The organism is Streptomyces hyaluromycini, assembly GCF_002217755.1.
Classification (GTDB): Bacteria; Actinomycetota; Actinomycetes; order Streptomycetales; family Streptomycetaceae; genus Streptomyces; species Streptomyces hyaluromycini.
This window is the reverse complement of record NZ_BCFL01000023.1, coordinates 399854-446579: the sequence shown is the minus strand read 5'-3', so window position 1 is coordinate 446579 and position 46726 is coordinate 399854. Positions and strand designations below refer to the sequence as shown.

At 72.1% G+C, this 46726-nt stretch carries 39 protein-coding genes (1 of these 39 only partly in view); 20 read left to right on the top strand and 19 right to left on the bottom strand.

The annotated features are described in order from the left end of the window. Positions 1 to 64: 64 nt before the first annotated feature. From SSP29_RS60125 to SSP29_RS30820, 10 genes are all read right to left on the bottom strand, one after another. Positions 65 to 382 (bottom strand): alpha/beta fold hydrolase, encoded by a 318-nt coding sequence (locus SSP29_RS60125; protein ID WP_089104117.1) that lies wholly within the window; start codon positions 380 to 382, stop codon positions 65 to 67. A 231-nt stretch (positions 383 to 613) separates the two neighbouring features. Then, entirely contained in the window at positions 614 to 1438 is an 825-nt protein-coding gene (pssA, locus tag SSP29_RS30860; RefSeq protein WP_089104116.1) for a CDP-diacylglycerol--serine O-phosphatidyltransferase, read from the bottom strand. Between the two features lie 22 nt (positions 1439 to 1460). Continuing rightward, entirely contained in the window at positions 1461 to 2117 is a 657-nt protein-coding gene (locus SSP29_RS30855; RefSeq protein WP_089104115.1) for a phosphatidylserine decarboxylase, read from the bottom strand. Between the two features lie 169 nt (positions 2118 to 2286). Continuing rightward, positions 2287 to 3492, bottom strand: coding sequence for an acyl-CoA dehydrogenase family protein (locus SSP29_RS30850; RefSeq protein ID WP_089104114.1), 1206 nt, complete (start codon positions 3490 to 3492; stop codon positions 2287 to 2289). A 3-nt stretch (positions 3493 to 3495) separates the two neighbouring features. After that, positions 3496 to 4008, bottom strand: coding sequence for a MaoC family dehydratase (locus SSP29_RS30845; RefSeq protein ID WP_089104113.1), 513 nt, complete (start codon positions 4006 to 4008; stop codon positions 3496 to 3498). Positions 4009 to 4023: 15 nt separating this feature from the next. Beyond that, the gene (locus tag SSP29_RS30840) at positions 4024 to 5037 is read right to left on the bottom strand and encodes an HpcH/HpaI aldolase/citrate lyase family protein (RefSeq protein ID WP_150135222.1); all 1014 of its coding nucleotides are present in this window, start codon (positions 5035 to 5037) and stop codon (positions 4024 to 4026) included. Next, complete coding sequence (locus tag SSP29_RS30835; protein WP_089104112.1) at positions 5034 to 7082, bottom strand: protein meaA; 2049 nt, start codon at positions 7080 to 7082, stop codon at positions 5034 to 5036. The genes SSP29_RS30840 and SSP29_RS30835 overlap by 4 nt, the downstream gene beginning before the upstream one ends. 17 nt (positions 7083 to 7099) lie before the next feature. After that, on the bottom strand, positions 7100 to 8443 hold the full coding sequence (gene ccrA / locus SSP29_RS30830) for a crotonyl-CoA carboxylase/reductase (RefSeq protein WP_089104111.1): 1344 nt from the start codon (positions 8441 to 8443) through the stop codon (positions 7100 to 7102). A gap of 471 nt (positions 8444 to 8914) precedes the next feature. Continuing rightward, on the bottom strand, positions 8915 to 9748 hold the full coding sequence (locus tag SSP29_RS30825) for a TetR family transcriptional regulator (protein ID WP_218036935.1): 834 nt from the start codon (positions 9746 to 9748) through the stop codon (positions 8915 to 8917). 118 nt (positions 9749 to 9866) lie between these two features. Next, positions 9867 to 11672, bottom strand: coding sequence for a 3-hydroxyacyl-CoA dehydrogenase family protein (locus SSP29_RS30820; RefSeq protein ID WP_089104109.1), 1806 nt, complete (start codon positions 11670 to 11672; stop codon positions 9867 to 9869). Positions 11673 to 12053: 381 nt separating this feature from the next. On the opposite strand from SSP29_RS30820, the gene SSP29_RS30815 reads away from it, so the two are divergent. After that, positions 12054 to 12629, top strand: coding sequence for an adenylosuccinate lyase (locus tag SSP29_RS30815; RefSeq protein WP_089104108.1), 576 nt, complete (start codon positions 12054 to 12056; stop codon positions 12627 to 12629). Here SSP29_RS30815 and SSP29_RS30810 read toward each other — a convergent pair. The 3 genes from SSP29_RS30810 to SSP29_RS30800 all read right to left on the bottom strand — a co-directional run bounded on the left by SSP29_RS30810 (position 12616) and on the right by SSP29_RS30800 (position 16124). Beyond that, positions 12616 to 13182 carry a GNAT family N-acetyltransferase gene (locus tag SSP29_RS30810; RefSeq protein WP_150135220.1) on the bottom strand — a complete coding sequence of 189 codons (567 nt, stop codon included), beginning with the start codon at positions 13180 to 13182 and terminating at the stop codon, positions 12616 to 12618. The genes SSP29_RS30815 and SSP29_RS30810 overlap by 14 nt on opposite strands. Before the next feature lie 165 nt (positions 13183 to 13347). Continuing rightward, a complete protein-coding gene (locus SSP29_RS30805) occupies positions 13348 to 14916 on the bottom strand; it encodes an alpha/beta hydrolase (RefSeq protein ID WP_089104107.1) in 1569 nt (522 codons plus the stop codon). 167 nt (positions 14917 to 15083) lie between these two features. Continuing rightward, complete coding sequence (locus tag SSP29_RS30800; RefSeq protein ID WP_089104106.1) at positions 15084 to 16124, bottom strand: Rv2578c family radical SAM protein; 1041 nt, start codon at positions 16122 to 16124, stop codon at positions 15084 to 15086. A gap of 192 nt (positions 16125 to 16316) precedes the next feature. On the opposite strand from SSP29_RS30800, the gene SSP29_RS30795 reads away from it, so the two are divergent. The 4 genes from SSP29_RS30795 to SSP29_RS30780 all read left to right on the top strand — a co-directional run bounded on the left by SSP29_RS30795 (position 16317) and on the right by SSP29_RS30780 (position 22854). After that, positions 16317 to 16760, top strand: coding sequence for an SRPBCC family protein (locus SSP29_RS30795; RefSeq protein WP_089104105.1), 444 nt, complete (start codon positions 16317 to 16319; stop codon positions 16758 to 16760). A 155-nt stretch (positions 16761 to 16915) separates the two neighbouring features. Beyond that, on the top strand, positions 16916 to 19306 hold the full coding sequence (locus SSP29_RS30790; RefSeq protein WP_089104104.1) for an MFS transporter: 2391 nt from the start codon (positions 16916 to 16918) through the stop codon (positions 19304 to 19306). 207 nt (positions 19307 to 19513) lie between these two features. Continuing rightward, the gene (locus tag SSP29_RS30785) at positions 19514 to 21976 is read left to right on the top strand and encodes an ATP-binding SpoIIE family protein phosphatase (RefSeq protein WP_089104103.1); all 2463 of its coding nucleotides are present in this window, start codon (positions 19514 to 19516) and stop codon (positions 21974 to 21976) included. 152 nt (positions 21977 to 22128) lie between these two features. After that, the gene (locus SSP29_RS30780; RefSeq protein ID WP_089104102.1) at positions 22129 to 22854 is read left to right on the top strand and encodes a class I SAM-dependent methyltransferase; all 726 of its coding nucleotides are present in this window, start codon (positions 22129 to 22131) and stop codon (positions 22852 to 22854) included. A 74-nt stretch (positions 22855 to 22928) separates the two neighbouring features. Here the strand turns inward: SSP29_RS30780 and SSP29_RS30775 are convergent, their stop codons facing one another. After that, positions 22929 to 24893: a protein kinase domain-containing protein gene (locus SSP29_RS30775; RefSeq protein WP_150135217.1), complete on the bottom strand. Its 1965-nt coding sequence runs from the start codon at positions 24891 to 24893 to the stop codon at positions 22929 to 22931. Positions 24894 to 25174: 281 nt separating this feature from the next. Here SSP29_RS30775 and SSP29_RS30770 point away from each other — a divergent pair, with 281 nt between their 5' ends. From SSP29_RS30770 to SSP29_RS30740, 7 genes are all read left to right on the top strand, one after another. Then, on the top strand, positions 25175 to 26008 hold the full coding sequence (locus tag SSP29_RS30770; RefSeq protein ID WP_089104101.1) for a M55 family metallopeptidase: 834 nt from the start codon (positions 25175 to 25177) through the stop codon (positions 26006 to 26008). Then, positions 26001 to 27305: a M20/M25/M40 family metallo-hydrolase gene (locus SSP29_RS30765; protein WP_089104100.1), complete on the top strand. Its 1305-nt coding sequence runs from the start codon at positions 26001 to 26003 to the stop codon at positions 27303 to 27305. The genes SSP29_RS30770 and SSP29_RS30765 overlap by 8 nt, the downstream gene beginning before the upstream one ends. A gap of 46 nt (positions 27306 to 27351) precedes the next feature. Next, the gene (locus SSP29_RS30760; RefSeq protein WP_089104099.1) at positions 27352 to 29286 is read left to right on the top strand and encodes an LpqB family beta-propeller domain-containing protein; all 1935 of its coding nucleotides are present in this window, start codon (positions 27352 to 27354) and stop codon (positions 29284 to 29286) included. A gap of 32 nt (positions 29287 to 29318) precedes the next feature. Continuing rightward, positions 29319 to 30242 (top strand): S66 peptidase family protein, encoded by a 924-nt coding sequence (locus tag SSP29_RS30755; RefSeq protein WP_089104098.1) that lies wholly within the window; start codon positions 29319 to 29321, stop codon positions 30240 to 30242. A gap of 62 nt (positions 30243 to 30304) precedes the next feature. Beyond that, positions 30305 to 30550, top strand: coding sequence for a LapA family protein (locus tag SSP29_RS30750; RefSeq protein WP_089104097.1), 246 nt, complete (start codon positions 30305 to 30307; stop codon positions 30548 to 30550). A gap of 19 nt (positions 30551 to 30569) precedes the next feature. Next, complete coding sequence (locus SSP29_RS30745; RefSeq protein ID WP_089104096.1) at positions 30570 to 31133, top strand: GNAT family N-acetyltransferase; 564 nt, start codon at positions 30570 to 30572, stop codon at positions 31131 to 31133. A gap of 73 nt (positions 31134 to 31206) precedes the next feature. Next, positions 31207 to 33156: a DUF5107 domain-containing protein gene (locus SSP29_RS30740; protein WP_089104095.1), complete on the top strand. Its 1950-nt coding sequence runs from the start codon at positions 31207 to 31209 to the stop codon at positions 33154 to 33156. On the opposite strand, the gene SSP29_RS30735 is transcribed toward SSP29_RS30740, so the two are convergent. Further along, positions 33157 to 33507, bottom strand: coding sequence for a VOC family protein (locus SSP29_RS30735; RefSeq protein ID WP_089104094.1), 351 nt, complete (start codon positions 33505 to 33507; stop codon positions 33157 to 33159). 387 nt (positions 33508 to 33894) lie between these two features. Between SSP29_RS30735 and SSP29_RS30730 the strand changes: the two genes are divergently transcribed. Together SSP29_RS30730 and SSP29_RS30725 are read left to right on the top strand one after the other, a co-directional pair. Continuing rightward, on the top strand, positions 33895 to 35742 hold the full coding sequence (locus SSP29_RS30730) for a transketolase (protein ID WP_089104148.1): 1848 nt from the start codon (positions 33895 to 33897) through the stop codon (positions 35740 to 35742). 113 nt (positions 35743 to 35855) lie between these two features. Next, positions 35856 to 36545 (top strand): GvpL/GvpF family gas vesicle protein, encoded by a 690-nt coding sequence (locus tag SSP29_RS30725; protein ID WP_089104093.1) that lies wholly within the window; start codon positions 35856 to 35858, stop codon positions 36543 to 36545. A 24-nt stretch (positions 36546 to 36569) separates the two neighbouring features. On the opposite strand, the gene SSP29_RS30720 is transcribed toward SSP29_RS30725, so the two are convergent. The 3 genes from SSP29_RS30720 to SSP29_RS30710 form a co-directional block, all read right to left on the bottom strand. After that, entirely contained in the window at positions 36570 to 36740 is a 171-nt protein-coding gene (locus SSP29_RS30720) for a hydrophobic protein (protein ID WP_089104092.1), read from the bottom strand. 48 nt (positions 36741 to 36788) lie between these two features. Next, on the bottom strand, positions 36789 to 37604 hold the full coding sequence (locus SSP29_RS30715; RefSeq protein WP_089104091.1) for a class I SAM-dependent methyltransferase: 816 nt from the start codon (positions 37602 to 37604) through the stop codon (positions 36789 to 36791). Positions 37605 to 37747: 143 nt separating this feature from the next. Then, the gene (locus SSP29_RS30710; protein WP_089104090.1) at positions 37748 to 39235 is read right to left on the bottom strand and encodes a bifunctional phosphatase PAP2/diacylglycerol kinase family protein; all 1488 of its coding nucleotides are present in this window, start codon (positions 39233 to 39235) and stop codon (positions 37748 to 37750) included. Between the two features lie 70 nt (positions 39236 to 39305). Between SSP29_RS30710 and SSP29_RS30705 the strand changes: the two genes are divergently transcribed. The 6 genes from SSP29_RS30705 to SSP29_RS30680 all read left to right on the top strand — a co-directional run bounded on the left by SSP29_RS30705 (position 39306) and on the right by SSP29_RS30680 (position 46318). Further along, positions 39306 to 39947, top strand: a complete 642-nt coding sequence (locus SSP29_RS30705; RefSeq protein ID WP_089104089.1) for a histidine phosphatase family protein — start codon at positions 39306 to 39308, stop codon at positions 39945 to 39947. A 196-nt stretch (positions 39948 to 40143) separates the two neighbouring features. Further along, positions 40144 to 41763, top strand: a complete 1620-nt coding sequence (locus SSP29_RS30700; protein ID WP_089104088.1) for an ABC-F family ATP-binding cassette domain-containing protein — start codon at positions 40144 to 40146, stop codon at positions 41761 to 41763. Between the two features lie 108 nt (positions 41764 to 41871). Continuing rightward, a complete protein-coding gene (locus SSP29_RS30695; protein ID WP_089104087.1) occupies positions 41872 to 42129 on the top strand; it encodes a DUF6158 family protein in 258 nt (85 codons plus the stop codon). A gap of 260 nt (positions 42130 to 42389) precedes the next feature. Further along, positions 42390 to 43754: a hypothetical protein gene (locus SSP29_RS30690; protein WP_089104086.1), complete on the top strand. Its 1365-nt coding sequence runs from the start codon at positions 42390 to 42392 to the stop codon at positions 43752 to 43754. Between the two features lie 120 nt (positions 43755 to 43874). After that, positions 43875 to 45179 carry an aminotransferase class I/II-fold pyridoxal phosphate-dependent enzyme gene (locus SSP29_RS30685; protein ID WP_089104085.1) on the top strand — a complete coding sequence of 435 codons (1305 nt, stop codon included), beginning with the start codon at positions 43875 to 43877 and terminating at the stop codon, positions 45177 to 45179. After that, entirely contained in the window at positions 45176 to 46318 is a 1143-nt protein-coding gene (locus SSP29_RS30680) for an MBL fold metallo-hydrolase (protein WP_089104084.1), read from the top strand. The genes SSP29_RS30685 and SSP29_RS30680 overlap by 4 nt, the downstream gene beginning before the upstream one ends. Before the next feature lie 68 nt (positions 46319 to 46386). Here SSP29_RS30680 and SSP29_RS30675 read toward each other — a convergent pair whose 3' ends face one another. Next, positions 46387 to 46726, bottom strand: partial view of a DedA family protein gene (locus SSP29_RS30675; RefSeq protein WP_438363819.1) — the 3' portion only. Its footprint extends 296 nt past the window's final position; 340 of the gene's 636 nt are visible here — the last part of the coding sequence; the start codon falls outside the window, past its right edge; the stop codon is at positions 46387 to 46389.

Genomic DNA, 46726 nt, shown 5'->3' with positions numbered 1-46726 from the left:
ACCTAGGGCCTGTCGTTTGGAGCATGCCGGCGTCGCGGGGCGTGGCACGCACTCCCCCACTGCCCTAAAGGCGTGGGGGGACCCCCAGCGGCGTTGGGCGGGGCGACCGTCCGTTGCCCTGCAGGTCCATCATGAAGACGTCGTAGTGGTGCCTGGCCAGGTCCTGTGCCCAGTTGTAGTCGATGGCGGACCCGGGAACCGTGAGGTCGTACCCGGCGAGAACCGGCACGCTCCTGCCGTGGAGCATCAGCACCACCTCGTGCGGCTGGTTGCCCTGGGTGCCGTCGTACTCCCGGACGAAGAGGTTGACGGTGTCGCCCTCGTTGGCGGGAAGCTTCGAGACGTGCGGGACCGAGTAGTCCTTGGCGGTGGGTGCGGGCATGGCTGTCCTCCGATCCGCAGGAGGGGAGTAATCCCCATCCCGGAAAGGGGACAAATCCCCGTAAATTTCAGCCCAATTCCACCGCCCTCCCCTGTCTCGCCCTGTGCAACTCGGCTCTGGCCAGGGGTGGTTGACCGGTCAAAGGCCAACGCCGTATGCCCTTGAACGCGAAACGGGTGTGGCCCGAGCCTCGAAGGCTCGGGCCACACCCGTTTCGCGTCGTGACGAGGGTCAGGGCAGCTGCGCCGCCCGCGCCTCGCGCCTGTTGTCGCGGAAGTTGTTCACCCGGCGGGCCGTGGCGAACAGCGGGATCACCGCGCCCATCACCAGCTGCAGGGCGCAGCCGGTCTGGAGGAGCAGCTGGCCGCCGGGGGCGTCGAAGGCCCAGGCCGCCAGGAGGCCCATCGACAGCACGATCCAGGCCAGCATCGCCCCGGCGAGGCGGCCGCGCGGCTTCGGGTACTCGACCCGGCTCACCATCAGCCAGGCGGTGCCGAGGATCGCGAGGAGCGTGGCGAAGAACGGCAGCTCCAGGAGGACGATCGAGACGACGGTCAGCGCCCCGAAGGGGCTCGGCATGCCCTGGAACATGCCGTTCGTCGGCGTCACGCACGAGAAGCGCGCGAGTCTCAGCACCACCGCGAGCAGCACGACGACCGCTCCGACCGCGGCCACCTTCTGGTACGCGTCGTCGGCGACCATGCCGTAGACGAGCACGAAGTACGCCGGCGCGAGGCCGAAGCTGATCAGGTCGGAGAGGTTGTCCAGCTCGGCGCCCATGGGGGAGGAGCGCAGCTTCCGCGCGACCAGGCCGTCGAACAGGTCGAAGACGGCCGCGCAGAGCATGAGGATGACCGCCGTGGCGGCGCTGTGGCGCGCCATGCCGGCCGACTGGTCGTCCCCGGTGAGGTGCGGGATCAGGATGCCGGTGGTGGTGAAGTACACCGCCATGAAGCCGCACGTGGCGTTGCCGAGGGTCAGGGTGTCCGCTATCGAGAGGCGCAGAGAGAGGGGCATCTCCTCCTCGTCCTCGCCGATCTCGTCGGCCTCGGGCACCCAGCCCGCCTGGGTCTCAGGATCAATCACGGTCAATGCGAGTCACCCCAGCCACGGTCTTCTGGCCGACCTCGACCGCGACGTCCACGCCCTCCGGCAGGTAGATGTCGACACGCGAGCCGAAGCGGATCAGCCCGATGCGGTCGCCCTGCTCGACCTTCGTGCCCTGCGGGATGTAGGGGACGATACGGCGGGCCACCGCGCCGGCGATCTGGATCATCTCGATGTCGCCGAGTTCGGTGTCGAAATGCCAGACTACGCGCTCGTTGTTCTCGCTCTCCTTGTTGAAGGCGGGAACGAAGCCACCGGGGATGTGCTCCACCGACGTCACCTCGCCCGCGAGGGGCGCGCGGTTGACGTGGACGTTGAGCGGGCTCATGAAGATGGCGACGCGGGTGCGTCCGTCCTTCCACGGCATGATGCTCTGCACCACACCGTCGGCAGGCGAGATGACACGGCCCTGGGCGATCTCACGCTCGGGGTCGCGGAAGAACCACAGCATGCCCGCCGCGAGCGCGGTGGCGGGTACGGCGACGGCCTTCGCGGCGCCGGAGCGACGGGCGCGGAGGAGGCTGACGGCTGCGGTGGCGACGGTCGGGAGAAGCCACGGCGATGCTCCGCGCGCGAGGCGTACGCCGGCCAGGCTGTCTCGATGTGCAGAGGTTTGGCTGTGGGGCATGGATGACCTTCGTAGCGGATGATGCCGCGCAGGAAATGGGGACGGCGGCTTTCCGGGATCGTACCGGGCGGGGGCCGCAACTGGGCAAGCCAGGAAGCCGAGTCGGCGGCCGAAGACCGTTGACGGGGTGTGATCTTCTTCTCGAAGAAAACACCCCGTACCCGGACAATCAGCCCTGGAATCGATACTCTTCGAGCAACCTTCGCCCGATGATCATTTTCTGGATCTCGGCGGTACCTTCGCCGATCAGCAACATGGGCGCCTCACGGTAGAGGCGTTCGATCTCGTACTCCTTCGAGAAGCCGTAGCCGCCGTGGATGCGGAAGGCGTCTTCCACGACCTCCTTGCAGTACTCGGAGGCGAGGTACTTCGCCATCCCTGCCTCCAGGTCGTTTCGCTCCCCGGAGTCCTTTTTGCGCGCGGCGTTGACCATCATGGCATGCGCGGCCTCGACCTTGGTGGCCATCTCCGCGAGCTTGAACTGGATGGCCTGGTGCTGGGCGATCGCCTTGCCGAAAGTGTGACGCTGCTGGGCGTACCGGACACCCAGTTCGAACGCACGCTGGGCGACACCACAGCCGCGCGCCGCCACGTTGACGCGGCCGACCTCGACCCCGTCCATCATTTGGTAAAAACCTCGGCCGGTGACCCCGCCGAGCACCCGATCGGCCGGAAGCCGCAGCCCGTCCATGATCATCTCGGTGGTGTCGACGCCCTTGTAGCCCATCTTCTCGATCTTGCCCGGGATGGTGAGACCGGGGCGGACCTCGCCGAAGCCGGGCTCCTTCTCGATCAGGAAGGTCGTCATCGACTTGTGCGGCGCGGTACCCTCGGGGTGGCCTTCGTCACTCCGGACGAGGACGGCCACCAGGGACGACGTGCCGCCGTTCGTCAGCCACATCTTCTGGCCGTTCAGGACGTACTCGTCGCCGTCCTTGACCGCCTTCGAGGTGATCGCCGACACGTCCGAGCCGAGCCCCGGCTCCGACATCGAGAACGCGCCCCGGATGTCGCCGGCCGCCATCCGCGGCAGGAAGTGCTCCTTCTGCTCCTGCGTGCCGTGCTGCTTGAGCATGTACGCCACGATGAAGTGCGTGTTGATGATCCCGGAGACGGACATCCACCCGCGGGCGATCTCCTCGACGCACAGCGCGTACGTCAGGAGGGACTCGCCCAGGCCGCCGTACTCCTCGGGGATCATCAGGCCGAACAGGCCGAGCTCCTTGAGGCCGTCGACGATCGCTTGCGGGTACTCGTCGCGGTGCTCCAGCTCGGTGGCGACCGGGATGATCTCCTTGTCCACGAAGTCGCGGACGGTGGAGAGGATCTCCTGCTGGACGTCGGTCAGACCGGCGGTCTGGGCGAGACGGGCCATCGCTTACTTCCCCTGTTCCTTGAGCTCGGGGCGGCCCGGCTGCTCGCCGCCGCGCTCCTTGATGTACGTCTCGGTCGGCACCATCACCTTGCGGCGGAAGGTGCACACCAGCGTGCCGTCCTGCTTGTAGCCCTTGGTCTCGACGTAGACGATCCCGCGGTCGTTCTTCGACTTCGAGGGCCACTTGTCGAGCACGGTGGTCTCGCCGTAGATCGTGTCGCCGTGGAAGGTCGGCGCCACGTGCTTGAGCGACTCGATCTCCAGGTTGGCGATCGCCTTGCCCGAGATGTCCGGCACGGACATGCCGAGCAGCAACGAGTAGATGTAGTTCCCGACCACCACGTTCTTGCCGAAGTCCGTCGTGTTCTCGGCGTAGTTGACGTCCATGTGGAGCGGGTGGTGGTTCATGGTGAGGAGACAGAAGAGATGGTCGTCGTACTCCGTGACCGTCTTGCCCGGCCAGTGCTTGTACGTCGCCCCGACCTCGAACTCCTCGTACGTGCGTCCGAACTGCATCGCGCTCTGGGCTCCTTAGCTGGCGGGGATCTCGAACTTCGACGTGCGCTGCATGCCGGCGGCCCGGCCCTTGCCGGAGATGACCAGGGCCATCTTGCGGCTGGCCTCGTCGATCATCTCGTCGCCGAGCATCGCGGAGCCCTTCTTGCCGCCCGCCTCGGACGTGTAGTAGTCGTACGCGTCCAGGATCAGCTCGGCGTGGTCGTAGTCCTCCTGCGACGGCGAGAAGATCTCGTTGGACGCCTCGACCTGGCCCGGGTGCAGCACCCACTTGCCGTCGAAGCCGAGGGCCGCGGCGCGCTGGGCGACCGCGCGGTAGCCCTCCACGTTGCGGATCTGGAGGTAGGGGCCGTCGATCGCCTGGAGGTTGTTGGCGCGGGCGGCCATCAGGATCTTCATCAGGATGTAGTGGTAGGCGTCCGCCGGGTAGCCGGGCGGCTGCTCGCCCACGACCAGCGACTTCATGTTGATGGACGCCATGAAGTCGGCCGGGCCGAAGATGATCGTCTCGACGCGCGGGGAGGCCTGCGCGATCTCGTTGACGTTGTTGAGGCCCTGCGCGTTCTCGATCTGCGCCTCGATGCCGATCTTGCCGACCTCGAAGCCCATGGTCTTCTCGATCTGGGTGAGCAGCAGGTCCAGGGCGACGACCTGCTGGGCCGTCTGGACCTTCGGCAGCATGATGCAGTCGAGGTTCTGGCCGGCGCCCTCCACGACGGTCACGACGTCACGGTACGTCCACTCGGTCGTCCAGTCGTTGACCCTGACCACGCGCGTCTTGCCGGTCCAGTCGCCCTCGTTGAGGAACTTGACGATGGTGTGGCGCGCCTCGGGCTTGGCGAGCGGCGCGCACGCGTCCTCCAGGTCCAGGAAGACCTGGTCCGCCGGGAGACCCTGTGCCTTCTCCAGGAAGCGCGGGTTCGAACCGGGTACGGCCAGGCACGAGCGCCGCGGGCGGAGACGATTAAATGGGTGTGCGGCGGAGCCGCCCGTTGCAAGGGTGGTGGCGGGCGACGGGTGGGCGGTCATGCGGGGACCTCCAGGGGGTCGAGCTTGTTCGCTTTCCGGATCTCGTCGACGATCCGGCCGATGATTCCGGTGATGTCGAAGTCCTTCGGGGTGAAGACCGCGGCCACTCCGGCTTCCCTGAGTTGCTGGGCGTCACCATTCGGGATGATGCCACCGGCGATCACCGGTATATCTGTGGCACCGGCCACACGGAGTCGTTCCAGGACATCGGGAACCAGCTGGGCGTGCGAGCCGGAGAGGATCGACAGGCCGACCGCGTGCACGTCCTCGGCGAGGGCGGCGTCCACGATCTGCTCGGGGGTGAGCCGGATGCCCTGGTACACCACCTCGAAGCCGGCGTCCCGCGCGCGCACCGCGATCTGCTCGGCACCGTTGGAGTGCCCGTCGAGACCGGGCTTGCCGACGAGGAACCTCAGCTTGCCGCTGCCCAGTTCGCGGGCGGTCGCGTCCACCTTGGCCCGCACCCCGGCGAGCGCCGAGCCGGCCTCCACCGGGACGGCGACGGGCGCGGAGGAGACTCCGGTGGGTGCCCGGAACTCGCCGAACACCTCCCGCAGGGCCCCGGCCCACTCACCGGTCGTCACGCCCGCGCGGGCGCACTCCAGGGTGGCCTCCATGAGGTTGTCGGTGCCCTTGGCGGCCTCCTTCAGCCGCTCCAGGGCCTTGCAGGGCCGCGGGTGGTTGAACGGCGGCTGGTAGCGCGTGTCGCGCCAGTGCCCGATCGCCGCCACGACCCGGGCCTCGACCGCCGGGTCGACCGTCTGGATGGCCGTGTCCAGGTCGGCGGTGAGCGGGTTCGGTTCGGTCGTCTGGAAGATGTTGACGCCGACGATCTTCTCCTGGCCGGATTCGATCCGGGCCCGCCGCTCGGCGTGCGAGGAGACCAGCTGCGACTTCAGGTAGCCGGACTCGACGGCGGCCATCGCGCCGCCCATCTCCTGGATCCGGTCGATCTCGGCGAGGGAGTCCTCGACCAGCTGGGCGACCTTCTTCTCGATGACGTGCGAGCCCTCGAAGATGTCCTCGTACTCCAGCAGGTCGCTCTCATGGGCGAGCACCTGCTGGATGCGCAGCGACCACTGCTGGTCCCAGGGCGTCGGCAGGCCGAGGGCCTCGTTCCACGCGGGCAACTGCACGGCACGCGCGCGTGCGTCCTTCGACAGCGTCACCGCGAGCATCTCAAGGACGATCCGCTGGACGTTGTTCTCCGGCTGCGCCTCGGTCAGGCCGAGGGAGTTGACCTGGACGCCGTACCGGAACCGCCGCTGCTTGGGGTTCTCGATGCCGTACCGCTCACGCGTGACCTTGTCCCAGATGCGGCCGAAGGCGCGCATCTTGCACATCTCCTCGACGAACCGGACGCCGGCGTTCACGAAGAAGGAGATACGGGCGACGACGTCACCCATGCGCTCCTGCGGCACCTGGCCGCTGTCGCGGACCGCGTCCAGCACGGCGATGGCGGTGGACATCGCGTACGCGATCTCCTGGACCGGCGTGGCGCCCGCCTCCTGCAGGTGGTAGCTGCAGATGTTGATCGGGTTCCACTTCGGGATGTGGGAGACCGTGTACGCGATCATGTCCGTCGTCAGCCGGAGGCTCGGCCCCGGCGGGAAGACGTGCGTCCCCCGGGACAGGTACTCCTTGACGATGTCGTTCTGGGTCGTGCCCTGGAGCTTGGTGATGTCCGCACCCTGCTCCTCGGCGACCACCTGGTAGAGCGCCAGCAGCCACATCGCCGTGGCGTTGATCGTCATCGAGGTGTTCATCTGCTCCAGGGGGATGTCCTGGAAAAGCCGGCGCATGTCACCGAGGTGCGAGACGGGCACGCCCACCCGGCCGACCTCGCCGCGGGCGAGGATGTGGTCGGGGTCGTAGCCGGTCTGCGTCGGCAGGTCGAACGCCACCGACAGACCCGTCTGGCCCTTGGCGAGGTTGCGCCGGTACAGCTCGTTGGACGCCTCGGCCGTGGAGTGCCCGGCGTACGTGCGCATGAGCCACGGCCGGTCCTTCACACGTTCCCCGTCGGCGATCTGACGCTCAGTCATCTATGACCTCGGGTGTCTCAGATGTTGCGGAAGCGGTTGATGGCGTCGAGGTGCTTGGCACGCATCTCCTCGTCGCGCACGCCGAGGCCCTCCTCGGGAGCGAGGCAGAGCACGCCGACCTTGCCCTGGTGGAGGTTGCGGTGCACGTCGTAGGCGGCCTGGCCGGTCTCCTCCAGGGAGTAGACCTTCGACAGGGTGGGGTGGATCTTGCCCTTCGCGATCAGCCGGTTGGCCTCCCAGGCCTCGCGGTAGTTGGCGAAGTGCGAGCCGATGATCCGCTTCAGGGACATCCACAGGTAGCGGTTGTCGTACTCGTGGTTGTAGCCGGAGGTGGAGGCGCAGGTGACGATCGTGCCGCCCTTGCGGGTCACGTAGACCGAGGCGCCGAAGGTCTCGCGGCCGGGGTGCTCGAAGACGATGTCGACGTCCTCGCCGCCGGTGAGCTCACGGATGCGCTTGCCGAAGCGCTTCCACTCCCTCGGGTCCTGCTCGTGCTCGTCCTTCCAGAACCTGTAGCCCTCGGCGTTGCGGTCGATGATCGCCTCGGCGCCCATGGCCCGGCAGATCTCCGCCTTCTGCGGCGAGGACACGACACAGATCGGGTTGGCGCCGCCGGCCAGCGCGAACTGGGTGGCGTACGAGCCGAGCCCGCCGCTCGCGCCCCAGATCAGCACGTTGTCGCCCTGCTTCATGCCGGCGCCGTTGCGGGAGACCAGCTGCCGGTAGGCGGTGGAGTTGACCAGGCCCGGAGCGGCGGCCTCCTCCCAGCTGAGGTGGTTCGGCTTCGGCATCAGCTGGTTGGACTTGACCAGCGCGATCTCGGCGAGCCCGCCGAAGTTCGTCTCGAAGCCCCAGATCCGCTGCTCGGGGTCGAGCATGGTGTCGTTGTGCCCGTCGGACGACTCCAGCTCCACGCTCAGGCAGTGCGCGACGACCTCGTCACCGGGCTTCCAGGCGTTGACGCCCGGGCCGGTGCGCAGGACGACGCCCGCGAGGTCGGAGCCGATGATGTGGTACGGCAGGTCGTGCCGCTTGGTCAGCTCGCTGAGGCGGCCGTAGCGCTCCAGGAAGCCGAAGGTCGACAGCGGCTCGAAGATCGAGGTCCACACCGAGTTGTAGTTGACACTCGATGCCATGACGGCGACCAGGGCCTCGCCCGGGCCCAGCTCGGGCAGGGGGACCTCGTCGAGGTGGATCGACTTGCGCGGGTCCTTGTCGCGGGTCTCCAGACCCGCGAACATGTCCGTCTCGTCCTTGTGCACGGTGATCGCGCGGTACGACTCGGGAAGCGGCAGAGCGGCGAAGTCGGCCGGCGTCGATTCCGGCGACTGGATCGCGTCCAGAATGGCCTGAGTGGTCACGGTGTTGCCTCCGGCGATGCGCGCCCCTGAGGGAAGGGGCGTTGAGGGTTACGTCGGTGCTGCTGAGGGTTTTGGGAAAGGTGCCGTCGGTTCGGCGGGGGTGGTGCTTCGGCAGCGCTTTGTGGCGCGGGAGGTTGCCTGTGACGCAGGCGTCCGGCGGGCGAACTGGTGGGTTCGCCGGGACAGGCCGGACACCATCAACGTATGACACCGCGTGTCAGGTGGCAAGGCACTGAGTGCCAGGAATCGCTCTCAGATGAAATCTTTACGTAACAAATGAGCGATGATCGATCAGACCTACCGGCGGGTAGGGGAAAATGGCCCGTCTTGCGGGAGACGTCCGGATGCCGGTGACGGGGCGCGAGGCGTGGATCACACAGGGCGCGGGCGTAGAAGATCCAGCCCGTCCGGCGTTTGAGGACGAGCGGCGGAGCCGCGGTTCTGTGACCGCAGCCCGCCACTACCGTCGCTTTACGACCGCTCCTTCAGCGCCTGCTCAATCGTGCGCATCACCTCGTCCAGCGGCGCGTCCGTGCGCGCCACCGTCACCAGCACCTCACCCTGCGACGCGACCGAGGCCGACGCGGCCGGGCGGGGCGCGGCCTCCCGGCCCGCCCCGATCCCGTTCCCGAACGTCTTGCGGACGATCGCGAAGGCGTGGTCCAGCTGGGTCTCCACGTCCCCCTGCCCGCCGGCCCGCAGCCAGCGCCGCAGTACGTGGTTGTGGGCGGTGACCACCGCCGACGCCGCGACCTCGGCCAGCAACGGGTCGTCGTTCGCGTCGTCCGCGTGGGCGTGCTCGTCGAAGTGGCCGAGCAGGTAGCGGGTGAAGAGCCGCTCGTAACGGGCCACCGACGCGATCTCGGCCTCGCGGAGGGTGGGCACCTCGCGGGTGAGCTTGTAGCGGGCGACCGAGATCTCCGGCCGGGCCGCGTACATCTTCATGACTTCCTTGATGCCGCGGCACACCGTGTCGAGCGGATGCTCATGGGCCGGGGCCGCGTTCAGCACGGCCTCGGCGCGGATCAGGGTGTCGTCGTGGTCGGGGAAGATCGCCTCTTCCTTGGAGCGGAAGTGACGGAAGAAGGTGCGGCGGGCGACCCCGGCCGCGGCCGCGATCTCGTCGACGGTGGTCGCCTCGTACCCCTTCGTCGCGAAGAGCTCCATCGCGGCGGCCGCCAGTTCTCGGCGCATCTTGAGCCGCTGGGCCGCCGCGCGGCTGCCCGCGGCACTCTCCGGCGCGTCGGACGTGGCGGGGGTACGTGAGGACTTGGCGGGCTGGGGCATGACCCGAACGTACTGCATGTGCGCAGCTTGATGCGCAGGTCCGGGGTTTCCCCCGCCCGCGAAGGGCGGGGGACCGTCGGCGGGGTCGAGCAGTCCGCCCCAGTCCTTCTCGTCCCGGAACCAGTCGCCGACGCCGTCAGCGGCGGGCATATTCGCGGAAGCCACGGCCGGTCTTGCGGCCGAGGCAGCCCGCGGCCACCAGGTGCTCCAGGAGCGGCGCGGGCGCGAGGCCCGGGTCGCGGAACTCCCGGTGCAGCACCTTCTCGATGGCGAGCGAGACATCCAGGCCGACCACGTCGAGGAGCTCGAACGGACCCATCGGGTAGCCGCCGCCGAGCTTCATCGCGGCGTCGATGTCGTCGAGGGACGCGTAGTGCTCCTCGACCATCTTGATCGCGTTGTTGAGATACGGGAACAGCAGCGCGTTGACGATGAATCCGGCCCGGTCGCCGCAGTCGACCGCGTGCTTGCGGATCTTCGCGCAGACCTCGCGGACGGTGGCGTGGACGTCCTCCGCCGTCAGCACGGTACGGACGACCTCGACCAGCTTCATCGCCGGCGCCGGGTTGAAGAAGTGCATGCCGATCACGTCCTGCGGACGCGAGGTGGCACGGGCGCAGGCGACGACCGGCAGCGAGGAGGTGGTGGTGGCGAGGACCGCGCCCGGCTTGCACACCTTGTCCAGGGTCGCGAACAGCTGCCGCTTGACCTCCAGGTCCTCGGCGACCGCCTCGACGGCCAGGTCGACGTCCGCGAAGGCGTCGTACGAGCCGGCCGGGGTGATCAGGTCCAGGGTCTGGGCGGCCGCCTCGGCGGTCATCCGGCCCTTGCCGACGGAGCGGTCCAGGGACTTGCCGATACGGGCCTTCGCCGCCTGTGCCTTCTCCTCGCTGCGGGCGGCGAGGACGACCTCGTACCCGGCCTTGGCGAAGACCTCGGCGATGCCGGAGGCCATGGTGCCGGAGCCGGCGACGCCGACCGAGCGGACCGTACGGCCCGGGGTGACCGCGGCGCCGTCCAGCGGCGTGAGGGCGTCCCCGACGACGACGGCGCTGCCCGGGGCCTCGTAGGTGTAGAAGCCGCGGCCCGACTTGCGGCCGGTCAGGCCCGCCTCGCTGAGCTGCTTGAGGATGGGGGCCGGGGCGTGCAGGCGGTCGCGGGACTCGGCGTACATGGCCTCCAGGACCGTACGCGCCGTGTCGATGCCGATCAGGTCGAGCAGCGCCAGCGGGCCCATCGGCAGGCCGCAGCCGAGCCGCATGGCCGCGTCGATGTCCTCGCGGGAGGCGTACTTCGCCTCGTACATCGCGGCGGCCTGGTTGAGGTAGCCGAACAGCAGGCCGTCCGCGACGAACCCGGGGCGGTCGCCGACCGCGACCGGCTCCTTGCCCAGCTCGATCGCCAGGTCGGTGACGGCGGCGACGGCGCCCGGCGCGGTGAGGACCGAGGAGACGACCTCGACCAGCTTCATCGCCGGGGCCGGGTTGAAGAAGTGCAGGCCGAGGACGCGCTCGGGGCGGGCCGAGTCGGCGGCCAGCCGGGTCACGGAGAGCGCGTTGGTGCCGGTCGCCAGGATGGTCTCGGGGCGGACGATGCCGTCCAGCTCCCGGAGCACCTGGTGCTTGATGCCGTACGACTCCGGGACCACCTCGATGACGAGGTCGGCGTCGGCCGCCGCCGTCAGGTCGGTACCGGTACGGACCCGGCCGAGGACGTCGGCGCGCTCCTGCTCGGTCAGCCTGCCGCGTGCCACGGCACGGGCGGTGGAGGTCTCCAGCGCGGCGGCGGACCTGGCGGCCTGGGCCTCGCTGACGTCGATGCCGATCACCTCGCGGCCGGCCTTCGCCAGGACCTCGGTGATACCGGTGCCCATGGTGCCGAGGCCGACGACGGCGATCGTCTTGAGCGGGGACAGAGAAGAGTCGGACTGGGGAGTGGCCATCGCGGGACTCCAGGAATGAGGGTGACGACTGGAAACGCGCCCGGGTGCGCCGAGGGGGCGCACCGGGTGCGGAGAGAGAACTGCGTGAATGCGGGTGTCGCCGGGCTGCGAGCGCACACGCCCGGTGCTGCTGCCGCGGGCGTGCACACGCCCGGGAGCGGCGGATTCCGACCGACCCTGTCCCGGAGCCGGGTCGTACTGCGGTACCGAGGTACCGAACCGACCTGATACTCACGCGGCTGCGTCACCAAGCCGGCGTGAGCACTACTGCGAGTGGGTGACTCGCTCGATTGAGCTTAACCGGCGGGTAACGAGCGCGCCAGCCCCCCGACTTTGTGATGTACGTCCCCCTCCTCCCGCAACCCCTCTACGCTGGGCTTCGTGGACGAAGAGTTGCGATCACTCACGGAGCGTTTGCGGCAGGAGTCGCAGGGAACGGCCGCCTACGACCGGCTCCTGGCCACCGAGGACCACGACGAACTGGCGGAGGTGCTCACCGCCGCCGGACAGCCCCTGTGGGCCAGGGAGCTGGCAGCGTTCCGCCTGGGGACGGCCGGCGACCGGCGGGCCTTCGAGACCCTGGTCCTCCTCCTCAACCACCGTGACCCACCCCGCTGCGCCTCCGCCGCCTACGCCCTCTCCCGGCTCCAGGACCCGCGGACCGCCCGCGCTGCCGCCGCCCTCGCCACCAACGAACTCCGCGTCGCCTACGCCCTGCACCCCGTCCGTCTCCTGGTCGAACTCCGGGCCCCGGAGTCCGTCCCCGCCCTGATCACCACCCTGGAACGCCGGCTGCGCCCGCACGATCCCTACCGCAAGGTCGCCCTCGCCTGCGTGGACGGCCTCGGCTCCCTCGGCGACACCCGCGCCCGCCGCGTCCTGAACGAGGCTCTGGCCCACCCCACCCTCGCCGAGGCGGCGGTCCAGGCCCTGGCCCGCATCCCTAGGCCGAGGTGACGCCCGGCTCGATGACGTACCGCACCTCGGGCACCGCCACCCCGTCGACCTCGTACGGCTCCTCGACACCGTCGGCCGCGAAGCCCGCGATCTCGTAGAACCGCCGGGCGCGCGCATTGCCCTTCAGCACCCACAGATACACGCGCGCGTGCCCGGCGCACTGCTTGAGGACCGTCGCGAGCAGCGCCCGCCCGGCACCCGTGCCCAGGTGTGCCGCATCCACGTAGACGGCGTACAACTCGGCGTCGCCGGTGCGCACTTCACCGTCCCGGTACGGCCCGTGCGCCGCCCACCCCACGATCACGCCGTCCCGCTCGGCGACCAGCTCCGTCACCCCGTCCCCGCCGTCCAGGAACCGGGTCCGGCGCCGCTCGGCGTCCTGTTCGACGCTCAGCCCGTCCAGGAACGGCTGTGGCATGAGGCCCCGGTACGCGTACTGCCAGCCCCGGACGCGTATCTCCGAGACCCGGTCGCAGTCGTCGAGCGTCATCGGGCGGACATGCAGGGAGGGGCCGTCGGGGGAGGGGCCGTGGAGCGGGTTTTCGGCGTTCATGACGGCACCCTAGGGAGCGGACGGCTGCGCCCGCCCGGATTTCGGGTCAGCTGGTCGCCGCCACCACGTGCGTGTACTGGGCGGCGGGGATGCGGGTCAGATCACTCATGCGTCCATGGTGGACCACGGGTCTGACAACGCCCCCGACGGGACGTCAGGGCCGGTTCAGCCGCGGAAGCCCAGCAGGTCGTGCAGGGACGAACCGCGGGACGACGTCGAGGCCGCCTTCGTGGTGAGGGGCTTGGGGTCGGGGGTCTTCCGGCAGACCGCGTCCGCGGTGCCGTCGCCGTGCGGGACCGTGCCGTCGGTCAGGTACGTGGCGAGGTACTTGTCCAGGCAGGTGTTGCCGCTGAGCGTGATGCCGTGGTTGCCGCCGCCCTGCTCCACGACCAGGCCGGAGCCGGCCAGCAGCCGGTGGACCGTGACGCCGCCCTGGTAGGGCGTGGCCGCGTCGTCCGTCGCCTGGAAGAGGAGGGCCGGCGGCAGCTTGCCGTTGGCGATGTTCAGCGGCTTCAGCGTCTTCGTCGGCCAGTACGCGCACGCCGCGTTGTACCAGGCGTTGTTCCAGGCCATGAACGGCGCCTTCTCGTACACCGCCCAGTTGTCCTTGCGCCACTGGGTCCAGTCCCGCGGCCAGGAGGAGTCCCGGCACTGGACGGCCGCGTAGACGCTGTAGCCGTTGTCGCCGGACGCGTCGACGGCGGCGAAGTTCTCGTACGCCTCGACCAGTGCCGCCGTCTTCTTGCCGTTGACGTACGCGGAGAACGCGTCGGCCAGGTAGGGCCAGTAGCCGTTGTAGTAGCCGCCCGGGATGAAGGTGTCCTCCAGTTCGGAGGCGCCCACCTTGCCGCCCGCCGGCTTCTTCGCCAGCGCGGCTCGCATGGCGTACCACTCGGCCTCGACCTTCGCCGGGTCGGTGCCGAGCTTGTACGTCGAGTTGTACTTCGCGATCCACGTCATCAGGGCACGCTGGCGGTCGTTGAACGCGTAGTCCTGGCTCAGGTTGTCCTCGTACCAGACACCCGTGGGGTCGACGATCGAGTCCAGGACCAGGCGTCGGACCCGGTCCGGGTGCAGCTTCGCGTAGACCGCGCCCAGGTAGGTGCCGTAGGAGTAGCCGAAGTAGCTGATCCGGCGGGCCCCGAGGGCCTGACGGACCGAGTCCATGTCCTGTGCGGCGCTGACCGTGTCGAGGTAGGGCAGCAGGTTCGCGTACTTCTTGCCGCAGGCCGCCGTGAACGACTGCACCCGCTTGAGGTTCGCCTGTTCGAGAGCGGGGGTGGCCGGGACCGAGTCGGGGCGCACCGGCTTGAAGTAGCCGGGCGCGCAGTCGATCGCCGGGCTGCTCTTTCCGACCCCGCGCGGGTCGAAGCCGATGATGTCGTACTGGGCCGCCACCTTCTTGGGCAGCGCGGACGCCACGAAGCCCGCGAGGGCCAGCCCGCTGCCACCGGGGCCGCCCGGGTTGACCAGCAGCGGCCCCTGAGAGGCCGACGCGGTGTGCGGGACGCGGGAGAGGGCGAGCGCGATCTGCTTCCCGCGCGGGTTCCGGTAGTCGAGGGGCACCTTGACCGAGCCGCACTGGAGCGTCGGGTAGTCGGTGGTGCCGCATTTCTTCCAGGTCACCGGAGACACCTGGACGGGGGCTCGGGCGGCGGCGCTCGCGGGCAGGGCGGTGACCGAACCGGCCACGACAGCGGCGGCGGCGCACAGCACGGCTGCGCGTGTTCGCATGGGGTCCTCCCAGGACGGAGGGTCGCGGACCGCACGTGTCACGGTCCTCGCCGCATCGTCCCGGAAACGGGACCCGGAAGAACGCATTCTGACGATTAATGACCCAATTGGTCCGAGGGTTGCGCCCGAACGCCCCCAGCCGCGAACGCTCTGCGGATCGGCCGTGCTCAGAGCAGTGTGAGCTGGGTCGGCTCCGGCAGTGCGGGCTCCTCGGCCGCCGCCGGTACCGGGATCCGGCGGGGGGTGCCCGCGCGGTTCGGGCCGATGCCGTACTCCTGGGCCAGCTCGTGCACCTGACGGGTGATCCGGCGCTGGTACCACTTGGGCGCGTAGGCGCCCTCCGCGTACAGCCGCTCGTAGCGCCGCACCAGATGCGGGTGATGAGCCGCGAGCCAGCTCATGAACCACTCGCGGGCGCCGGGCCGCAGATGCAGCACCAGGGGTGTCACCGAGGTGGCCCCGGCCGCCGCGATCGCCCGCACGGTGGCCCGGAGCTGGGCAGGGTGGTCGCCGAGGAAGGGGATCACCGGCGCCATCAGGACCCCGCAGCCGATGCCGGCCTCGGTGAGGGCGCGGACGACGTCCAGGCGGCGCTCGGGGGCCGGGGTGCCCGGCTCCACCGTGCGCCACAGCTCGGGGTCGGCGAAGCCGACCGAGACCGAGATGCCGATGTCCGTGACGTCCGCCGCCCGGCGCAGCAGGTCGAGGTCGCGCAGGATCAGGGTGCCCTTGGTCAGGATCGAGAACGGGTTCGCGTGCTCGGTGAGGGCGGAGATGATCCCCGGCATCAGCCGGTAGCGGCCCTCGGCGCGCTGGTAGCAGTCGACGTTGGTGCCCATCGCGATGTGGTCGCCGAGCCAGCGGCGTGAGCCCAGCTGGCGGCGGAGCAGCTCCGGCGCGTTCACCTTGACCACGATCTGGCTGTCGAAGCCGATCCCGGTGTCCAGGTCCAGATAGCTGTGGGTCTTGCGGGCGAAGCAGTACACGCACGCGTGTGAGCAACCTCGGTACGGGTTCACCGTCCACTCGAACGGCATCCGCGAGGCGCCGGGCACGCGGTTGATGATCGACCGCGCCCGCACCTCGTGAAAGGTGATTCCTCGGAATTCAGGTGTGTCGAAGGTCCGGGTCGTGACCACGTCCGCGCCGAACAGCGCGGTGCCGGCCCGGCCGGGTCCGGTCTCCTCGGTGAGGTTCTCCCAGCGCATGACGCCTCCTCGGTAGCACTGCCCAGAGAATAGAACATCTGTTCCCATGATCGTGCGAACGATCTGTGGAGACCGCGCGGACGCCGATTCCGATCGCGTTTCCGATCGCTTGCGGCACCCCGATTTGGGCGGCCGGGCGCCGGGGTGATTGGCTTGGCGCAACCCCGAGAACTCAGGTGCTGGAGGAAAGCGATGGCGCAGGTCGAGGCCACTACGGAACGGGTCGTCGCCGCGGACGCGGAGACGGTGTTCGACGCGATCGCCGACTACAGCGGCACGCGCGCGAAGCTGCTGTCCGAGCACTTCAGCGAATACGAGGTGCGTGAGGGCGGCGACGGCGAGGGCACCCTGGTCCACTGGAAGCTCCAGGCCACCAGTAAGCGCGTCCGCGACTGCCTCCTGGAGGTCAGCGAGCCCACCGACGGCGAGCTGGTCGAGAAGGACCGCAACTCCTCCATGGTCACCACCTGGCGCGTCACCCCGGCCGGCGAGGGACAGTCCAAGGTCGTCGTGCACACCACCTGGCAGGGTGCCGGCGGTATCGGCGGCTTCTTCGAGAAGACCTTCGCGCCCAAGGGCCTCGGCCGGATCTACGACGAGGTGCTCGACAAGCTCGCCGCCGAGGTCGGGAAGTAACCTCCCGGGCATCCAGGCCTGTTGGCCCCTCACCGGTTCGAGTGGATCTCCGGCTCGGTCGTTCTCGTGCCGTAACTCGTCGTGCTTGCTCGCAGTTGTCGCCCTACGGGAAATAAGGCGGCAATTGTGCGCAGGCGCGACGAGGGGAGCGGTACGTGGGCGGAACGACGCTGGTGCAGTACGAGGAACCGGCCGCGGCGCCCGCGGACGCCCCCGTGCCGGAACCCGCCCCGGCCTCCGGACTCGGGCCGCGCCGCACCCGGTTGGTGTTCTGCGGGCTGATGCTCGCCCTGCTCCTCGCCGCGCTGGACCAGATGATCGTGGCCACCGCGCTGCCGAAGATCGTCGGCGAGCTGCACGGCCTCGACAGGATGTCCTGGGCGATCACCGCCTATCTGCTCACCGCCACCGTCGGCCTCCCCGTGTACGGCAAACTCGGCGACCTCATCGGCCGCAAGGGCGTCTTCCAGTTCGCGATCCTGGTCTTCGCCGTCGGCTCCGCGCTGGCCGGGCGCGCGCAGAGCATGGACCAGCTGATCGCCTTCCGCGCCGTCCAGGGCGTCGGCGCGGGCGGGTTGATGATCGGGGTGCAGGCGATCATCGCCGACATCGTGCCGCCCCGGCAGCGCGGCCGCTTCATGGGCCTGATCGGCGCCGCCTTCGGCCTCGCCTCCGTCGCCGGGCCGCTGCTCGGCGGCTACTTCACCGACCACCTCTCCTGGCGCTGGTGCTTCTACGTCAACGTGCCCTTCGGGCTGGTCACCCTGGCCGTCATCACCGTCGTACTGAAGCTGCCGAAGCCCCGGGCCCGGGCCCGTTTCGACGTGCTGGGCGCGCTGTTGCTCGCCGCCGCCTCCACCTGCCTTGTACTGCTGACCAGTTGGGGCGGCACTGAGTACGCGTGGGGCTCGCACGTCATCATCGGGCTGGGGGCCGGCGCGGTGGTCGCCACCGGGTTGTTTCTCGTCGTCGAGCACCACGCGGTCGAGCCCCTCATCCCGCTGCGGCTGTTCCGGGACTCCGTCTTCAACGTGAGCGGCCTTGTCGGACTGGTCGTCGGCATCGCCCTGTTCGGCGCCGCCAGCTATCTGCCGACCTTCCTGCAGATGGTCGACGGCGCCTCGGCGACCGGGTCCGGGCTGCTGATGCTGCCCATGATGGGCGGGATCGTCGGCGCCTCGATCGTCGCGGGACAGCTCATCAGCCACACCGGGCACTACCGGATCTACCCGGTGCTCGGCGGAGGGCTGTCGGTGGTCGGCATGTGGCTGCTGTCCCGGCTCGAAGTCGGCACCCCGCGCTGGCAGTACAGCATCTGGATGGCCGTGCTCGGCGCCGGGATCGGCATGGTGATGCCGGTGCTCGTCCTCGCCGTGCAGAACTCCGTACGGCCCGCCGACCTCGGCACCGCCACCAGCGCCAACAACTACTTCCGGCAGATCGGCGGCAGCGTCGGCGCCGCCGTCTTCGGCACTCTCTTCGCCGACCGGCTCACCGACGCCCTGCACAGACGTCTCCCCGCCCACGCCGGCGCCCGCCTGCCCGACCCCGAGTCCCTCACCCCGCAGCTCGTCCACGCGCTGCCCCCGGCGCTGCGCGACGCCTACATCCGCGCCTACGCCGACGCGATGCCCCGGATCTTCCTCTATCTGGTCCCGGTGCTCGTCCTCGGGCTGCTCGTCGCCTGCTTCCTCAAGGAGAAACCGCTGGTGTCCCACCCCACCGCCGAACCGGAGTCCGCAGCCGTGAACGCCCCGATCCCGCAGGCCAGGTCGCCGCACACCGGCGCCGGGATCCCCGTCTGCGGCACGGTGCAGCATCCCGACGGGACCGTGGTGCCGCGCGCCGCGCTCACCCTCATCGACGCCGTCGGCCGGCAGGTCGGCCGGGGCGCCAGCGGCGAGGACGGCCGGTACGCCCTGGCCACGCCCGGCTCCGGGTCGTACGTCCTGATCGCCGCCGCCGGCGGCCACCAGCCGCAGGCCGTCTCCGTGACGGTGGGCGAGCGGCCCGTCGAGCTGGATGTCGTCCTCGGCGGTGCCGGGCGGCTCGCGGGCAGCGTGCTCACCGCCGACGGCACTCCGGTACGGGACGCCACCGTCACCCTCACCAACGTGCACGGCGAGGTCGTCGCGAGCGTCCGCAGCGGCCGCGAGGGCGGCTACGTGATCACCGAGCTGGTGGCCGGCGAGTACACCCTCGCCGCCAGCGCCCCGGCCTTCCGCCCGGCCGCCCTCCCGGTCACCGTCCAGGCCTCCCGGGAGACCCGGCAGAACGTCGAACTCGCGGGCGGCGCCGTGCTGAAGGGCACGGTCCGGGCCGGGGGAGGCCGGCCCGTGGAGGACGCGCGGGTGACCCTGCTCGACGCCGCCGGGAACGTCGTGGACACCCTCACCACCGGCGCCGACGGAACGTTCCGGTTCGTGGACCTGTCCTCCGGCGAGTACACGGTCATCGCCGCCGGCTACCCGCCGGTCGCCACGGTCCTGCAGGTCGCGGGCGGCGGCCGCACCGAACGCGATCTCCAGCTCGGCCACGAGGACTGAGCGAGGACCGGGCGAGGACCGGGCCAGGGGTGATCACCGACGCGGTGAACACGGTTCGCGCACCGCACAGGGGCGCGGACCTGCGCGCCGGTGCGATCCGGTGAAACCAATTCCAGCATTGCCACACATCGCGACCGGCGGCCACCGTACGGTAGTGACGGGCGGCACAGATCTTTTGCGGAGCCGTGGGGAGAGAGGGCCTGGGGCATGGACCATGGCAGCGAGCGGGACGCACCTCCCGGCCTCGGTGCTGGGGACGGCGCTCCGGGCCGCATCCCCCTGGCCGTGGTCGTCGTCGACCGTGACGGCCAGGTCTCCCACTGGAGCACCGGCGCCCGGCGGCTGTTCGGCGCCGCCAAGGAGGACGCCATCGGCCGCTCCGTCCTCGACCTGCTGCCCGTCTCCGGCGCGCTCCCCGAGGACGACGAGATCACCCCGTACGGCGCCTACGCGGCCTACGACGGACTCGGCCCCGACCTGGAGTCCTCCCTCGACGGACGGCTGAACTTCCCGGCCGCCGGCCGTGCCCGCCTCACCGTCACCGACCGCGACCGCGCCGATGTGCTCTGGTGGGCCTACCCGCTGGTCGGCCCCGGGAACGAGCGGCTGCTGGTGCTCGCCGCCGACGCCGAGCGCCTGCGCCGGGCCGAGCACGACGAGGGCGTCGCCTTCGAGCGCATCGCGCCCGGCTTCGCCCTGCACACCGACTTCCCCGGCGCCGAGGAACTGGCCCGCAGGCTCCCCGAGATCCTGCCCAGCATGAGCGTCGACGAGAGCGCCCGGATCGTCGCCCAGGTCCTCGAACTCGGCTACCCCATCCTGGAGTTCAGCCAGAACGACCGGGTGCCCGTGACCCCCGACTGGGGCGTCGCCCGGCGCACCGAGCGGCTGGCCCGCCGTGAGCGTGCGGCGCATGTCGCCGCCCAGGGCCTGCCGGTGCCCGTCGAACTCGCCGACGACGAGGGCGAGGACCTGGAGTACGCGGCCGTCCGTGAGCGCCTGGAGTTCCTCAACGAGGTCAGCGGAAAGATCGGCACCTCGCTCGACCTGTCCCGCACCATCGTCGAGGTCAGCAGAGCCGTCGTACCCCGCTTCACCGATGTCGCCGGCACCTATCTGCGCGAACAGGTCGTCGCCGGCGAGGGGTTCCCGGACGGTGTGCCCGACACCACCACCATGTGGCACCGGGTCGCCCTGGAGCACACCGACGAACCCGGCCGCTGGGACGACGTCGTCCCGGTCGGCGAGGCCATGCCGTTCCCCGCGCACACCCCGTTCTTCCAGTGCATGACCACCGGCGAGCCGGTCCTGGTGCCGCGGATCAGCGTGGAGATGGGCCACGCCATCGCCTCCCAGTTCGAGAAGCGCGACATCCGGCCGCTGATCACCGGCCGCTCGATGCTGGTCGTCCCGCTGAAGGCACGCACCGTCGTGCTCGGCTTCATGATCCTGCTGCGCCACCCCGAGCGCGAGCTGTTCAACGACATGGACCGGGTCACCGGCGCCGAACTCGCCGCCCGTGCCGGGCTCGTGCTCGACAACGCGCGCATGTACACGTTCCAGGAGAGTGTCGCCGAGACCCTCCAGGACAGCATGCTGCCGCACATCCCGCCGCGCATGGCGGGCTGCGACATCGCCACCCGGTACCTGCCGGGCACCCTGCTCGGCCGCGTCGGCGGCGACTGGTTCGACTCCGTGAAACTCCCCGGCGCCCGCACCGCCCTGGTCGTCGGCGACGTGATGGGCCACGGCCTCAACTCGGCCGCGATGATGGGCCAGTTGCGGACCGCGGTCCAGACGATGGCGGCCATGGACCTGCCGCCCGCCCAGCTCCTGCGCAACCTCGACGACCTCGCGCAACGCCTCGGCGACGGCTACCTCGCCACCTGCCTCTACGCCGTCTACGACCCGATCGAGGGCGAACTGCACCTCGCCAACGCCGGCCACATCCCGCCGGTGCTGGTGCGGGCGGTCGACGGGCGCAGCGAACTCCTCGACCTGCCCACCGGGGCGCCCATCGGCGTCGGCGGGGTCGCCTTCGAGTCGCTGCGGGTGCGCGTCGACCCCGGCGACCGGCTGGTCATGTGCACCGACGGACTGGTCGAGATGCGCGGCGAGGACATCGGAGTCGGCCTCGCCACCCTCTGCGAGTCCGCCGCCCACCCGGCCGCCTCCATGGACGACGCCTGCGACACCATCATCCGCGCCCTCGCTGAGACATTTTCAGCGGGCCGCGGCGGCCGCAAGGACGACGTCGCCCTGCTGATGGCCCGCCTCAACGGCATCGGCCCGGAGGACGTCGCCGAATGGCGGCTCGCCCTCGACCCGGCCGAGGTCCGCCGCGCCCGCGCCGCCGTCCGCGAGCAACTCCACGACTGGGGCCTGGCCCGGCTCGCCGACCCCGCCGAACTCATGGTCAGCGAACTCGTCACCAACGCCGTACGGCACTCCCACAGCCGCCCCGTCCAGCTCCGGCTGATCCGCGGCGAGACCCTGCTGTGCGAGGTCGATGACGACGACCACACCCTGCCGACCCTGCTCGGCGCGGACCCCGCCGCCGAGGCCGGACGCGGACTGCGGGTGGTCTCCACCCTGGCCCGGGAGTGGGGCACCAGCCGTACGGCCGCCGGGAAGACCGTCTGGTTCGAACTCACCGCACGGCGCCGCTGACCCGGACACCGCCGGCCCCGGGGGCGCACGTCCGTCGAACGCGGGGTGAAGGAACACGCCGGGCGCTTGTGGCCGTAACCGGCGCAGGGTAAACCGTACTGGCCCGTCACTTACGTCGGGTCATATGCGGCTTCATCCTGGGGAGTTGGGCCATGAGCGTGACGAGTCGGTACCGCAGTGCCTGGGAGGGCTTCTGGCGCGAGGCGCCCGACGAGCCGGGGGCGGTGTTCTGGGACGCCGAGCCGGCCGTGACCGCCGCCGTCCACGTCTCCCTCTTCGAACCCCACCTCACCGACCCCGGCCTGCCCCTGGTCGACCTCGGCTGCGGCAACGGCACCCAGACCCGCTTCCTCGCCGGCCGCTTCCCCCGCGTCCTGGGCACCGACATCTCCGAGGCCGCCCTGGAGCACGCCCGGCACGCCGATCCCGCCGGACTGGCCGGCTACCGGCTCCTCGACGCGGCCGAGAAGGGCGAGGCCGCGGCCCTGCACGCGGAGCTCGGCGACGCCAACGTCTACATGCGGGGCGTCCTGCACCAGTGCGAACCCGACGACCGGCAGCCGGTGATCGACACGATCGCCGCCCTCGTCGGCAGCCGCGGCCGGGCCTTCCTCGTCGAGCTCGCCGAGGCCGCCCGCCCCGTCCTCGGCGGCCTCGCCCAGAGCCCGTCGGGACCGCCGCCCAAGCTCGCCCCGGTCTTCCGGCACGGCATCGCCCCCGGCGAGGTCGCCGACGCCGCGGTCCCCGAGTACCTGCGCAACGCCGGCCTCACGGTCCTTGCGAGCGGCGAACTCCCGCTGGCGACCACCGAAGCCACCCCGGACGGCGAGCGGATCGTGCTGCCGTCGAAGTGGGTACTGGCGGGACGGGAGGACTGAGGGACGGGACCGGACCCGGGCGACCCGCCGGGCGCACCGCGGCCCGCGGCCCGGGGCCTGAGGCCGACGGTACGTCAGGACCAGTTCCACACCTGGTTGCTGCTGCCCGCACAGCCGAAGCCCTGGACCCGCTGACCGTCCTGCCCGGAGGAGGAGGCCTCTGCGTCCAGGCAGAAGCCGTCCGGGACGCTGACCAGTGTCCCGGCGCCGAGCCGCCACGTCTGGGCGCCGAGCCCGTCGCAGCTCCTGGCCTGGATCTTCTGGCCGTTCTGGCCGGTCGTCCCGGCGTCGGCGTCCAGACAGAGGTGGGTGCCCTGATCGACGACGCGGTACTGGGAGTCCTGGCCGGCCAGCCGGTACAGCGCCCACTTCTGGCCGGCCGTGCCCTTGCACCCCCACACCTGGACGTTCACGCCGCGGGTGTCGAGACACCGGGCGACCGAGACGGCGTTGACGCTCTCGGTCACGGTGAGCGAGCCGCTCCGGACCGGACCGCGGGGCAGGTCGTACAGAAGCTTCTTGGTCGGCGCGTCGGCTTTTCCGTCGACGGTGAGCCCTGCCTCGGTCTGGAAGGCCCTGACCGCCGCGAGGGTCTCGCTGCCGAACCTGCCGTCGGCCGCGACGTACAGGCCGTGGCCGGAGAGGAGGAGCTGGAGGGACTTGACGCAGTCGCCGGAGGCCCCGGACGTGATCTCGGCGGGACAGGCGGCGGCGCGGAGGTCCGGTGTACCGGCGGCCTGGGTGGCGGAGTTCTCCGAAGGTGCCGAGCTCGGCGACTGCTTCACCGCATGGTCGGCCTTCGACGCGGTGGGCGTGGGCGCGCTGGGCGAACTTCCGGGCTTCGAGGCCGGGGTGTCCGTCACGGTCGCCGACGTCTGCGGCCCGGCGCCGGCCGACGCCGGGGCGTGGTCTCCGTGCCGCAGCAGGGCCACGGAGACGGCCGTGGCGACCACGACACCCGCTGTGGCGGCGGCGCCCACCATCAGCTTCCTTCGCCTGTGCGGACGGGCACCGGACGCGACGGAGCCGGCGGACGGGTCCGTGGGCGGCGCGGAGGCAGGGGCGGCCGGTTCCTGGTCACGGAAGGGCGTGCTCGTCGGTCTCTTCGGTGCGGACCGGGGCGGCCGCCCGGCCGGCGGGGGCAGCTGGTGCCCGATGGCGGTTCGGAACACCGTCTCCGGCGACGGACGTCCCTCGGGATCCTTGTCCAGACAGGTCCGGATGAACACGCCCAGTTCCGCATCGACCGCCGTCACCTTGTCGAGGACCTCCTCCCGCGGCGGCTCGAAGGCCACCCGGTGCAGGACGTCGACCCCCGTGCCCTCGCCGAACGGGGCCTGTCCCGTGACGGCGTAGGCGAGGGCCGAGGCCAGCGCGAACACGTCGGAGGCGGCGGTCACCTCCTTTCCCCTGACCTGCTCGGGGGACATGTAGGCGGGAGTGCCCACGTTCTGGCCCGTAGCGGTGATCGAGGTGCCGTCGGTGGCCTGGACGACACCGAAGTCGATGACGCGGGCACCGTCGGCCGCCAGGATCACGTTGGACGGCTTGAGGTCACGGTGGACGATCCCCGCGCGCCAGATGGCCTCGACCGCGCGTCCCAGGTCGGCCAGCAGCCGCCAGGCGGCCGTCGCGCCGATCGGCCCGCGGGCGTCGACGAGTTCGGCGAGCGTGGGTCCGGGGACGTACTCGGTGGCGACCCAGACCAGGTCCTCGTCGCAGCCGCTGTTCAGCAGCCGTACGATGTGCGCCCCCTGGACCCGGCCCAGCGCGCCCACCTCGCGCTCGAAACGCTTCCGGAACCGGGGATCCTCCGCGTACTCGGGCCTGACCACCTTGACGGCGGCCAGGCCGGTCCCTCCGGTGGTGTCCCGGCCCAGGTAGACCCGCCCCATCCCGCCGCTGCCCAGCACCGACACGAGCGCGTACGGTCCGACCCTGGTGGGGTCGTTCTTCCGGAGCGGGACCGGGGGCGGGGGCTGCATACCGGTCGCGGCGTAGGCGAGCGCTCGGGACCGGCTGTGATGGGGATCGGACATGGGATTCCCGGTCTCTCGCGTGACATGTGCGACGTATGCGACCGATGTCGGTCAGCGCGAGAGTATCGCAACACCCCTGTCAAAAAGGCGAGTTGGTGTTCGCGGTGATCGCCTTGTGCTGCGCCGCCGAGGACTGGGCGGGTGTCGGCGAAGGCCGGGTGCCGCCCCCCCCGGCTGCCCGACGAGCTGCGTCAGGGGCCGCGCGTCGATCATGCTCATGCGCCTCACCCTCCGTTCCGCCTCGTAGGAAGTTCCCCCGCCGGCGCGTAACGTGAAGCAGCATGAAGATCCTCATCAGCGCCGACATGGAGGGCGCCACCGGGGTGACCTGGCCCGGCGACGTGCTGCCCGGGGCGCCGCAGTGGGAGCGGTGCCGGCCGATGTTCACCTCCGACGTCAACGCCGCCGTCCTCGGCTTCTACGACGGCGGCGCCGACGAGGTCCTCATCAACGAGGCCCACTGGAGCATGCGCAACCTGCTCCTGGAACAGCTCGACGACCGCGCCGAGATGATCACCGGCCGCCACAAGACGCTGTCCATGGTCGAGGGCGTCCAGCACGGCGACGTCGACGGCATCGCCTTCGTCGGCTATCACACCGGCGCCGGCATGGAAGGCGTCCTCGCCCACACCTACCTCCCCAACTCCGTCACCGGCGTCTGGCTGGGCGACGTCCGCGCCAGCGAGGGCCTGCTCAACGCGCACGTCGTCGCCGAGTACGGCGTGCCGGTCGTCCTCGTCACCGGCGACGACCTGGCCTGCGAGGACGCCCTCGGCTACGCGCCCGAGGCCCTCAAGGTCGCCGTCAAGGACCATGTGTCGAGGTACGCGGCCGTGTGCCGGACGCCCGCCCGGACCGCCGCCGACATCCGCGCCGCCGCCAAGGACGCGGCCAGGCTCGCGGTGCGCCACGAACCGGTGGCCGGCGGACCGTTCACCATCGCCCTGGAGTTCGACGCCGAGCATCTCGCCCTGGCCGCCACCGTCGTCCCCGGCGTGGAGCAGACCGGCGAGCGGAAGGTGGCGTACACCGAGGGGACCATGTACGACGGCATCCGCACCTTCAAGGCGGTCACCACGATCGTCTCGGCCGCGGTGGAGGAGCAGTATGGCTGACCAGCAGGCACTGGACGAGGTGGTCCGGTTCACCTCCGAACTGATCCGGATCGACACCAGCAACTTCGGCGGCGGCGACTGCCGGGAGCGGCCCGCCGCCGAGTACGCGGCCGAGCGGCTCGCGGAAGCGGGCCTGGAGCCGATCCTTCTCGAGCGGACCGCGGGGCGCACCAACGTCGTCGCCCGCATCGAGGGCACCGAGCCCGCCGCCGACGCACTGCTTGTCCACGGCCACCTCGACGTCGTACCCGCACAGGCCGCCGACTGGAGTGTCGACCCGTTCTCCGGGGAGGTCCGCGACGGGGTCGTGTGGGGGCGGGGCGCCGTCGACATGAAGAACATGGACGCGATGATCCTGGCGGTGGTGCGGGCCTGGGCCCGGGACGGGGTACGGCCGCGGCGGGACATCGTCGTCGCGTTCACCGCCGACGAGGAGGCCAGCGCGGTCGACGGCTCCGGGTTCCTCGCCGACCACCACCCCGAACTGTTCGAGGGCTGCACCGAGGGCGTCGGCGAGTCCGGCGCCTTCACCTTCCACGACGGCACCGGACGGCACCTCTACCCGGTCGCCGCCGGGGAGCGCGGCACGGCCTGGCTCAAGCTCACCGCGCGCGGCCGGGCCGGACACGGCTCCAAGGTCAACCAGGAGAACGCGGTCACGCGCCTCGCCGCCGCCGTCACCCGCATCGGCGAGCACCGGTGGCCGCTGCGGCTCACCCCGACGGTCTCCGCCGCCCTCACCGAACTCGCCGCCCTCTACGGCATCGAACCCGACCTCACCGAGGTCGACCTGCTCCTCGACAAGCTCGGCCCGGCCGCCAGGCTGGTCGAGGCCACCGTCCGCAACAGCGCCAACCCGACCATGCTGAACGCCGGTTACAAGGTCAACGTGATCCCCGGCGAGGCCGTCGCCTTCGTCGACGGACGCTATCTGTACGGCACCGAGGACGAGTTCCGCGTCACCCTCGACCGCCTCACCGGCCCCGACGTCGACTGGGAGTTCCACCACCGCGAGGTCGCCCTCCAGGCGCCGCTGGACTCCCCGACGTACGCCCGGATGCGGGCCGCCGTCGAGGAGTTCGCCCCCGACGGGCATGTGGTGCCGTACTGCATGTCGGGCGGCACCGACGCCAAGCAGTTCTCCCGGCTCGGCATCACCGGCTACGGCTTCGCCCCGCTCAAGCTCCCCGAGGACCTGGACTACCAGGCCCTGTTCCACGGCGTCGACGAGCGCGTCCCCGTCGAGGCCCTGCACTTCGGCGTCCAGGTCCTGGACCGCTTCCTGCGCACGGCATAGCACGGCACAGCACGGAGCAGCACGGCATCGGCGAGTAGGAGAGAACGTGGAGACGAAGGCGTACGGCTCCTGGCCCTCACCCATCGACGCGGCCCTGGCGGCGGCGCACGACGGCTTCGCCGAGTGGGTGGGCTTCGTCGGGGACGAGCCCTGGTGGACCGAGCCCCGGCCGGCGGAGGGCGGCCGCAGGACCCTGGTACGCGGCAGCACCGGGGAGTCCGTGCTGCCCGCGCCGTGGAACGTCCGCAGCCGCGTCATCGAGTACGGCGGACGGCCGTGGGCCGGTGCCGTACCCGACGGCGGCGGTGAACCCCTGCTGGTCTTCGTCCACTTCGACGACCAGCGGCTGTACCTGTACCGGCCCGGTGAGGCACCGCGGCCGCTGACCCCGCCCGGACACCGCTGGGCCGACCCGCAGTTGCTGCTCGACCGGGGCGAAGTCTGGTGCGTCCTGGAGGAGTTCACGGGAGCCGCACCCACCGACGTACGGCGGGTGCTCGCCGCCGTACCGCTGGACGGCTCGGCCGCCGAGGACCGGGCCGCCGTACGCGAACTCACCGCCGAGCGGCACCGGTTCGTCACCGGGCCACGCCTGACGCACGACGGGCGCCGGGCCGCCTGGCTCGCCTGGGACCATCCGCGGATGCCATGGGACGGCACGGAACTGCTGGTCGGCGAGGTCGGCGCCGACGGAACCCTGCACTCGGTCCGCACCGTGGCCGGCGGTCCGGCGGAGGCCGTCGCGCAGGTGGAGTGGTCCGCGGACGACCGGCTGCTGTACACCAGCGACCGCAGCGGCTGGTGGAACCTCTACCGCGACCACGAACCCCTGTGCCCGCGCGCGGAGGAGTTCGCCGGGCCGCTCTGGCGGCTCGGCCAGAACTGGTTCGCGCCGCTGGACAACGGACTCGTCGCCGTCCTGCACGGCCGTGGGCCGCTGGCACTCGGGATACTCGATCCGGAGACCGGCGAGATCGCCGACGCCGCCGGACCGTGGACCGAGTACTCCGCCACCCTCGCCGTGCACGGCACCCGCGTGCTCGCGGTCGGCGCCGGCCCGCGCACCGCCCACGAGGTCGTCGAACTCGACACCGCCTCCGGCCGCACCCGCGTCGCCGGCACCCCGCACCGGGACCCGGTCGACCCCGCCTACTACCCCGAACCGCAGGTCCGCACCTTCGCCGGTCCCGGCGGCCGCGAGGTGCACGCCCACATCTATCCGCCCCACCACCCCGGCCACACCGCCCCCGAGGGCGAGCTGCCGCCGTACGTCGTCTGGGCACACGGCGGCCCCACCAGCAGGACACCGCTCGTCCTCGACCTCGCGATCGCCTACTTCACCTCCCGGGGCATCGGCGTCGCCGAGGTCAACTACGGCGGCTCCACCGGATACGGGCGGGAGTACCGGGAGCGGCTGCGCGAACAGTGGGGCGTGGTCGACGTCGAGGACTGCGCGGCCGTCGCGCTCGCCCTCGCCGCGGAGGGCACCGCCGACCGCGCCCGGCTCGCGATCCGCGGCGGCAGCGCCGGCGGCTGGACCACCGCCGCCTCCCTGACCGGCACCGACGTCTACGCCTGCGGCACCATCTCCTACCCCGTCCTCGACCTCACCAGCTGGGGCGCGGGGGAGACCCACGACTTCGAGTCCCAGTACCTGGAATCCCTGATCGGCCCGCTTGCCGAGGTCCCCGAGCGGTACGTCGAGCGGTCGCCGAGCGAACACGCCGACCGGCTCACCGCGCCCTTCCTGCTGCTCCAGGGGCTGGACGACGTGATCTGCCCGCCCGCGCAGTGCGAGCGCTTCCTCGCCCGGCTCGACGGCCGCCCGGTGCCGCACGCCTACCTCACCTTCGCGGGCGAGGGACACGGCTTCCGGCGCGCGGACACCCTGGTCCGCGCGCTGGAGTCCGAGCTCGCCCTTTACGCTCAGGTGTTCGGGCTGGACGTGCCCGGAATCCCCGAGCTGGAACTGGTGAAGTGACCGAAGTGACCAAAGCGGCCGAAGCGACTGGAGTGACCGGACTGACCAGGCCGTCGAGGCTCTCCGCCGGAGCGCGGGTGGCCGTCGTGGCGCCGAGCGGGCCGGTGGTGGAGGAGCGGCTCCAGGCGGGCCTCGACATCCTGCGCGGCTGGGACCTGGACCCGGTCGTGGCACCCCATGTGCTCGCCACGGACGGCGAGCTGGGGTACCTCGCGGGCTCCGACGCGGACCGCGCGGCCGACCTCCAGCAGGCCTGGTGCGACCCGTCCGTGTCCGCGGTGCTCTGCGCGCGCGGCGGCTACGGCGCACAGCGCCTCGTCGACCTGCTCGACTGGGAGGCGATGCGCGCGGCCGGCCCGAAGGCGTTCGTCGGCTTCAGCGACGCCACCGTGCTGCACGAGGCGTTCGCGACCCGGCTCGGGCTCGCCACCCTGTACGGGCCGGTGGCCGCGGGCGCCGACTTCGTCAAGAGCACCGAGGCACAGGACCATCTGCGGGCCACCCTCTTCGCCCCGGAGACGGTCCGCACCATCCCCTCCCGGGGCGCCGCGCTGGTGGGCGGCCGGGCCGCGGGCGTCACCGTCGGCGGCTGCCTGCGGCTGCTCGCGGCCGGCCTTGGCACCCCGCACACCCACACCGGCGCCCGCGGCGGACTGCTCGTCCTGGAGGACGTCGGCGAGCGGCCGTACAGCCTCGACCGGAGCATCACCCAGCTGCTGCGGTCCGGCTGGCTCGACGGCGTCGCCGGGATCCTGCTCGGCTCCTGGGACCGGTGCGGGCCCTACGCGGAGGTACGGCCGATGCTCGCCGACCGGCTCGGCGGGCTTGGCGTGCCGGTGGTCGAGGAGTTCGGGTTCGGGCACTGCGAGGCGGCCCTGACCATCCCGCTCGGGGTGGCCGCGGAGCTGGACGCGGACGCGGGCACGCTGACCCTGCGGGAACCGGCGCTGCGCTGAGGGCTCACCCGGAGGGCCGCGCCCGGCGGGCGCGGCCGCGTCCCCGGGACCACCCTGGTCGCATGAGCCCGAAGACCTCGGCGAAGCGGGACCGGACCGGCGGCCGGCGCGGTGTGCTGCTGACCCCCGGCAGGATCGCCGTGCTGCTGCTCGGCGTCCTCGGCCTGGTCTTCGTCTTCGAGAACACCCGCGCCACCGAGATCCGGTTCCTGGTCCCCGTGGTCACCACACCTCTGTGGATCGCCCTGCTGGCCACCGGGCTCATCGGCGCGCTCTGCGGGGCGTATTTCATGAAGCGCCGGAGCTAGCTCCGCGTAGGGTGACGGGATGCCGCACACCGCTTCCCACTATCTCGCCGAGGGCCCCCGCGTGGGCATCCGCCACTTCACCTACGAGGACGGAGCCGAGTTCATCGCCCGGGCCCGGGAGAGCAAGGACCTCCACCAGCCCTGGCTGTTCCCGCCCACCACGGACGCGGCCTACGCCGGCTACGCGGGACGGCTGATCGAGGACCGCAGCAAGGCCGGGTTCCTGGTCTGCGAGAAGGGGGCCGGGGAGCACGACGGGACGATCGCCGGGTTCATCAACATCAACAACATCGTCGAGGGCGGCTTCCAGTGCGGTGCGCTCGGCTACGGCGTGTTCGCGCACGCCGCCGGGCGCGGGCTGATGCGCGAGGCGATGGGCCTGGTCGTGGACTACGCCTTCGGGCCGATGCGGCTGCACCGGCTGGAGATCAACGCCCAGCCCGGCAACGCCGCGTCCATCGCGCTCGCCCGCGGTGCCGGGTTCCGGCTGGAGGGCTTCTCACCGAACATGATCTACATCGACGGGGCCTGGCGGGACCACGAACGCTGGGCGATCACGGCGGAGATGCGGACCACCGGCTGACCTCTGCACCGCCCGACCTTTGCGCAATCCTGACCGGCAGCTCCCCTGGCCAGCTCACCCGGTGCCGGGTTCCATGGTGATCGTGACGAGGATCCGACGTGAGGTACTGACCCTGCCCGCGGCGGAGTTGGGCCCGGACAACCCGCTGCCGCCGCTCCGCCCCCTGGAAGAGATCCACCACGTCGACGAGCGCGACCGGGAGGACCTGCCGCGGGACATGGCCCGCCAGCTCGGCTGGGAACCGCTGCGCAGCCTCCTCCCGGTACGGGTCCGCGACGGCTACGGCAGAGCCCGCACGCCCCGTGAGCTCGACGCCCTCGTGATCGAGAACGACCGGCTGCGCGCCACCGTCCTGCCCGGCCTCGGCGGCCGCGTCGCCTCCCTCGTCCACCTGCCCACCGGCCGCGAACTCCTCCACCGCACCCCGGTGTTCCAGCCCGCCAACCTCGCCCTCAACGGCGCCTGGTACGCCGGCGGCATCGAGTGGAACATCGGCGCCACCGGCCACACCACCCTCTCCTGCGCCCCGCTCCACGCGGCCCGCGTCCCCGCCCCCGACGGCGGGGAGATGCTCCGGCTGTGGGAGTGGGAACGGCTGCGCGACCTGCCCTTCCAGGTCGACCTGTGGCTGCCGGACGGCTCCGACTTCCTGTACGCAGGTGTCCGTGTCCGCAACCCGCACGAACACCCGGTGCCGCTCTACTGGTGGTCCAACACGGCCGTACCGGAGGACCGCCGGATCGTCGTCCCGGCCGAGGAGGCCTGGGAGTTCGGGCCCGAGCGCCGACTGCACCGGGTGCCCGTTCCGGCGCACGGCGCCCGACACCCCTACCCGGCCGACTGGTTCTACGACATCCAGGACGGGCGGCGCCGCTGGATCGCCGCACTCGACGCCGAAGGCCACGGCCTGGTGCAGACCTCCACCGACGAACTGCGCGGCCGGAAACAGTTCGTGTGGGGCTCGGGACCCGGTGGCCGGCGCTGGCAGGAGTGGCTCGGCGGACCCGGCACCGGCGGCTACCGCGAGATCCAGGCCGGGCTGGCCCGCACCCAGCTCGAACACGTCCGCCTCGACGCGGAGAGCGAGGTCTCCTGGCTGGAGGCCTACGGCCCGCTGTCGGCAGCACCGCAGGACACCGAGGATCGACTCGAACTCGCCCTGCCGCGCGCCGAGTTCGACGCCGCCCACGCCGCCTGGAAGCCGTACGCCGACACCGAACCCGGCGAACTCCTCGCCACCGGCTCCGGCTGGGGCGCCCTCGAAGTGCTGCGCGCCGACTGGAAGCTGCCCGGCACTCCGTTCGCCGAGCCGACGCTGACCGAGGAACAGGCTCCCTGGCGGGAGCTGCTGCGCACCGGCACGCTGCCCGAACCCCGCCGGGTACGGCCGCCCGGACCGACCCTGGTCGCCCCGCACTGGCGGGACATGCTGGAGACGGCCCCCGCCACCCCGCACACCGAGTACCACCTCGGCGTCGCCCAGTGGCACGCCGGCGACCGCGCCCAGGCCGTCCGCAGCTGGGAACGGGCCCTGCCCCTCGCCCCGTCCCTGTGGCCGCTGCTGCGCTGTCTCGCCGTCGCCGACCAGGAGTACGGGCAGCACGAGCGGGCCGCCGAGCGGTACGCGGACGCCTTCGACGACCTGTGCCGGGAGCTCCCCCACTGCCTGAAGGGCGTGGGAGGTACCCCCACCGACGACGGCGAGGCGTGGACCGCGGCCTGCGCGGCGCTCGGCCGCGAGGCCGTCGAGGCACTGCTGCGGGTACGGCGGGCCGCGGACGCCCGCGCCGTGTGGGAGGCGCTGCTGCCCGCGACCCGGGAGCGCGGCCGCTTCCGGCTCCTGGAGGCGGAGCTGCTCCTCGCGGAGGGCCGGCGGACGGCGGCCCGGGCCGTGTTCGACGCCGGGTTCGAGGTCGCCGACCTGCGCGAGGGGTCGGAGGTGATCGGCCGGCTGTGGGCGCGGCTCGGTGACGAGCCGCTGCCCGCCCGGTACGACTTCCGGATGCGGCCGCAGGGCCTTTGATCAGTCCTGGTGCTGGTCGACGTACTCGAACACCGAGCCGTCCGGGTGCATCGCGATCAGATTGCGGCCGGCGGGCGTGGCCACCGGCCCCGCGATGATCCGGGCGCCGAGGTCGTCCAGCAGCCGGCGGGCCGCGTCGACGTCCTTCACCGCGATCGTCGCGGCCACCTTGCGCAGCACCTCCAGCTCCGCCTCGGGTCCGCTCATCAGAAGGAAGGAGCCGACCGCGGCGACCTGGACGCCGCCACGCTCGAAACGTTGGGCTCTGCCGCCGGAGAGGCGTTCGTAGAACGGGATCGCGGTTTCGATGTCGTCGACGCAGATGCGCAGGGAGGCGCCCAGAATCTCCATGCCCGCGAGCCTAGTTGCCGCGGGCCGGGATGGCGTCACCTCCGGTGATCTCCTGGTACGGCTTTTCCGGGTCGGTTGGGTGGGCCCAGGATGTCGCTGCCAGCTGCGGGCCGGTGGGGGCTGGTCGCGCAGTTCCCCGCGCCCCTTGGGGCGCGCTTGCGTGGGGCGCGCTCGCGCAGGGGTGCGCTTGCGCGGGGGCGCTTCGACGCGCGGGGTTTGAGGGCCCCGCCTAGGGTTACCTGGTACGGCCTGGATCTCGCCGTGTCTTTGGAGGCGCACCGTGAGGCGTCGACCCCGGAACGTGACCGCACCGAGATCGCCCTGCCGACCCCACCGGCCGCCCCGGTGGCCCCGATCCGGCACGGACCGTCCCCCGGAAGGAGCCCCATGAACACCGCCGAACTCGTCGAACTCGCCCAGCAGTTGCGCGTGGACAGCGTGCGGGCGGCCGCCGCGGCCGAGTCCGGGCATCCCACCTCGTCGATGTCCGCCGCCGATCTGATGGCGGTCCTGCTCGCCCGCCATCTGCGCTACGACTTCGAGCGGCCCGACCACCCCGGAAACGACCGCTTCGTCCTCTCCAAGGGCCACGCCTCCCCGCTGCTGTACGCCGCCTACAAGGCGGCCGGTGCCATCGACGACGCCGAACTGCTCACCTTCCGGCAGCTCGGCAGCCATCTGGAGGGGCACCCGACCCCGCGCCGGCTGCCGTGGGTGGAGACCGCCACCGGCTCCCTCGGCCAGGGCCTGCCGGTCGGTGTCGGCATCGCGCTGTCCGGGAAGCGGCTGGAGCACGGCCGCTACCGGGTCTGGGTGCTGTGCGGGGACAGCGAGCTGGCGGAGGGCTCCGTGTGGGAGGCCGTCGAGCACGCCGGGTACGAGCACCTGGACAACCTCACCGCGATCGTGGACGTCAACCGGCTCGGCCAGCGCGGACCCACCCGGCACGGCCACGACCTCTCCGCCTACGCCCGCCGCTTCCAGGCCTTCGGCTGGCACACCGTGGAGATCGACGGGCACGACGTGGACGCCGTCGACCGCGCCTGCGGCGAGGCCGAGGCCACCGCCGGACAGCCCACCGTGATCCTCGCCCGCACCCGCAAGGGCAGGGGCGTCGCCGCCGTCGAGGACCGCGAGGGCATGCACGGCAAGCCGCTGCCGCACGCCGAGGAGGCCATCGCCGAACTCGGCGGGGTACGGGACCTGTACGTTCATGTGCAGGAGCCGCCGGCGGCCCGTGCGCTGCACTCCGTGCCCACGGGGCCGATCGAACTGCCGCGCTACGACAGGGGGGACGAGGTCCCCACCCGCGATGCCTTCGGGAAGGCGCTCGTCGCGCTCGGCCACGCCCGCGCCGACGTCGTCGCGCTGGACGGCGAGGTCGGCGACTCCACCCGCACCGAGCTCTTCGGCAAGGAACACCCCGACCGCTACTTCGAGTTCTACATCGCCGAACAGCAACTCGTGGCCGCCGCCGTCGGCATGGCCACCCGAGGCTGGGTGCCGTACGCCGCCACCTTCGCCGCCTTCCTCACCCGGGCCTACGACTTCGTCCGCATGGCCGCCGTCAGCGGCAGCGGGATCAACCTGGTCGGCTCGCACGCGGGCGTGGCCATCGGGCAGGACGGGCCGTCCCAGATGGGCCTGGAGGACCTGGCGATGTTCCGCGCGGTGTACGGCTCGACCGTGCTCTATCCGTGCGACGCCAACCAGACCGCCAAGCTCGTCGCGGCCATGGCCGGGCTCGACGGCATCCGCTATCTGCGCACCTCGCGCGGCGCGAGCCCGGTGATCTACGGCCCGGACGAGGAGTTCCCGGTGGGCGGCAGCAAGGTGCTGCGCTCCTCCGAGGAGGACCGGCTGACCGTGGTCGCCGCCGGGGTCACCCTGCACGAGGCGCTGAAGGCCGCCGACCTGCTCGCCGAGGACGGCATCCGGATCCGGGTCGTCGACCTGTACTCCGTCAAGCCCGTCGACCGGCGGACGCTGCGCCGCGCCGCCGAGGAGACCGGTTGTCTGCTCACCGTCGAGGACCACCACGAGGAGGGCGGGCTCGGCGACGCGGTCGCGGAGGCGTTCGCCGACGGCAGGCCCGTACCGCGGCTGGTCCGGCTCGGCGTGCGCACCATGCCGGGTTCGGCCGCGCCCGATCAGCAGCTGCACGCCGCCGGGATCGACGCCGATGCGATCGCGTCGGCCGGGCGGCTGCTGGTCGGGGAGGCGGTCGTGCGCTGAGCCGCGGACTCCGGCCGCGCTCGGTGCCGGGCGGAGACTATGAGGAGGGCCGGGAGAAGGGTCAGGAGAAGGCCCGGGAGAAGGGTCAGGAGGAAGGGTCAGGAGGAGGACAGATGACAGCACAGGGCGGACTCCGGTACGTGTACGCCGTCTGCCGTCCGTTCGCGGCGGCCCTGCAGGCCCAGCTCACCGGCGTGGCCGGCGCCCCGCCGGGACTCCTCAGACACCATGGCCTGGTCGCCGTCGTCAGCACCGTCCCGGAGGGGGACTTCGCCGACGAGCCGCTGCGGGACCATCTGGAGGACCCGGAGTGGCTGGCCGCGACCGCCCGTGCCCACCAGGGCGTGATCGACGCGCTCACCACGGTCACCACACCGCTGCCGCTCGGGCCGGCCACGGTCTTCCGGGACGACAGCGGCGTCCGGACCATGATGGAGGCCCGCGAGACCTACTTCCTGCAGACCCTCGACCGGCTCGAAGGACGGGTCGAGTGGGGTGTGCGGGTGTACAGCCCCGTCGACCCGCCCGAGAAGGCGGCGCGGGCCGGCGAGGAATTCGCCCGTATTCTGCACGAGCGGCTTTCCGGGCGCGCCGAGGATTCCAGGCTTTTCGGGACGTCCGTACAGAGACTGCTCGACGCTGCCTATCTGGTGCCGCGCGCGGATTCCGAGGAATTCGTCGAACTGCTCGACCGCACGAAGGACATGGCACCGGAAATACGGGTGGAGCTCAGCGGGCCGTGGGCGGCCTATTCCTTCACGGAACCGACCGCCGAGCCGACGGGGCCGGCCGCGCGTGGCTGATTCCGGCCCCGTCGGCCGGTGGTGTCACCACCGGTACCAGCGGCCCCTGCCGCCGGCGCCGGTCGTGCCGCGCACCAGGAATCCGAGGAGCCACAGCACGAGCATGACGAGCGCGATCCACCAGAGCAGTTTCACTGCGAATCCGGCACCGAAGAGAATCAGCACCAGAAGCAGTACCAGCAGGATGGGAACCATGGTGTGAACCTCCTGCAAAGCTGGTTTCCCGAAATCCGCGGATCAGGCTCACTTGCGGCAGAGAATTTCTCCGTGCAGTACGGCGAACCAGCCGTCCTCCTGCCCCGCCCACTCCCGCCAGGCCGCCGCGATCGCCTCCAGCTGCTCCGTGGTCGCGTGGCCGCCCGCGACGGCCAGCCCGGCGTAGGACGAGGCGACCGTGCGGTCCGCCCACAGCCCGCCCCACCAGGCCCGCTCCTCGGCCGTGCTGTACGTCCAGGTGCCGGAGGTGGCCGTGATGTCGGTGAGTCCCGCCGTCAGTGCCCATGACCTCAGCCGCCGCCCGGCGTCCGGCTCGCCCCCGTTGGCGCGGGCCACCCGCCGGTACAGCTCCAGCCAGTCGTCCAGCCCCGGCACCGCCGGATACCAGGTCATCGCCGCGTAGTCCCCGTCGCGTGCGGCGATGAAGCCGCCGGGCTTGGTGACCCGGCGCATCTCGCGCAGCGCCTGCACCGGGTCGCCCACGTGCTGGAGCACCTGGTGGGCGTGGACCACGCAGAACGTGTCGTCCGGGTAGTCCAGCGCGTGGACGTCGGCGACCGCGAAGTCCACATTCGTCAGTCCGCGCCCGGCGGCGGTCGCCCGGGCCTGCTCCAGGATGCCCGGCGCGTGGTCGACGCCGGTGACATGGCCGTCGGGCACCAGCGCGGCCAGGTCGGCGGTGATGGTGCCGGGGCCGCAGCCGATGTCCAGGATCTTCATGTGGGGCTTGAGCGAACCCGCCAGATACGCGGCCGAGTTGGCGACGGTTCGCGAGGTGTGGGAACGGAGCACCGACTCGTGGTGCCCGTGCGTGTAGACAGCGGTCTCCTGCGGCTTCGACATGGCTCGACCCCTTCGCGTCACACCGGCGGACGGGGCCGGACGACCCCGCCTCGCGGTATCCGCAACGCTACGCCCGCGTGCCGAATGATGAGACCCGCGTTTTGCGATATGGACTGACGGTTCGTCATGAAGGGTTCGGCGTGTCAGGGCAGCGGCCGGTACACGGTCAGTGCCTCCGGCAGCTTCTCCACGGTCATCTCGCCCGCCACATCGGTGACTTCGCCGTCGTACGCGAGCGGTGTGCCGGCCGCGATGCCGGTCAGGCGCAGCCGGCTCACCCGGGCCTCGGCGTGGGCGGGGGATCGGGTGAGCGGGCCGGCGAGGGCGGCTGAGAGCAGGCGGAGCGTGGGGTGCCGGCCGCCGTGCACCACGCGTACGTCGAGCTGCCCGTCCGCCAGGTCGGTGCGGCGGCCCGGGGTCAGAGCCAGTCGGTGGTAGAGGCAGTTGCCGACGAACAGCAGCCACAACGGGTGGGTCTCGCCCCGCAGTTCGACCCGGAGCGGATGCCGGTCCGTGCGCAGCACGCGCAGCACGGCCAGCACCTCGGCGGGCCAGGCGCCGATGCGGTGCGACCAGCGTTCCCGCTCCCGGACCAGCTCCGGATAGACGCCCAGGCTCAGCGTGTTGAGGAAGACGCCCTCCCGGTCGCCGGAGGTGAAGCGGCCGACGTCCACCCGGACCGCCTCGCCCTCGCGCACCGCCCGGCCGAGGTCCCGGCCGTCCTCCACACTCAGGTCGTGGGCGAAGTGGTTGAGGGTGCCGCCGGGCAGCACCGCGAGCGGCAGCCCGTGGCGCAGGGCGATACGGGCCGCCGCGTTCACGGTGCCGTCGCCGCCGCACACCCCGAGCGCCCGCGCCCGCGCCGCCGCCTTCGCCAACTCGGCCTTCACCTCGTCCGGTTCGCACTCCACCAGCTCCGCCTCCGGCAACTCGTGGCGCAGCACCCGTATCCGGTCGGCGCTGCCGGAGGCCCGGTTGGCCACCACCACCAGACCGGCCCCGCCGGGCAGCGCCGGGGCCTGGGCGCGCGGTCGGGGCGGCGGGCCGGTCTGTGCCCGGGTCGGCACCAGCGCTCGTACGGCGAACGCGGCGCCGGCGCCCAGCGCCGCACCCGCGAGCACGTCGCTCGGGAAGTGCACGCCCGTGTACACCCGGGACACGGCGACGGAGAACGCCACCGGCGCCACCACCGCGCCCCATGCCGGGGACTCCAGGGCGACCCCGGTCGCGAAGGCGGCCGCCGACGCGGCGTGCCCGGAGGGGAACGAGGTGGTGATCGGCTGCCGCTTCAGGTGCCGTACCGCGGGCACCGGGTCGAGCAGCGGGCGGGGGCGGCGCACCGAGCGCTTGCCGAGGGTGTTGATGGTCAGGGAGGCCAGGCCGAGCGAGGCCAGGCCGCGGGCGGCGGCCCGGCGGGCCCGGGGCGTGCGGGACGCGGCCACCGCGGCCGCCGCCGCGAACCACAGCACTCCGTGGTTGGCGCTCCGGCTCAGCCGGGGCAGCACCGGCTCGGCGAACGGCCAGTTCCGTGCGGCGGCCGTCTCGAACAGCCGGCAGTCGAGGGCGAGCAACCGGTCGCGCAGCGCGTGCCGGCCGGGCTTCGGGACGGTGAGGTCGACGTCTGGGCTCATGCGGGTGCGGTTACCCTGAAGTGGCACTTTCCTGCCGGCACGCGGTGCGGTCGAGTGAGAGGAACCCTGGATGCGCCTGCTCCTCATACGTCACGGGCAGACCCCGACCAACGTCGACTTCCTGCTCGACACCGCGGTACCGGGTCCCGGTCTGACCGACCTCGGCGAGCAGCAGGCGGAGGCCCTCCCCGGGGCTCTCGCCGGCGAGGACATCGCGGCCCTCTACGTCTCCACCCTCATCCGCACCCAGCTCACCGCCGCCCCGCTGGCCGCCGCCCGCGGTCTCGACCCGGTCGTCCGCGACGGCATCCGGGAGGTCTCCGCCGGCGACCTGGAGCTGCTGCCCGGCTACTCCGAGCGGGGCGAGGAGTACATGCGGACCGTGTTCGCCTGGGCGGCCGGGGACACCGCGCTGCGCATGCCCGGCGGGGAGACCGGGGACGAGGTCCTGGGCCGCTACGACGCCGTGATCGCCGAGGCCGCCGCGAGCGGCGCCGGGACGGTCGCCGTGATCAGCCACGGCGCCGCGATCCGCCTCTGGACGGCGGCCCGCGCCGGCAACGTCGACGTCCCCTATGCGGCCTCCCGCCCCCTCGAGAACACGGGCGTGGTGATCCTGGAGGGCTCCCCGGCCGACGGCTGGAAGGCCGTGTCCTGGGAGGGGGCGGTGGTGGAGCCTGCGGGGCAGCCGTTGGAGTCCGCCGCGGAGTAGGGGCGCCGACGTGTTCGGCTGCGGGTGCGTCGTGGTTGCTCGCGCAGTTCCCCGCGCCCCTTTGGGGCGCGTTGCGGTGGCGCCCCTACAGGGGCGCGGGGAACTGCGCGACCAGCCCGCACCGGGCCCGCGGCCGAAGACGTCGGGCAGATAACGGTTTGCCCCAGGTCGGGGGCGCCCCGCAGAATCCCTGACCATGGGACATCTGGAAGCCGCGCATCTCGAGTACTACCTCCCCGACGGGAGGGCGCTGCTCGGCGATGTGTCGTTCCGGGTGGGCGAGGGGGCCGTCGTCGCCCTCGTCGGACCCAACGGCGCCGGCAAGACCACCCTCCTGCGGCTGATCTCCGGCGAGCTGAAACCGCACGGCGGGACGGTGACCGTGAGCGGCGGTCTCGGGGTGATGCGCCAGTTCGTGGGTTCCGTACGGGACGAGACGACCGTGCGTGACCTGCTGGTGTCCGTCGCACCGCCCGGGATCCGGGAGGCCGCGCAGACCGTCGACCGGGCCGAGCACGGCATCATGACCGTCGACGACGAGGCGGCCCAGCTGCGGTACGCGCAGGCCCTCGCCGACTGGGCCGAGGTGCGCGGGTACGAGCACGAGACCCTCTGGGACATGTGCACCACGGCCGCGCTCGGGGTGCCGTACGAGAAGGCCCAGTGGCGGCAGGTGCGCACCCTCTCCGGCGGTGAGCAGAAGAGGCTGGTGCTGGAGGCGCTGTTCCGGGGCACCGACCAGGTGCTGCTGCTCGACGAGCCGGACAACTACCTGGACGTGCCCGGCAAACGCTGGCTGGAACAGCAGCTGAAGGAGACCCGCAAGACGGTCCTGTTCGTCTCCCACGACCGCGAACTCCTCGCCCGCTCCGCCGAGAAGATCATCTCCGTGGAGCCCTCGCCGACCGGCGCCGACGCCTGGGTGCACGGCGGCGGCTTCGCCACCTACCACGAGGCCCGGCGCGAACGCTTCGCCCGCTTCGAGGAGTTGCGCCGCCGCTGGGACGAGAAGCACGCCCAGCTGAAGAAACTGGTGCTGAGTCTCCGTCAGGCCGCCTCCATCTCCCACGAGCTGGCGTCCCGGTACGCGGCCGCCCAGACCCGCCTGCGCAAGTTCGAGGAGGCCGGCCCGCCGCCCGAGCCGCCGCGCGAGCAGGACATCAGGATGCGCATCAAGGGCGGCCGTACCGGCGTACGCGCCGTCACCTGCGCGCAGCTCGAACTCACCGGCCTGATGAAACCCTTCGACCTGGAGGTCTTCTACGGCGAACGGGTCGCCGTCCTCGGCTCCAACGGCTCCGGCAAGTCGCACTTCCTGCGGCTGCTGGCCGGCGAGGACGTGGCGCACACGGGGGCGTGGAAGCTGGGCGCGCGGGTGGTGCCCGGGCACTTCGCGCAGACCCACGCCCACCCCGAACTGGAGGGCCGCACGCTGCTGGACATCCTGTGGACGGAGCACTCCCAGGACCGCGGCGCGGCGATGTCCCGGCTGCGCCGCTACGAACTCACCCAGCAGTCCGAACAGAACTTCGATCGGCTGTCGGGCGGCCAGCAGGCCCGGTTCCAGATCCTCCTGCTGGAACTGCAGGGCGTGACAGCACTGCTCCTGGACGAGCCGACCGACAACCTCGACCTGGAGTCCGCCGAGGCCCTCCAGGAGGGTCTGGAGGCGTTCGACGGCACGGTGCTCGCCGTCACCCACGACCGCTGGTTCGCCCGCTCCTTCGACCGCTACCTGGTCTTCGGCAGCGACGGCCGGGTCCGTGAGACCCCGGAGCCGGTGTGGGACGAGCGCCGGGTGGAGCGGGCGCGGTAGACAGGCGCGGCAGCGAGGCCTCGTAGGGAGGCCCGTACGCCCGGATGTTCGTACAGTGGAGGCAGGAATCCGGACCGCCGGGACCCACACGACGAGCGGGGTACCACCATGACCGGAGTCGACCCCAGCCGGCTGGACGACCAGCAGCTCATGAAGGAGCTGGAGACCATCCACCGGACGCGCCACGACACCCTGCTGTACGGCTCGAACGACGCGCTGCGGGCCCACAACGAGCGCATGGCCCAGCTGGAGGGCGAGTACCTGCGACGTCATCCGCGCCGTCTCGTCGCCGCCGGCCGGACCCGGGAGGGCGCCCGCGAGCGGAACTGCGCCGAGACGGCCGCGCCGGGCGCCTCCGCGAGCTGAGGCCGCAGTACCGGAGCAAGCACCGCAGCACCGAACGACTCCGCCGACGTCTCGCCGACCATCTCGTCCGCCGGTGGTGGTCTCCGCCTTGCCCGGCGCGGTTCCCGCCTCACCGGACCCGAACCATGGCGTCACTCGAAAGAGGGCGCATGTCCTGCGAATGGGGTCCGGCCGCGCGCGGCGGGGCGTGGGGCGGGCTGTGATGGCTGCGGGGGTACGGGCCCCGTGCCTCCGAGTCGTCCGTGCAAGGAGCTCCGCCCATGCGCCGCACCGTTCGCGCCCTGTCCGTCGCCGTCCTGACGGGTGCCGCGTTCGGCGCCACCGGTACGGCCGTCGCGGCCGCTGGCCCCGCCGCCGAGGTCAGCCCCGGCAGCGCCCGGCCCGGCGCCACCGTCATCGTCTCCGTGACCTGCGACAAGGCCGACGGGCGGGGCGCTGGGCAGGCCCCCTCGGCCATCGACGCCACGTCGTCGGCGTTCGCCGGGCGCACCGTGCGGCTGGCCAGGGTCGACCAGGGCGGCGGGCTCGTCTACCGGGGCACCGCGCAGGTCGTCTCCGGGGACAAACCAGCGAGTTACACGGAGGGGGACGCGGCGGCGGGTGACGTGGCCGGGGCCGCGGCGGGTGACGGGCGCGCCGGCACCCGGACCGTCGACGGGACCTGCCCGGCGGCGAGCGGAGCGCGGGCGCGCCCCTGGAGCACGCACCTGGCGGTCGCCCGGGACGACGCCGGCACGGCTCCCGTGGGCGACAGCGGCACGGCTTTCACGGGCGGCGGCACCGCTTCGGTGGGCGGCGGCGCGGCTTCGGTGGGCGGCGGCGGCGCGGCTTCGGTGAGCGACGTCGGCACGGTTCTGCAGGGCGGCGGTGGCGCCATGCCGCAGGTCGGCGGGGGCACGGCGTCCCAGGGGGACGGAGGAACGGTCGCTCACGGCGACGACGGCACGGTCACCGGCGGGGTCGGGGACTACGGAACGGACTCGCGCGGCGACGACGGCATGTTCACTCGCGGTGACGAGGGCACGGCGGCCCGTGGGGACGACGGAGGCGCCCCGCGCGGGGACGACGGAATGACCCCCCGCGGTGACGAGGGCACGGCTCCTCGCGGTGACGAGGGCACGGCTGTCCGCGGGGACGACGGAGGCGCCCCGCGCGGGGACGTCGGTGCGGCCTCCCGCGGTGACGAGGGCACGGCTCCTCGCGGTGACGAGGGCACGGCTGTCCGCGGGGACGACGGAGGCGCCCCGCGTGGGGACGACGGAATGACCCCCCGTGGTGACGACGGCTCGGCCGCCCGCGGTGACGGGCATGCCGTGGATCCTCGGGGCGAGGGCGGTGACGTCCCCCGGGGGAACGGCGAGCGGCCCTGCGCCGGGGGACAGCAGTCGTGCGGTGGCGGCGACCGGCAGGAGTGCGGCGGGGCGCACGGCGGTGACGGCTCCTGTGCGGTGACGGGAGTGCAGCACGGGGTGGAGGCAGGGGACGGGGGCGCCTACAACACGTCCGTACCGGCGCTGGTCGCGGGCGGGATGCTGATCGCGGCCGCCTGCTGCGGTGCCGCCTACCGGGTGTGCGGCGGCAGGCCGTACCGGCTGTGGGGCGGGAGGTCCGGCGCGGACGGGTGACCGGACCGCCACCGGGTACCCCGGGCGAACACTCCGGCACCGTACGCACCACCCGACGACGGAGCACGGCCCGGCCCGGACCGGACAGCACACGGCACCACGGACTGCGCGGAGGCGGACATGCGGCGGACGGATCCCGGGGGCCACCGGCCGGCGAACGGCACCTCCCCGGAGGAGAGCGGGCCGGCGGCGCCCGAGGGTCACGGACCCGTCCGCTACGGGCCGCCCTTCCCCGACGACGGGCTGCCCGTCCTGCCCGAGCTCGCCGCCGTCCTGGCCGCCGCGGCGAACCGGGGCGCGGAGGAGCCCGTCGGCGGCGGGCCGGCGCTGCTGGACGCGGCCTGCGGCTACTGGGAACGCCGCGGACTGCCCGCCCCGCCCGACCGGGTGACCGCAGGCCCCGGTGCCCCCGCCCTGCTGCTGGCGCTCACCGCAGCGCTCGGCGGTGACGTCCTGGTGCCGCGCCCCTGCGCCGCCTGGTGGGCGCCGTACGCCAGACTCCTCGGCCGGCCCGTCTTCCACGTGGCCACCCCGGCCGAGTCCGGCGGCGCGCCCGACCCGTACGCGCTGCTGGAGACCGTGCGCCGGGTCCGGGACGAGGGCGGCGACCCCCGGCTGCTCGTGCTCTCCGTCGCCGACGATCCCACCGCCACCGTCGCCCCGCCCGAACTGCTGCACGAGACCGTGGAGGCCGCGACCGGCGCGGGACTGCACCTGGTCAGCGACGAGACCTGGCGCGACACCCTGCACGCCCCGGACGCCACCGTGCTGCTCAGCCCCGCCGAGATGCTCCCGGACCGGGTCACCGTCGTCACCGACCTGGCCGGCGCCCTGCTGCCGGCCGGCTGGCCCGCCGCCGTCGCCCGGTTCCCCGAGGGCGCCACCGGTGCGGCCCTGCACGCGCGCGTGCTCGACATCCTCACCGCGCTGGGCGCCCGCCTCGCCGGACCGGTAGCGGTCGCCGCGCGCTACGCGCTCGACGAGCCCGGACCCGTCACCGCCCGCCGGGAGGCCGGCGTACGGCTGCACGCGCGCGTGGCCGCCGCCGCGCACACCGCGGTCGTCGCCGGCGGCGCCCTGGCCCGGCCCCCGCAGGCCGGCCGTCACCTCTACGCCGACCTGGAGCCGCTGCGCGCCGCGCTCGGCACCCACGGGGTCGGCGACGCACAGGAGTTGGAGGACTTCCTGACCGCCCGGCTCGGCCTGCCCGCACCCGGCGGCCACCGCTTCGGCGACGACCTCGGCGCGCTGCGCGTCCGGCTCGCCACCGGGCCGCTGCTGGGCGGCACCGATGCGGAACGCCTGGAATGCCTCACGTCACCCGCACCGTTGGAACTGCCACACGTGCAACGCGCGTTGATGTCCTTGAGGTCCGTACTCGACGATCTCCGCGACGACGCTCAGCGATGGGAGCCTCCTCGATGACGCAGCAGACGCATGAGTCAGGGTCCGCGACGACGACTGCCACCACAACGCCTGCCACCACGACGACTGTCCTCACGACGCCTGCCACGACGACCGGAGAAGCCGGTACCTCCACGGCCCCGACTCCCTGCGCGCCCCCGTTTCCCCCGCTCGCCGAACCCCGCCCGCTGGGCGAACTCCGGGTCTGGCCGCGGACCTTCCACGACCGCCTGACCGCCCCGCTGCCCGGCCTCAAGGCCATGGCCCGGTTCGCCCGCGAGGGCTCCGTCCGCCCCGGCCGCGAGGGCCTCGCCGACGTCCGCCGGCTGCCCTTCGAACCCGGCCCGCTGCCCCGCGCGGACGCCGGCACCGTCTCCGTCACCTGGGCGGGACACGCCAGTTGGGTCCTCCGGATCGGCGGCCTGACCGTCCTCACCGACCCGGTGTGGTCCCGCCGTATCCTCGGCACGCCCGCCCGCGTCACCCCGGTCGGCGTCCCCTGGGAGACCCTGCCGCGCGTCGACGCGGTCGTCATCAGCCACAACCACTACGACCACCTGGACGCCCCCACCCTGCGCCGCCTCCCGCGCGACACCCCGGTGTTCGTGCCGGCCGGGCTCGGCCGCTGGTTCCGGCGCCGCCGTTTCACCACCGTCACCGAGCTGGACTGGTGGGAGGCGGCCGAACTGTCCGGGGTCCGTTTCGACTTCGTCCCCGCCCACCACTGGTCCAAGCGCACCCTCACCGACACCTGTCACAGCCTCTGGGGCGGCTGGGTCCTCACCGCCCCCGACGGCGGACGCGTCTACTTCGCCGGCGACACGGGCTACGGCCACTGGTTCTCCCGCATCGGCCGCCGCTACCCCGGCATCGACCTCGCCCTGATGCCCATCGGCGCCTACGACCCCCGCTGGTGGCTCAGCGACGTCCACCTGGACCCGGAGGAGGCGGTACGGGCGACGGATGACCTGGGCGCGAGGCGCATGGCCCCCATGCACTGGGGCACCTTCATCCTCTCGGCAGAGCCGGTCCTTGAGCCGCTGACGCGCGTACGGGCGGCTTGGGAGCAGGCGAGGCGGGAGCGGGAGGATCTGTGGGACCTGCCGGTGGGAGGTTCAAGGGTTCTGGAGCGGACTTCAGTCCAAAGCGCCCTCGACTAGAGCGCCCCTTCAGGGGCGCGGGGAACTGCGCGACTAGCCACGACGCACCCGCGCCCCGCAACGTACCGTCACCCAGCAGATCGAACCCGGCGCACCACACTCGGCGCCACACCGATGACCACGGTCAGCCCCACCGCTGCCACCACCCCTTCCCACGGCTCCGGAAACAACGACCCACCCAGAATCCCGATCACCTGATACGTCATCGCCCACGCCAGACAGGCCGGCGCATTCCCCCGCGCGAACCGGCGCAACGGCCAGTCGGCCAGCAGACAGGCCAGCATCACCGGGATGCGCCCGGCCGGCACCAGCCGTGACAACACCAGCACGGCAACCCCGTGCTCGGCCAACTTCCCCTGCGCCTGCTCCAGCCGCTCCTCGGGCGCCCGCGCCCGTATCGCCGCCAGC

Coding starts and splice junctions, on each gene's coding strand:
- SSP29_RS30805 (WP_089104107.1), bottom strand. CDS start 14,916: ATGCGAACACGCGCAGCCGTGCTGTGCGCCGCCGCCGCTGTCGTGGCC.
- SSP29_RS30685 (WP_089104085.1), top strand. CDS start 43,875: ATGCGGCGGACGGATCCCGGGGGCCACCGGCCGGCGAACGGCACCTCC.
- SSP29_RS30725 (WP_089104093.1), top strand. CDS start 35,856: ATGACAGCACAGGGCGGACTCCGGTACGTGTACGCCGTCTGCCGTCCG.
- SSP29_RS30785 (WP_089104103.1), top strand. CDS start 19,514: ATGGACCATGGCAGCGAGCGGGACGCACCTCCCGGCCTCGGTGCTGGG.
- SSP29_RS30745 (WP_089104096.1), top strand. CDS start 30,570: ATGCCGCACACCGCTTCCCACTATCTCGCCGAGGGCCCCCGCGTGGGC.
- SSP29_RS30750 (WP_089104097.1), top strand. CDS start 30,305: ATGAGCCCGAAGACCTCGGCGAAGCGGGACCGGACCGGCGGCCGGCGC.
- SSP29_RS30680 (WP_089104084.1), top strand. CDS start 45,176: ATGACGCAGCAGACGCATGAGTCAGGGTCCGCGACGACGACTGCCACC.
- SSP29_RS30690 (WP_089104086.1), top strand. CDS start 42,390: ATGCGCCGCACCGTTCGCGCCCTGTCCGTCGCCGTCCTGACGGGTGCC.
- SSP29_RS30840 (WP_150135222.1), bottom strand. CDS start 5,037: ATGACCGCCCACCCGTCGCCCGCCACCACCCTTGCAACGGGCGGCTCC.
- SSP29_RS30820 (WP_089104109.1), bottom strand. CDS start 11,672: ATGGCCACTCCCCAGTCCGACTCTTCTCTGTCCCCGCTCAAGACGATC.
- SSP29_RS30705 (WP_089104089.1), top strand. CDS start 39,306: ATGCGCCTGCTCCTCATACGTCACGGGCAGACCCCGACCAACGTCGAC.
- SSP29_RS30735 (WP_089104094.1), bottom strand. CDS start 33,507: ATGGAGATTCTGGGCGCCTCCCTGCGCATCTGCGTCGACGACATCGAA.
- SSP29_RS30695 (WP_089104087.1), top strand. CDS start 41,872: ATGACCGGAGTCGACCCCAGCCGGCTGGACGACCAGCAGCTCATGAAG.
- SSP29_RS30765 (WP_089104100.1), top strand. CDS start 26,001: ATGGCTGACCAGCAGGCACTGGACGAGGTGGTCCGGTTCACCTCCGAA.
- SSP29_RS30715 (WP_089104091.1), bottom strand. CDS start 37,604: ATGTCGAAGCCGCAGGAGACCGCTGTCTACACGCACGGGCACCACGAG.
- SSP29_RS30770 (WP_089104101.1), top strand. CDS start 25,175: ATGAAGATCCTCATCAGCGCCGACATGGAGGGCGCCACCGGGGTGACC.
- SSP29_RS30825 (WP_218036935.1), bottom strand. CDS start 9,748: ATGCAGTACGTTCGGGTCATGCCCCAGCCCGCCAAGTCCTCACGTACC.
- SSP29_RS30710 (WP_089104090.1), bottom strand. CDS start 39,235: ATGAGCCCAGACGTCGACCTCACCGTCCCGAAGCCCGGCCGGCACGCG.
- SSP29_RS30720 (WP_089104092.1), bottom strand. CDS start 36,740: ATGGTTCCCATCCTGCTGGTACTGCTTCTGGTGCTGATTCTCTTCGGT.
- SSP29_RS30795 (WP_089104105.1), top strand. CDS start 16,317: ATGGCGCAGGTCGAGGCCACTACGGAACGGGTCGTCGCCGCGGACGCG.
- SSP29_RS30835 (WP_089104112.1), bottom strand. CDS start 7,082: ATGACTGAGCGTCAGATCGCCGACGGGGAACGTGTGAAGGACCGGCCG.
- SSP29_RS30780 (WP_089104102.1), top strand. CDS start 22,129: ATGAGCGTGACGAGTCGGTACCGCAGTGCCTGGGAGGGCTTCTGGCGC.
- SSP29_RS30850 (WP_089104114.1), bottom strand. CDS start 3,492: ATGGCCCGTCTCGCCCAGACCGCCGGTCTGACCGACGTCCAGCAGGAG.
- SSP29_RS30810 (WP_150135220.1), bottom strand. CDS start 13,182: ATGAACGCCGAAAACCCGCTCCACGGCCCCTCCCCCGACGGCCCCTCC.
- SSP29_RS30740 (WP_089104095.1), top strand. CDS start 31,207: ATGGTGATCGTGACGAGGATCCGACGTGAGGTACTGACCCTGCCCGCG.
- SSP29_RS30855 (WP_089104115.1), bottom strand. CDS start 2,117: ATGCCCCACAGCCAAACCTCTGCACATCGAGACAGCCTGGCCGGCGTA.
- SSP29_RS30800 (WP_089104106.1), bottom strand. CDS start 16,124: ATGCGCTGGGAGAACCTCACCGAGGAGACCGGACCCGGCCGGGCCGGC.
- SSP29_RS30700 (WP_089104088.1), top strand. CDS start 40,144: ATGGGACATCTGGAAGCCGCGCATCTCGAGTACTACCTCCCCGACGGG.
- SSP29_RS60125 (WP_089104117.1), bottom strand. CDS start 382: ATGCCCGCACCCACCGCCAAGGACTACTCGGTCCCGCACGTCTCGAAG.
- SSP29_RS30845 (WP_089104113.1), bottom strand. CDS start 4,008: ATGCAGTTCGGACGCACGTACGAGGAGTTCGAGGTCGGGGCGACGTAC.
- SSP29_RS30730 (WP_089104148.1), top strand. CDS start 33,895: ATGAACACCGCCGAACTCGTCGAACTCGCCCAGCAGTTGCGCGTGGAC.
- SSP29_RS30775 (WP_150135217.1), bottom strand. CDS start 24,893: ATGTCCGATCCCCATCACAGCCGGTCCCGAGCGCTCGCCTACGCCGCG.